The sequence below is a fragment of the Colwellia sp. BRX8-4 genome (genome assembly GCF_014077345.1).
In the GTDB taxonomy this organism is placed as follows: domain Bacteria; phylum Pseudomonadota; class Gammaproteobacteria; order Enterobacterales; family Alteromonadaceae; genus Colwellia_A.
Window position 1 is genome coordinate 57,006 of record NZ_JACGVS010000005.1, and the last position, 57,671, is coordinate 114,676.

The 57,671-nt window shown below is 38.2% G+C and carries 47 protein-coding genes (2 of these 47 cut by a window edge); 23 read left to right on the forward strand and 24 right to left on the reverse strand.

Annotated elements, in window-relative coordinates; translation table 11 throughout:
* The 4 genes from H4J56_RS06145 to H4J56_RS06160 form a co-directional block, all read right to left on the reverse strand.
* Positions 1 to 2,977: the 5' portion of a YncE family protein gene (locus H4J56_RS06145; RefSeq protein WP_182259018.1), read on the reverse strand. Its footprint begins 59 nt before the window's first position; 2,977 of the gene's 3,036 nt are visible here — the first part of the coding sequence; the start codon lies at positions 2,975 to 2,977; the stop codon falls past the left edge of the window.
* 278 nt (positions 2,978 to 3,255) lie between these two features.
* Positions 3,256 to 4,899, reverse strand: coding sequence for a chaperonin GroEL (groL, locus tag H4J56_RS06150; RefSeq protein ID WP_070374904.1), 1,644 nt, complete (start codon positions 4,897 to 4,899; stop codon positions 3,256 to 3,258).
* Between the two features lie 120 nt (positions 4,900 to 5,019).
* Positions 5,020 to 5,313 carry a co-chaperone GroES gene (locus tag H4J56_RS06155; RefSeq protein ID WP_070374905.1) on the reverse strand — a complete coding sequence of 98 codons (294 nt, stop codon included), beginning with the start codon at positions 5,311 to 5,313 and terminating at the stop codon, positions 5,020 to 5,022.
* Between the two features lie 117 nt (positions 5,314 to 5,430).
* On the reverse strand, positions 5,431 to 5,943 hold the full coding sequence (locus tag H4J56_RS06160) for an FxsA family protein (protein WP_182259019.1): 513 nt from the start codon (positions 5,941 to 5,943) through the stop codon (positions 5,431 to 5,433).
* A gap of 158 nt (positions 5,944 to 6,101) precedes the next feature.
* On the opposite strand from H4J56_RS06160, the gene cutA reads away from it, so the two are divergent.
* Both cutA and H4J56_RS06170 read left to right on the forward strand, forming a co-directional pair.
* Positions 6,102 to 6,413: a divalent-cation tolerance protein CutA gene (cutA, locus tag H4J56_RS06165; RefSeq protein WP_182259020.1), complete on the forward strand. Its 312-nt coding sequence runs from the start codon at positions 6,102 to 6,104 to the stop codon at positions 6,411 to 6,413.
* 5 nt (positions 6,414 to 6,418) lie between these two features.
* Positions 6,419 to 8,245, forward strand: coding sequence for a protein-disulfide reductase DsbD (locus tag H4J56_RS06170; protein ID WP_182259021.1), 1,827 nt, complete (start codon positions 6,419 to 6,421; stop codon positions 8,243 to 8,245).
* Between the two features lie 49 nt (positions 8,246 to 8,294).
* Here the strand turns inward: H4J56_RS06170 and H4J56_RS06175 are convergent, their stop codons facing one another.
* From H4J56_RS06175 to H4J56_RS06185, 3 genes are read right to left on the reverse strand one after another with little or no spacing between them, the layout of a single operon-like run.
* Complete coding sequence (locus H4J56_RS06175; protein WP_182259022.1) at positions 8,295 to 10,757, reverse strand: bifunctional diguanylate cyclase/phosphodiesterase; 2,463 nt, start codon at positions 10,755 to 10,757, stop codon at positions 8,295 to 8,297.
* A 13-nt stretch (positions 10,758 to 10,770) separates the two neighbouring features.
* Positions 10,771 to 11,955, reverse strand: a complete 1,185-nt coding sequence (locus H4J56_RS06180; RefSeq protein ID WP_182259023.1) for a hypothetical protein — start codon at positions 11,953 to 11,955, stop codon at positions 10,771 to 10,773.
* Position 11,956: 1 nt separating this feature from the next.
* Positions 11,957 to 12,355 carry a hypothetical protein gene (locus H4J56_RS06185; protein WP_182221201.1) on the reverse strand — a complete coding sequence of 133 codons (399 nt, stop codon included), beginning with the start codon at positions 12,353 to 12,355 and terminating at the stop codon, positions 11,957 to 11,959.
* 418 nt (positions 12,356 to 12,773) lie between these two features.
* On the opposite strand from H4J56_RS06185, the gene aroQ reads away from it, so the two are divergent.
* From aroQ to H4J56_RS06210, 5 genes are all read left to right on the forward strand, one after another.
* On the forward strand, positions 12,774 to 13,229 hold the full coding sequence (aroQ, locus tag H4J56_RS06190; RefSeq protein WP_182214659.1) for a type II 3-dehydroquinate dehydratase: 456 nt from the start codon (positions 12,774 to 12,776) through the stop codon (positions 13,227 to 13,229).
* 79 nt (positions 13,230 to 13,308) lie between these two features.
* The gene (gene accB, locus H4J56_RS06195; RefSeq protein ID WP_182214661.1) at positions 13,309 to 13,746 is read left to right on the forward strand and encodes an acetyl-CoA carboxylase biotin carboxyl carrier protein; all 438 of its coding nucleotides are present in this window, start codon (positions 13,309 to 13,311) and stop codon (positions 13,744 to 13,746) included.
* A 31-nt stretch (positions 13,747 to 13,777) separates the two neighbouring features.
* Entirely contained in the window at positions 13,778 to 15,124 is a 1,347-nt protein-coding gene (gene accC / locus H4J56_RS06200) for an acetyl-CoA carboxylase biotin carboxylase subunit (protein ID WP_070374912.1), read from the forward strand.
* A gap of 137 nt (positions 15,125 to 15,261) precedes the next feature.
* The gene (locus tag H4J56_RS06205; protein WP_182214663.1) at positions 15,262 to 15,459 is read left to right on the forward strand and encodes an oxidoreductase-like domain-containing protein; all 198 of its coding nucleotides are present in this window, start codon (positions 15,262 to 15,264) and stop codon (positions 15,457 to 15,459) included.
* Positions 15,460 to 15,489: 30 nt separating this feature from the next.
* Positions 15,490 to 15,660 carry an oxidoreductase-like domain-containing protein gene (locus H4J56_RS06210; protein ID WP_083277942.1) on the forward strand — a complete coding sequence of 57 codons (171 nt, stop codon included), beginning with the start codon at positions 15,490 to 15,492 and terminating at the stop codon, positions 15,658 to 15,660.
* Here the strand turns inward: H4J56_RS06210 and elbB are convergent.
* The 3 genes from elbB to H4J56_RS06225 are packed head-to-tail and all read right to left on the reverse strand — an operon-like array spanning position 15,657 to position 18,959.
* Complete coding sequence (gene elbB, locus H4J56_RS06215; protein WP_182259024.1) at positions 15,657 to 16,310, reverse strand: isoprenoid biosynthesis glyoxalase ElbB; 654 nt, start codon at positions 16,308 to 16,310, stop codon at positions 15,657 to 15,659. The two genes, H4J56_RS06210 and elbB, sit on opposite strands and share 4 nt — an antisense overlap.
* Before the next feature lies 1 nt (position 16,311).
* Entirely contained in the window at positions 16,312 to 17,514 is a 1,203-nt protein-coding gene (locus H4J56_RS06220) for a multidrug effflux MFS transporter (protein ID WP_182259025.1), read from the reverse strand.
* Positions 17,511 to 18,959 carry a PLP-dependent aminotransferase family protein gene (locus H4J56_RS06225; protein WP_182221204.1) on the reverse strand — a complete coding sequence of 483 codons (1,449 nt, stop codon included), beginning with the start codon at positions 18,957 to 18,959 and terminating at the stop codon, positions 17,511 to 17,513. Before H4J56_RS06225 ends, H4J56_RS06220 begins: the two co-directional genes overlap by 4 nt.
* 197 nt (positions 18,960 to 19,156) lie before the next feature.
* Between H4J56_RS06225 and H4J56_RS06230 the strand changes: the two genes are divergently transcribed.
* The 3 genes from H4J56_RS06230 (at position 19,157) to H4J56_RS06240 (ending at position 22,291) form a co-directional block, all read left to right on the forward strand.
* A complete protein-coding gene (locus tag H4J56_RS06230; RefSeq protein WP_182214669.1) occupies positions 19,157 to 20,053 on the forward strand; it encodes a DMT family transporter in 897 nt (298 codons plus the stop codon).
* A 218-nt stretch (positions 20,054 to 20,271) separates the two neighbouring features.
* The gene (locus H4J56_RS06235) at positions 20,272 to 21,033 is read left to right on the forward strand and encodes an ABC transporter substrate-binding protein (RefSeq protein WP_182244183.1); all 762 of its coding nucleotides are present in this window, start codon (positions 20,272 to 20,274) and stop codon (positions 21,031 to 21,033) included.
* Between the two features lie 148 nt (positions 21,034 to 21,181).
* The gene (locus H4J56_RS06240) at positions 21,182 to 22,291 is read left to right on the forward strand and encodes a M28 family metallopeptidase (RefSeq protein ID WP_220465910.1); all 1,110 of its coding nucleotides are present in this window, start codon (positions 21,182 to 21,184) and stop codon (positions 22,289 to 22,291) included.
* Positions 22,292 to 22,360: 69 nt separating this feature from the next.
* On the opposite strand, the gene H4J56_RS06245 is transcribed toward H4J56_RS06240, so the two are convergent.
* Positions 22,361 to 24,793 (reverse strand): zinc-dependent metalloprotease, encoded by a 2,433-nt coding sequence (locus H4J56_RS06245; RefSeq protein WP_182259026.1) that lies wholly within the window; start codon positions 24,791 to 24,793, stop codon positions 22,361 to 22,363.
* A gap of 222 nt (positions 24,794 to 25,015) precedes the next feature.
* Between H4J56_RS06245 and H4J56_RS06250 the strand changes: the two genes are divergently transcribed.
* The 4 genes from H4J56_RS06250 to H4J56_RS06265 all read left to right on the forward strand — a co-directional run bounded on the left by H4J56_RS06250 (position 25,016) and on the right by H4J56_RS06265 (position 29,182).
* Positions 25,016 to 25,984, forward strand: coding sequence for a class 1 fructose-bisphosphatase (locus tag H4J56_RS06250; protein WP_182243118.1), 969 nt, complete (start codon positions 25,016 to 25,018; stop codon positions 25,982 to 25,984).
* A gap of 392 nt (positions 25,985 to 26,376) precedes the next feature.
* The gene (gene chrA / locus H4J56_RS06255; RefSeq protein WP_182214675.1) at positions 26,377 to 27,567 is read left to right on the forward strand and encodes a chromate efflux transporter; all 1,191 of its coding nucleotides are present in this window, start codon (positions 26,377 to 26,379) and stop codon (positions 27,565 to 27,567) included.
* Positions 27,568 to 27,719: 152 nt separating this feature from the next.
* Positions 27,720 to 28,640 carry a manganese-dependent inorganic pyrophosphatase gene (locus H4J56_RS06260; RefSeq protein WP_182176428.1) on the forward strand — a complete coding sequence of 307 codons (921 nt, stop codon included), beginning with the start codon at positions 27,720 to 27,722 and terminating at the stop codon, positions 28,638 to 28,640.
* A 2-nt stretch (positions 28,641 to 28,642) separates the two neighbouring features.
* Entirely contained in the window at positions 28,643 to 29,182 is a 540-nt protein-coding gene (locus H4J56_RS06265; protein ID WP_182259027.1) for a GNAT family N-acetyltransferase, read from the forward strand.
* A gap of 438 nt (positions 29,183 to 29,620) precedes the next feature.
* Here the strand turns inward: H4J56_RS06265 and fadA are convergent, their stop codons facing one another.
* The 7 genes from fadA to H4J56_RS06300 all read right to left on the reverse strand — a co-directional run bounded on the left by fadA (position 29,621) and on the right by H4J56_RS06300 (position 38,621).
* Entirely contained in the window at positions 29,621 to 30,784 is a 1,164-nt protein-coding gene (fadA, locus tag H4J56_RS06270) for an acetyl-CoA C-acyltransferase FadA (protein ID WP_070374925.1), read from the reverse strand.
* 15 nt (positions 30,785 to 30,799) lie between these two features.
* The gene (fadB, locus tag H4J56_RS06275; RefSeq protein ID WP_182214679.1) at positions 30,800 to 32,968 is read right to left on the reverse strand and encodes a fatty acid oxidation complex subunit alpha FadB; all 2,169 of its coding nucleotides are present in this window, start codon (positions 32,966 to 32,968) and stop codon (positions 30,800 to 30,802) included.
* Between the two features lie 420 nt (positions 32,969 to 33,388).
* Complete coding sequence (locus H4J56_RS06280; RefSeq protein WP_182214680.1) at positions 33,389 to 34,624, reverse strand: ABC transporter permease; 1,236 nt, start codon at positions 34,622 to 34,624, stop codon at positions 33,389 to 33,391.
* Positions 34,624 to 35,835: an efflux RND transporter periplasmic adaptor subunit gene (locus H4J56_RS06285; protein WP_182214682.1), complete on the reverse strand. Its 1,212-nt coding sequence runs from the start codon at positions 35,833 to 35,835 to the stop codon at positions 34,624 to 34,626. Before H4J56_RS06285 ends, H4J56_RS06280 begins: the two co-directional genes overlap by 1 nt.
* Positions 35,832 to 36,989, reverse strand: coding sequence for an HlyD family efflux transporter periplasmic adaptor subunit (locus H4J56_RS06290; protein ID WP_182214684.1), 1,158 nt, complete (start codon positions 36,987 to 36,989; stop codon positions 35,832 to 35,834). Before H4J56_RS06290 ends, H4J56_RS06285 begins: the two co-directional genes overlap by 4 nt.
* Positions 36,982 to 37,953, reverse strand: coding sequence for an HlyD family secretion protein (locus H4J56_RS06295; protein WP_182229924.1), 972 nt, complete (start codon positions 37,951 to 37,953; stop codon positions 36,982 to 36,984). Before H4J56_RS06295 ends, H4J56_RS06290 begins: the two co-directional genes overlap by 8 nt.
* Positions 37,938 to 38,621, reverse strand: coding sequence for an ABC transporter ATP-binding protein (locus tag H4J56_RS06300; RefSeq protein WP_182214687.1), 684 nt, complete (start codon positions 38,619 to 38,621; stop codon positions 37,938 to 37,940). The genes H4J56_RS06295 and H4J56_RS06300 overlap by 16 nt, the downstream gene beginning before the upstream one ends.
* A gap of 173 nt (positions 38,622 to 38,794) precedes the next feature.
* On the opposite strand from H4J56_RS06300, the gene H4J56_RS06305 reads away from it, so the two are divergent.
* Positions 38,795 to 39,973 (forward strand): MFS transporter, encoded by a 1,179-nt coding sequence (locus tag H4J56_RS06305; RefSeq protein ID WP_182259028.1) that lies wholly within the window; start codon positions 38,795 to 38,797, stop codon positions 39,971 to 39,973.
* Positions 39,974 to 40,049: 76 nt separating this feature from the next.
* Here H4J56_RS06305 and H4J56_RS06310 read toward each other — a convergent pair whose 3' ends face one another.
* Positions 40,050 to 42,272, reverse strand: a complete 2,223-nt coding sequence (locus H4J56_RS06310) for an EAL domain-containing protein (protein WP_182243103.1) — start codon at positions 42,270 to 42,272, stop codon at positions 40,050 to 40,052.
* A 267-nt stretch (positions 42,273 to 42,539) separates the two neighbouring features.
* Between H4J56_RS06310 and H4J56_RS06315 the strand changes: the two genes are divergently transcribed.
* A complete protein-coding gene (locus tag H4J56_RS06315; RefSeq protein WP_182214692.1) occupies positions 42,540 to 43,454 on the forward strand; it encodes a TIGR03899 family protein in 915 nt (304 codons plus the stop codon).
* A 1,015-nt stretch (positions 43,455 to 44,469) separates the two neighbouring features.
* Here H4J56_RS06315 and H4J56_RS06320 read toward each other — a convergent pair.
* From H4J56_RS06320 to H4J56_RS06330, 3 genes are read right to left on the reverse strand one after another with little or no spacing between them, the layout of a single operon-like run.
* Positions 44,470 to 45,246: a phosphoadenylyl-sulfate reductase gene (locus H4J56_RS06320; RefSeq protein ID WP_157470904.1), complete on the reverse strand. Its 777-nt coding sequence runs from the start codon at positions 45,244 to 45,246 to the stop codon at positions 44,470 to 44,472.
* Positions 45,239 to 46,987: an assimilatory sulfite reductase (NADPH) hemoprotein subunit gene (gene cysI / locus H4J56_RS06325; RefSeq protein ID WP_220465204.1), complete on the reverse strand. Its 1,749-nt coding sequence runs from the start codon at positions 46,985 to 46,987 to the stop codon at positions 45,239 to 45,241. Before cysI ends, H4J56_RS06320 begins: the two co-directional genes overlap by 8 nt.
* Positions 46,987 to 48,786, reverse strand: coding sequence for an assimilatory sulfite reductase (NADPH) flavoprotein subunit (locus tag H4J56_RS06330; protein WP_182229922.1), 1,800 nt, complete (start codon positions 48,784 to 48,786; stop codon positions 46,987 to 46,989). Before H4J56_RS06330 ends, cysI begins: the two co-directional genes overlap by 1 nt.
* A gap of 212 nt (positions 48,787 to 48,998) precedes the next feature.
* Here H4J56_RS06330 and H4J56_RS06335 point away from each other — a divergent pair, with 212 nt between their 5' ends.
* A complete protein-coding gene (locus H4J56_RS06335; RefSeq protein WP_310733829.1) occupies positions 48,999 to 50,108 on the forward strand; it encodes an NAD(P)/FAD-dependent oxidoreductase in 1,110 nt (369 codons plus the stop codon).
* 132 nt (positions 50,109 to 50,240) lie between these two features.
* Here the strand turns inward: H4J56_RS06335 and fkpA are convergent, their stop codons facing one another.
* A complete protein-coding gene (gene fkpA / locus H4J56_RS06340) occupies positions 50,241 to 50,996 on the reverse strand; it encodes an FKBP-type peptidyl-prolyl cis-trans isomerase (RefSeq protein ID WP_070374931.1) in 756 nt (251 codons plus the stop codon).
* 131 nt (positions 50,997 to 51,127) lie between these two features.
* On the opposite strand from fkpA, the gene H4J56_RS06345 reads away from it, so the two are divergent.
* Complete coding sequence (locus H4J56_RS06345; protein WP_310733830.1) at positions 51,128 to 52,126, forward strand: hypothetical protein; 999 nt, start codon at positions 51,128 to 51,130, stop codon at positions 52,124 to 52,126.
* A gap of 12 nt (positions 52,127 to 52,138) precedes the next feature.
* Positions 52,139 to 52,375 carry a SlyX family protein gene (locus tag H4J56_RS06350; protein WP_070374932.1) on the forward strand — a complete coding sequence of 79 codons (237 nt, stop codon included), beginning with the start codon at positions 52,139 to 52,141 and terminating at the stop codon, positions 52,373 to 52,375.
* A gap of 67 nt (positions 52,376 to 52,442) precedes the next feature.
* Here H4J56_RS06350 and H4J56_RS06355 read toward each other — a convergent pair whose 3' ends face one another.
* Positions 52,443 to 52,637, reverse strand: coding sequence for a YheV family putative zinc ribbon protein (locus H4J56_RS06355; RefSeq protein WP_070374933.1), 195 nt, complete (start codon positions 52,635 to 52,637; stop codon positions 52,443 to 52,445).
* A gap of 102 nt (positions 52,638 to 52,739) precedes the next feature.
* On the opposite strand from H4J56_RS06355, the gene H4J56_RS06360 reads away from it, so the two are divergent.
* The 4 genes from H4J56_RS06360 to H4J56_RS06370 form a co-directional block, all read left to right on the forward strand.
* Entirely contained in the window at positions 52,740 to 54,647 is a 1,908-nt protein-coding gene (locus H4J56_RS06360) for an ATP-binding cassette domain-containing protein (protein ID WP_182214697.1), read from the forward strand.
* Positions 54,648 to 54,714: 67 nt separating this feature from the next.
* A complete protein-coding gene (locus H4J56_RS06365) occupies positions 54,715 to 55,437 on the forward strand; it encodes a tetratricopeptide repeat protein (RefSeq protein WP_182214699.1) in 723 nt (240 codons plus the stop codon).
* A 156-nt stretch (positions 55,438 to 55,593) separates the two neighbouring features.
* Entirely contained in the window at positions 55,594 to 55,722 is a 129-nt protein-coding gene (locus H4J56_RS19640) for a DUF3149 domain-containing protein (protein WP_157470907.1), read from the forward strand.
* Positions 55,723 to 56,164: 442 nt separating this feature from the next.
* On the forward strand, positions 56,165 to 57,671 hold the 5' portion of the coding sequence (locus H4J56_RS06370; protein WP_182259029.1) for a heavy metal translocating P-type ATPase. Its footprint extends 869 nt past the window's final position; 1,507 of the gene's 2,376 nt are visible here — the first part of the coding sequence; the start codon lies at positions 56,165 to 56,167; its stop codon lies off the right edge, out of view.

The following is a 57,671-nucleotide window of genomic DNA, read 5'->3' on the forward strand; positions in this document are numbered from 1 at the left end:
TGTCCCCATTGTTTGTAATAAAACTGACTCCACTTTTACGAGACTTTTTACTAATATCTTCATTCAGGCCACCAAGCCACTCACCTGTGATTAATGAATATTTGCTAATAGATACACCATGGTCTACATGTAAATCATGGCTTACAAAGTATATGTTTTCATCAACCTCATCCAAAATCAAGCTGCCATAACTATATTGGCCACCGTCCAGATTAAATGGGGAAGTCAACTCTCCATTTACCATATCAAATACATTGCCATAAATATCGTAAAGTAATTTATCACTAGAAATTGTTAATTCATCAAATATTGGAGAACCGTAACCTGACGGCGAATAATATTGCGTATCTAATGCTTCTATCGCACCACAACTTATATCAAACTCCTCTACACCGCCATATGTACCTATACCAATCAATCGATTTTTTTCTAAGAAAGCAACTTTTCTAGCGCCCGTACCTTCTAAAAATGATTCGGTTATTTCACTTTGATCTGAATGGTAAAAACTAAGGTACGATGCATTACTCAAAAAACCTTCATCTACTCCTACAATGAATTCTTCATCAGAAAATGGCGAAGAAGCCATAAAAGATATTAGCCCAACGACAAGATCAATATCGCCATTAAGAAAATCAGGAGTTACGTTTTTAGCAGCTATCACTAGCGTATCTTTAGTTTTGAAAGTATCCAGATCAATTTCAATAATTTTATCTGAATCATCAAAACCAACATATAGTTTTTCTTTGTTGCCAGAGAGACTCATAGAGGTTGGCTCGGAGCCTACATAAACATGATCAATTGTTTCTTTAGATTCCAAATCAATAATTACAACAGAGTTTCCATTTATGCCATATACGCTAGGTAGTGCTCCATATACTCGGTTTCTGACGGAATCATAGATCGCATTTGAAAACTGACAATCCATACTTCCCCAGTATTCATTACCACTTTCTATAACCAGTGAACATGCTTTATTATATTTTTCTTGTGCATTAAGCTCTTTTTTCGGAATCGCATATATTCCAGTATGGCTAAAAATTAATAAGTGTGACTCTGTAGCACTCATTTCCGTTACATTGTCGTCTCTCGGTAATTCAAGAGGAAATTCTGCTGTAGGTAAAAATTGTTCATATGAGTAAACAATAATTTTATTATCTTCATCAAAGAAGTATGCTTTATTTTCATCAATTTCAAAAAATTTAGCTGAGTAATGATTACTCCAACCTGACCTATCTTTTCTTTCGAATTTACCGAGCTTAGTAAAATTACTGGGGTCGTACATGCTACGCCAATCGAATAATGAGCCGTCAACAATAGACAGGTCATGACTACTATCAGATGAAAGTGATATGTTTAACAGTTCTCCAAAACCGTTTCCATTAATAGGTACTGAAAACAAATTTATAACTGTATAACCTTTACCATCTAAAAATATCGACTTATCGTCAGGTGCAAATATTATTGAGTCTTGAAGCCCACCAATTTTTGAAGAATCATTACTAGGGACATTTTTGAATGATATAGGCAATTGCTGTCCACTTTGAACTAAGACAATATTGGTACAGTCCAGGTAACCTTGTTTTCCAAGTCTCAAAGCATAATAATCATTAGTTTGATTAGCAGCTACTGCATCACAAATGAATACTTTTGCTTCGTCGAAATTTGGATCTCCAGATTCGTATCCATAATCAATATTGAGGTTAAATATTTCAGAATTATCAGATAAATTATAACAAGTAAATACATCACTTTCTTCCAATACAGAGCAGTATTGAGAAGCGTCATATGAGACAATAATACTTTTTATTTTAGCGGAATTAAAACTCATTAATTCTATAATTTCATGAGAATTGATATCTATTGCAACTAAAGAATTTGGAAACATTACATCCAGCTCTGTAGTGAGAATTAAAATTCTATTATTTAGTTTGTCTTCAAAAATTTGCCTAGTACTTAATGATTTTCGCCCAACTTTTAAATCAGATGCTATTTCTTGAACTCGTCCCATTCTATTAGAATCAGAGTGTATGTACCCTTCGAATACTTCTCCCCAGATAATTTCACCTAAAACTTCATATGAACTATCACCGTTATCATCTAAACTTACAGTGTCATTAGAGATATTTATCGAGCTGTTGTCTCCAGAGCACCTTACGTCTGAAGATGTAGGATAATTACCTGCAAAATAAATAAAGTCGGACTCGCATGTAAAATTTCCGCCTATACTAGAACTATCAAAATCACCCCGAAAACTCATCTTATTTTCATAGTTGCCTGAAATTCGCTCAGAAAAGGTGATTTTAGATATTTTGAAATTTTCAGCTGATTCAGATAAGCCTTCTTGTGTTAATTTAAAAAATCCTTCATCATCAGATTCAACGGTTATGACTTCGTCATCAGTTAGATTATAAGTCACCTTGAAGTCACCTGAAACTACCCCCGATGTTCCGTCCTCAATAGAGTTAAGCTGGAAGTTTTGCGTTGACAAATTTGCTTCTAGTGTGATGCTATTATTTTCATCAATAAGAAATTTAATTATTTCAAGATCTACGCTACCTGTTACATCATCATCTAATATGTGATCAAAGCATGAATCATAATGAATGGTAACCCGTTCACCAACATTAACAAAAAAATCATTGTTTGAATCATGATGATTTACAGCAGTAGTCCCTCTTTCATTCGTTACGTTTTCTAACTTACATTTTGCCCCTGAAGATATATTCCCGTAATAATCAAGAAAGATAGACAAAACCGAGTCGGAAAGTTGTAAAACAGCTTCTGAGTAAAAAGAACCATATGCAATAACACCTGCATTATCTTCAGTTATTTTAAGTGAATAAGTGGGTGTTGGAGTGGGGGGTGGAGTGAGTGTTGGAGTGAGTGTTGGAGCTGAATCTCCTCCTCCGCCACACCCTAAAACTAAAGTTGCTAAAAAAATAATTAAAGATGTTTTCGATAAAAAGTTTAAGTCCATTTATTCTATCCATTTAAAGTGTATTGAGCCATAAAAAATAGATATTTAAAGGCTTTAGATAATAGTAAAATAATTATCTATTAGTAAAATAGAATAAGTCAATGTAAATTTTTAGAAAAAACATAAGTCAATGCCGATCCCTTATAATAATAAAACTACTTCTGATATTTTCCTATTTAACAAGTTTCAAGAAATTCTAACAAGTTTATCTTTAGAGAAAAAAGCCCGAATATTGCTATTCGGGCTTTCTATTGAGCTAGGGTTTTATGTAATAAAAATTACATCATGCCGCCCATTCCACCCATACCGCCCATATCAGGCATGCCACCAGCGCCAGCATCTTTTACCGGTGCATCAGTGATCATAGCTTCGGTTGTTAACATTAAGCCAGCGACAGAAGCAGCAAACTGTAATGCACTACGCGTTACTTTAGTTGGGTCAAGAATACCCATTTCTAACATATCACCGTAAGTAGAGTTACCAGCATTGTAACCAAAGTTACCTTTACCGTTACGCACTTCGTTTAATACGACTGAAGCTTCATCACCACAGTTAGCAACGATTTGACGTAGAGGTGCTTCCATTGCGCGAATTGCAACGTTAATACCATGTGTTTGATCTTCGTTGGCACCTTCAAGGTCTTTGATAAGGTCAGCAGCGCGAACTAATGCAACACCACCACCAGCAACAACACCTTCTTCTACCGCGGCACGAGTTGCATGCAATGCATCTTCAACACGGGCTTTTTTCTCTTTCATTTCGATTTCTGTTGCTGCGCCAATTTTAATAACCGCAACACCGCCAGCTAATTTAGCTAAACGTTCTTGTAACTTTTCTTTATCGTAATCAGAAGATGAGTCTTCGATTTGACCACGAATTTGCATTACGCGACCTTGTATATCAGCTTCGTTACCAATACCATCAATAATCGTTGTATTGTCTTTAGTGATAACAACACGTTTAGCTTGACCTAAATCTTCTAATGTTGCTTTTTCAAGCTCCATACCGATTTCTTCAGATATTACCGTACCACCCGTTAATGTCGCGATATCTTGTAACATTGCTTTACGACGGTCACCAAAACCAGGTGCTTTAACCGCTGCAACTTTAACGATGCCGCGCATGTTGTTTACCACTAATGTTGCTAAAGCTTCACCTTCAACATCTTCAGCAATAATTAATAATGGCTTACCTGATTTTGCAACACCCTCTAAAGTAGAAAGTAATTCGCGAATGCTGCCTACTTTTTTGTCTACTAAGAGAATGAATGGGCTTTCTAATTCAACAGTGCCACTTTCTTGGTTGTTGATAAAGTAAGGAGATAAATAGCCACGGTCGAATTGCATACCTTCAACAACGTCTAATTCGTCAGTTAACGCTTGACCTTCTTCAACAGTAATTACGCCTTCAGTGCCCACTTTTTCCATCGCTGTTGCGATGATTTTACCGACAGTTTCGTCAGAGTTAGCAGAGATAGTGCCTACCTGCTCAATCGCTTTGTTATCGCTACATTCTTGTGACAAACCTTTTAATGCTTCAACGGCGGCAATAACTGCTTGGTCGATACCACGTTTTAAGTCCATTGGGTTCATGCCGGCAGCAATTGATTTCAAACCTTCATTTACAATAGCTTGCGCTAAAACAGTTGCAGTAGTTGTTCCGTCACCAGCTTCATCATTGGCTTTAGAAGCAACTTCTTTAACCATCTGTGCGCCCATGTTTTCAAATTTGTCTTCTAATTCAATTTCTTTTGCAACAGTAACACCATCTTTAGTGATGATTGGACCACCAAAAGATTTGTCTAATACAACATTACGACCTTTAGGGCCTAATGTTACTTTTACCGCGTCAGCTAAAACATTTACACCACGTAGCATTTTTGCTCGTGCGTCATTTCCAAATAATACGTCTTTTGCAGCCATGTTGTTTCTTCCTATATTTTGTTAGTTTGTCGAACATCGTTCGACTACAATAATTAATACACTGTAAGTTGAGGCTTAGCCTAACGAATTCCTACAGTTTATATAAAGTCAGTAGCGTTACTATGACTCAACAATCGCTAAAATGTCTGATTCAGAAAGGATCAAAACTTCTTCGCCATCAATTTTTTCAGTTTTAACGCCGTAGCCTTCACTAAAAATAACTTGGTCACCTACTTTTACGTCTAAAGCACGTACTTCGCCATTTTCTAAAATGCGACCGTTACCGACAGCGATAACTTCACCGCGCGTTGATTTTTCTGCAGCACTTCCTGTTAAAACAATACCACCAGCTGATTTTGACTCTACTTCTTTACGTTTAATTATTACGCGGTCATGTAATGGACGAATGCTCATTAATTTTCTCCTGAGAGTTTATTCACTCTCAATAAATTTAAATAAAAGGTTATAAAACTTTGTTGCAATTAAAGATGGGGCTAATTTAAAACTTCACAAGCCCCGTTAAAAAATTTTTTATTCTTTGCGCTCATACTCACCTTCAAGCGTTTCACCTTGGTGGTGTTCAACCGGCTTCTTAGTGCCTAAACCCTGCTCAAATGGATCAGACGTAACTGGCTGTTCTTGCTGAGTATGCACCGAACTTTGATAAGTAAAACCAGCCGCACTTTGATTCATCACTAAATGTGACTGCACTGACTTTATCAACAGACTTCTCACACTAGGGATCAGGAGAGATAGCCCAAAAATGTCAGTAACAAAGCCAGGCGTTACTAAAAGTATGCCCGCAACCAGTAAAAGTAGTCCTGCAACTATTTCATCTGAAGGCATTTCTCCTTGCGCCATTTTAGTTTGTACTGAGTTTAAGGTCGCAATCCCCTGCTGTTTAACATTTCTGGCACCCAACCATGCAGTAATAATAACAATAGCAATTGTTGGCCATGCGCCAAGCCAAGTACCAACATTGATCAGTACCATAATTTCGATAATAGGAACGACAATAAAAAGGATAAATAGAAATCGAAACATTTAAAGTCTCTTCATTAAAAAATTTTATATAAGATGAAACATATATGGGGTTGTGCAGGTCTTTTTCAAGCATCAGGTAAATACAAGCTAGTTCATATGGTAATAAGCTATTAATTGTCATTTAAATAGCTTAAGTTTTTGTTAAGGAAAATACGTTAATGTTTCAATTAATAATGTGCACTTGTCCTGATATTAGCAATGCAAAGCTAATTGCAAAGCACTTAATACAAGAAAAACTGGCCGCTTGTGTCAATATTATTCCTAACGTTATCTCTGTTTATCGCTGGCAAGATAATATTGAATGTGATGAAGAAATACAGTTAATAATAAAAACACAAACCGATAAATTTAACGATGTAGCTAGTGAAATTAAACGCTTACATCGTTATGATACCCCTGAAATTATCGCCATGAACATCCAGCAAGGCGACGATAGTTATTTAAACTGGATCACTGAGTCTTTAAAATAGTTGTTATGAAAAAAATTGTCTTACTTTTTTGGTTAGTTTTAACCAGTATTTTTTTACAAGTACCCAATGCTCAAGCTCAAGATTCAATTTTTGATACTTCGTCCGCTTCGTTATTCAGTAACGATGGTGAGTTTCTTAGTGTCGAAGAAGCCTTTGAATTTAATTTTCACCAGAAGGATGATCAATTATCTGTTTCCTTTACCATAGCTGAGGGCTATTACTTATATCGTCACCAGTTTAAGTTCAGTGTTGAAAACGCAGAAATAATCCCTGTCGAACTGCCTAAAGGTGAAGACCATGAAGATGAATTTTTTGGTGTTCAGCAAATATTTACCGAACAGCTTAACTTCACTATTAAGCTTGTTAACGCTGATAGTAATGCCAGCATTAAAATACGCTATCAAGGGTGCGCAGCAAAAGGCTTATGCTACCCTCCTAAAAGTAAAGTTGTAGCACTATCAAAAGTGAATAATGAAGAAGCCATTAACACCAACAATGTTTTGGCGGCGATATCACCTGATAATGAAACGGGCAATACATCTATTGCCGCTGAAAATGCCAGCGAACAACATCAATTAGCCGATATGCTCAAAGGTGATAATATTTGGCTAACTCTACTCGCTTTTTTTGTTGGAGGCTTACTGCTTTCATTTACGCCTTGTGTATTTCCTATGTACCCTATTTTGACCGGTATTATCGTTGGGCAAGGCGATAAATTATCAACGTCAAAAGCCTTTCGTTTATCGTTTGCTTATGTACAAGGCATGGCAATAACTTATACCTTACTGGGCATTGTTGTTGCACTCGCCGGCGCTCAGTTCCAAGCAATGTTTCAACATCCTGCCGTTTTAATTGTATTAAGTGTTTTATTCATCTTTTTAGCGCTTTCTATGTTTGGAGTTTTTAACCTTGCCTTGCCAAGTAGCTGGCAAAATAAATTGAATAACATCAGTAATAGCCAAAAAGGAGGCTCATACTTCGGTGTTGTTGTTATGGGTGCTATTTCTGGTTTAGTGGCGTCTCCATGTACTACCGCTCCTTTAACAGGTGCTCTGCTATACATTTCACAATCGGGTGATATTTGGTTAGGCGCATCAGCGCTCTACGCATTAAGTTTAGGTATGGGTGTGCCATTACTTGTTTTGGGTAGTTCTGGTGGTAAATTATTACCAAAAGCAGGTACATGGATGACGGTAATTAAAAATGTATTTGGCTTATTACTACTCGCTGTTCCGATATTTTTAATGGAAAGGTTTTTACCTTCAGTGGTAACACAAGCCATGTGGGCAATATTGGTCTTATCAAGCGCAGGTTATTTTTATACCGTCAATCAACAGACCCAGAATAACTTTTGGTTTGGTGTTAGAAGTGTGGTGATATTTGTAATGATATTTTTTGGCGCCAACCAAGCTTTTCAACTGATAAGTCCTAGCCAAAATGTTGCTACAAGTAATCAAGAAGCTCCACAACAACACTTTACTAAAGTAGCAACATTACCAGAGTTGTTAGCAGCAGTAGACAATGCGAATGCACAAGGGAAGACTGTAATGGTCGATTTGTATGCCGACTGGTGTATCGCCTGTAAAGAGTTTGAAGAATACACCTTTAATGCCCCGCAAGTACAAAAAGTGCTGAGTAACACGGTATGGTTACAAATTGATATGACTGACTTCGATTCGACTGACAATGCTGAGTTTGCGGAAAAGTATCAAGTACTTGGCTTACCGAGTATTCTCTTCTTTGACCAACAAGGTAAAGAATTAACTCAGCAGCGCGTAACGGGGTTTATGGGCGCAGAAGAATTTACTGAACATCTACAAAAAATCCTTTAACCTTTAACCTTTAACAAACAAGCACACTTTAACTCGCAGAACTCGCGGGTTAAAGTGCTGATACTTTCCAATAACCATTAACAATTTTTGTATCAAGAAATTCCATTAGTTTGGTTTCAGGAATAGGTTTAGAAAAGTAATATCCTTGAATAATATCACAATCGTTTTCTGTTAAACTGCGTAACTGCGCACTCGTTTCAACACCTTCTGCGATAACCTGCAAACCTAAGTTCTTCACCATAGCAATGGTTGACATAATAATTTGATAATCAGCTCGATTTTCTAACATGCCAAATACAAAGCTTTTATCTATTTTAATAACGTCGACTGGCATTTTTTTCAAATAAGCTAATGACGAATAACCGGTACCAAAATCATCAATGGCAAAACTAAACCCTACATCTCTCAAGCCATTCATCATTTCAATTGCACTATCAATATTTTTTACTAAGGTTTGTTCAGTCAGCTCTAGTTCGAAGTGACTTGCCTCAAGCGAGAACTCAGTAAGTAAATCGGTTAAATAAGGGGTTAGATGAGGATCGGCAAATTGACCTGCTGACAGATTTATCGCAATACGGACATCAGTTAAACCCTTATCAATAAAAGTTTGGCAAAGTTCAAAACAGCGTCTGATCACCCAATAACCCAGTTCAACCATGTGCTGAGAATTTTCAAGGAGAGGAATAAAATCTTCCGGCGAAACCATGCCTCGTTCAGGATGCTGCCATCGAAGTAACGCTTCAAAGCCGTATAGTTTTTTTGTTTTTGCATCTAACTGAGGTTGTAAACTTAAGCTAAATTGATTTTTAGCTAAAGCCTGTCTAACTTCACTTTCCATCATCACCCGAAGGGCAACTTTTTTATACATCTCTTCATGGTAAATATGATATTTGGCGCCACCATCATCTTTAGCTTCATACATAGCGATATCGGCATAACTGATCAGATCTTCTGACTTAGTCATTTCTTCAGGAGCAAAGGCTATTCCAATACTGGTACTTACATAAAAAAGGCTATTTTGTATTTTAATTGGTTCTTTAAATGCTTCTAAAATTTCTTGTGCGACAAGCACTGCATCATTTTCATTATCGATATGACCAAGTACCACAACAAATTCATCACCACCAAATCGACAAGCCATATCAACTCTCCGAATACTGGAGCGCAAACGATTAGCCGCTTGAATTAACAACTTGTCGCCATCAGTATGACCATGACTATCATTTACTTTCTTAAAATCATCGAGATCTAAAAATAAAACGGCAATTTGTCCGTCACTGCGTGACACATTGAGAAACGCTTTACGCAGTTGATAGTTAAGCATATTGCGGTTAGGCAATCCCGTTAACAAATCATACATGGCAATATTTTCGAGCTCTTTCGTTTTTTGTTCAATTTCAATATTTAACTGTTCAAGTTCAAAACTTAACTCGGTGGCCGCATTGGCTAAAATATCTAGTTCATCAATATATTTACCATTTCTTTGTAGGTCTGTTTGACGAAACCGATCAAATTCTTTTTTCGCCAATAGAGGTAAAACATCTGACAAGACTAGTAAGCGACGAGTAAAGGGGCTAGCAACAAAATGAACAACAATCACTAAAGCAATAAGCACAACTAAGGTAAAAATTAAAAATTGCCAACGATTTTGCTGATACTTATCTGTAAAAATAGTGGCGTCATCAATCAGTGCCAGGTAATAAAAATCATCACGGGTATTTGCGATGGGAATTAAGTTAATCAGATAACTGCTATCGTTGGCTGTAGCTTTTATACCTTGAAAATTAATCATCTCGCTGTTGACAATTTCTTGGTTCGACATAAATAATTCACTGACTAGTTGAGTATTTGTTGAAGAGATAAATTTAGCGTCAGCAAGTATAATAGCCTCTTCGTTACCTGTTATTGATACAAGCTTGTCTACACGAGAAAAACTTACAACAGCCAACTCATTATCAAGCGCTTGATTTATGTAATAAATCATATCAACAAGTGAAACTGTCATCGCAACAATCGCCATATCACCCTTACCGTTTAATACCGGTATGGTGATCAACTGAACACATTGACCCTCACAGTACAAAGTGTGTTCTGGTTGCTGATGTTTTAGTACATTTTCAATACTCAGCTGAACAAATTTAGGAATAGCATTAGAAAGGTATAACTCTTCATTATTTGCTGAAACTAACCATACATTTTCAACATTTTGATTCATTTGCAGGGTATCAAACTGCGCGGCAAACTCTTGTGCTAAAACGTCAAAATCAGCCTGTTCTTTTAACCGCACAATATCTGAAAACGACTCTAGCCACGTCAGTATCTTTTGACGTAATACGTTATTTTGCACAGAAAATTGTGCCTGGCCTTTACGTAAAGTATCACTTTGATATTGGGTGAATTCTTGATTTAACCTTGATAAAGACAAGTAAGAAAAAATAGCCGTTAGGAGCAATAACGCCCCAATAACTAGCACTAATAATTTAACAGGAACGCTAACAAATCTTTTTCTCATCAAGTTAGCCCCACTAGAACCAGTACATTAGTTGTAAGGCCCACATTTTCCAATGCTCACTGTTCGCCTCTGGGTTGGGTAACACAATAGGATTAACGCGCGCAGCGCCTTTTACCCAATGGTACTCCGCATTGACTCGTAAATTATCAGAAAAATCGTATGAAAACCCTAGCATCTTATCATGCTGATAAGCAAAATAATGAGGTATGGTGCCAAAACTTTGTTGTTGTAATTGACGGCCTTTTTTATCATCCTTATTTACATAGAAATTTTCAAAACGACTAATAAATTTCAATCGTTGATTTACCTTGTAAACCGCTTGAACATAGCCACCTTGACCAATATTGACTTGGTTAAACTGAGCAGCATAAAAACCTTCCGTTAAAAACCTTGTTTGTAAAATTTCACTGGTAAATTCCCAGTGTTCACCTTCATATAAAGCATTCACCGTATAAAACTGAAAAACAAATCGTCCATCAACAAAAAAATCAGGACTCTCATTTTTATAGTTAAATTCTGAATCCAATAAGGTTAGACCAAAGCGCCATTGTGAAAATACTGGCCGCCAATAAACACTCGCCTGCGTATCAAGCTCATGCTCGATATTTCCCTGTGCTAACTTAGTGAGAATGACTTCTGCATCATCACTATCAATCGGACTTTTACCACGGCTAAAATTGAAATCAAATTCGCCATATTTATCATTATTGTACGTCAATTTTAATGCAGCACCATCGCCACCAACAGCGATGTCACGAAAGCCGTCAAAATAAGTCCCTTGCGGTAACAAAATTGAGGGCCGTGCAAAAGGAATATCACGGGTACTTGAATGTAACCAGTGGGCATTTTTAAAACGGCCAACAAATAAATTGGCTTGCCACTCATCTGAACTATAAGCGCTCCAATCTATTAAGAAGTAATCAACACGCAAACCTTCCTTGTAGCGATTGCCCCCGTTTAAATAAACAGCTTGTGCTGCAAAGCGATAATCGTCAGAAAATTGATACGAGGTATTAAGTCCTATTTCTGTTAACTTTAACGATATTTCGCCGTTATCATTAACGAAGTTGCTATTGTCGACGTCAATAACGCCTTGCGCAACAAAGCCATGTATTTTTAACGGATCTGCCGAGTGCCCTTCCTGTGCTTGCGCATTAAGCGCAAGTAATGCTGATAAGCACATTACTTTATAATTCATTTTATTGATCGATTTTAAGCAGATTGACATCACTTACCTCATTAATATTTTCAATGTAACCAATGGCACCTGTGGTTGATTTAACGGCTTCAATTAGCTCCTCTTCACTTAACACCACAGTTGGTGCAATACCCATACCTGAGAAAGTCAACTTGTCCCATATGCGGTCAAGTTGATATGGAAATAAGCGTAAGGTGTCTTTACAAAATTTTTGATGGGTGGGATTAGTACTTGATAAAACAAAAATAGTTATTGGTAGGCCATTGGCCCATTTAGTTTGACGCATTGAATATATACGACGCAACTGAGTGGTTGTTATTGACACAGTATCAGCAGTGATATTGGTAATAACTTCGACCGCATGAGTTGCCGGACTGCCAATTAATATGACAAGAACCATTAATCTGATTAGAATTTGGCTGATAACTAAATCCTTGTTAATGAGAAATAAAGAGCTCTTTGTGTATCTAACAAAGTGCTCCGTAGCCACTAGTAGTAACCGAGTAAAGGAGACCACGCAACCCACTGCTATATGTTAACCTGTATATAAAAACCGCTAAACCAATGAATTGATTACTAAATATAGATAATAATATTGTAGTAAATTTTTCCTAAAATACAAAACTTTATTGTTAACTTATTGATAAAAAGTTAACAACAACAGATCAGACCAGTATTTTGCTGCTATATTCTGCGAAAACACTATAATAATCGCTTAACAGCAGAAATGCTCGATTTTGTTATTAGCTGTTCCATCACTCTAGCTTTTATGTGATGATATTTGTAATATTTGCTATTTAATAGGTTTTTCTCAGAAAATGACTACAAAGTTTAAAGTTTTAGTGATAAATGGCCCTAACTTAAATATGTTAGGGAAACGCGAGCCTGAAATTTATGGCGCGCAATCATTAACCGATATTATTGACGATTTAACATTGCAAGCTATACCACTGAGAATTGAATTAAGTCATTTGCAATCAAATGCTGAACACCTACTAATAGAAAAAATACATCAAGCTCATAATGAAATAGACTTTATTGTCATTAATCCTGCCGCATTTACCCATACTAGTATAGCGATACGTGACGCACTCCTCTCTGTGGACATTCCATATATTGAAGTTCATCTTTCAAATGTCCATGCTAGAGAGTCGTTTAGACATCATTCGTATCTATCAGACAAAGCTATTGGTGTTATTTGCGGCTTAGGTGCCGATGGTTATAAATATGCGTTAGCGTCGGCTTATACTTGGTTGACTGACCATAAAAGTTAATGAAAAAACAACAGAGAGTGGCTTAACTTTAGCGGCTCTATTTACAACATAAATTACACATTGATAAAAAGGTATTCAAATGGATATTCGTAAAATAAAAAAATTAATTGAATTAGTACAAGAATCAGGGATTAACGAATTAGAAATTTCTGAAGGTGAAGAATCAGTACGTATTTGTCGTGGCGGTACTATGGTACAAGCTGCTCCAATGATGCACTCTGCTCCTGCTGCTGCACCTATTGCCGCACCTGTAGTCACTGAAACGGCACCTGCTGTTATTTCAGGTCACGTTGTTCGTTCGCCAATGGTTGGTACTTTCTACGCTTCTGCATCACCTGATTCACCTGCATTTGTCGAAGTAGGTAAACATGTCAATGCTGGTGATACTTTATGTATTCTTGAGGCAATGAAAATGATGAACCAAATTGAAGCTGATAAGTCTGGTGTTATAAAAGAAATTCTAGCGGGCAATGAAGACGCTATAGAATTTGACCAGCCGCTATTCATCATTGAATAATCCTATAGATATCAAACAAAAGGATCATTCCATGTTAGATAAAGTTGTTATCGCCAATCGAGGCGAAATTGCACTAAGAATATTACGTGCATGTAAAGAACTCGGTATAAAAACTGTTGCAGTACACTCTACGGCTGACAGAAACTTAAAACATGTTTTATTAGCCGATGAAACTATCTGTATTGGCAAAGCGCCAGCGCCTGACAGCTACCTTAATATTCCTGCCATAATAACGGCAGCTGAAGTCACTAACGCAGTAGCAATACATCCTGGTTATGGTTTTCTAGCTGAGAATGCTGATTTTGCAGAACAGGTTGAAAAGTCAGGCTTTGCCTTTATCGGTCCAAAAGCTGAAAGCATCCGTATTATGGGTGATAAAGTTGCGGCAATTAAAGCAATGAAAATAGCGGGTGTTCCTTGTGTTCCAGGGTCAGATGGCCCGCTTAATGATGATGAAGCGGCCAATAAAGCTCATGCTAAACGTATTGGCTACCCGATTATCGTCAAAGCGGCTGGTGGCGGTGGTGGTCGTGGTATGCGTGTTGTGCGCAGCGAAGAAGATTTAGTCGACGCGATTGCATTAACCAAAAGAGAAGCCGGTACTATTTTCAAAAATGATATGGTTTACATGGAAAAATTCCTTGAAAATCCTCGTCATGTTGAAATTCAAATAATGGCTGATGGTCAAGGTGCTGCAATTCACTTAGGTGAGCGTGATTGTTCTATGCAGCGTCGTCATCAAAAAGTGGTAGAAGAAGCTCCCGCACCAGGTATTACTCCAGAAATGCGCGCCAAAATTGGTGAGCGTTGTTGTAAAGCTTGTATTGATATTAATTATCGTGGCGCCGGTACTTTTGAATTTTTATACGAAAACGGTGAATTCTACTTTATTGAAATGAATACCCGTATTCAAGTTGAGCATCCAGTTACTGAAATGATCACCGGTGTTGATTTGATCAAAGAGCAATTACGTGTTGCTGCTGGTCAACCATTATCTTATACCCAAGATGATATTAAAATCGCTGGCCATTCTATTGAATGTCGTATCAATGCTGAAGACCCTCGTACTTTTGTTCCTTCACCGGGCAAAATCACTCGTTTCCATCCTCCAGGAGGATTGGGTGTTCGTTGGGATTCTCATATCTACGCTGAGTATACGGTACCACCAAATTATGACTCTATGATCGGCAAACTGATCACTTGGGGTGATAACAGAGATGTTGCAATCGCACGTATGCGCAATGCCTTAGCCGAATTAGTGATTGACGGTATTAAAACCAACATTGCCTTACATCAAAATATTTTAAATGATAAAGGTTTTGTTAATGGCGGTGCCAACATCCATTATCTAGAAAAGAAATTAGCTGAAGCTGAATAAGTTTCTACAAATTTAACAATCAAGCCCTGCATCGCAGGGCTTTTTTATATCAGGGATAACGGTATTAAACGTTTACATAAAAGTGAAATTCCTACACCCAAATAGCAATGATGTCGTGTTACCATAGATAACAATATATGGCTTATACTTTACTCATTGAATTTAAAAATATGACTGAATTACTTGAAAAACCTTTACCACCTGCCGATGGTGAATGTTGTGACAGCGCATGTACACCATGTGTTTGGGACAATTTCTATGCAAAGCGTAAAGAATGGCGCCTGCAACAAGTCGCACTAAAAGAAAAACAAGCCCAAGACAACGAGTCAAATTAAGACTAAGCGACTTTCTAAGCGATACTGTGTATGACTGAATTACTTAAAGAACCTTCCCTTCCCGCCGACGATGACTGTTGCGGCGGCGGCGCTTGTTGCCCTTGTGTATGGGACCACTACTATAGTGAATACGAAAAGTGGCGTTTACAGCAGACTGAATTACAAGCTAAAGAGCAAGCAGTAAACGCTGAACAACCTTAGCTCAAGGCAATCACTTTTTTCACTAATTTATTAATACCGCTGGCCGCCTCAACAAGTGATGTCGCTAGCATGTAGGCCGGTGTTGAAACAAGTTTTCGTTTTCCGTCAACAACAATATCGCCCACTTCACAATCAACGTGTGCTAAACCACGCTTTATTAACGACTCTGCGATATCACGGTCTTTACCAATCGTTGCTTGAACATCCTCACCGTAAATAAGGGGGATCATTGCCGGAGCAATACACATAAAGCCAAGCGGTTTGTCCGCTTTAATAAAGCGTTGAGCAGCAACAAGTACTTCAGCATTTATTTGATAGTTTTCTGCATCAAGCGCGAAGCCACAGAGATTCTTTGCCGCGCCAAAGCCACCAGGGAAAATTAGCGCATCAAATTCTTCATGATATAGCTCAGTAATGTCTTCAATGTCACCACGGGCAATGCGCGCAGATTCAACCAAAACATTACGTGTTTCATCTTCACTAACCGCGCCAGTTAAATGGTTAATCACATGATGTTGATTAATGTTTGGCGCAAAACAACGATAGCTTGCTCCTTGCTGTTCAATCGCTAATAACGTTAAAACACTTTCATGTATTTCACTGCCGTCATAAACGCCACAGCCAGATAAAATAATCGCTATTTTTTTCATGTTAATCCTTTATTCCTATATTCTTTGTCATATTAGGTAACTGACATAATAAAACAACTATTATCGAGCACCACATCAATAATGCAAATGGTAAAGCACTACCATCATAAAAATACGCTAATATTGGTCCTGCTAATGCGCCAATGCCAAAGCGAAGAGTACCTATTACCGCACTAGCTGTACCTGATTCCCGGGTAAATTCTTGCATAATAAGTGCATCAGCATTGACCGCTATCATCGATAAACTGCCCATCAACGGCAATACCGCAACTGCCGTGTACATTAATGGTAGCTGCAAAAAGTTTACCACCACCAACAATGAAGAAAAACATAACGCAACGATTAAACCGTAGGTCAACATTTTAAATGACCCTTTACGACTAACTAAGCGGGTATTAATAAAATGGGCGGTCATTAACGCCAAAACATTAACGGCAAATAGTAGGCTAAATTCAAATTCCGAGACCTTAAAAACCGTTAGATAGATAAAAGGGATCGCGGTAATATAAGCAAAAAAAGCTAATGAAATAACCATAGACGTAACAATATTTAGTTGTGACTTTTTATTAGATAAAACAATTTTATAGCGTTGCAGAAAACTAACCGGTGCTAAATTTTTCTCACGCTTTACTTCAGGTAAAAATCGATACACCAAAAGTAAAATAATAAAGCTGTAGGCCGCTAAACTTAAAAATATAAGCTGCCAACTATGCAGCAGTAACACTGAGCCAATAGCGGGCGCTATCATAGGCGCTATCATCATAATCATAGATACATAAGAAAACCCTTTGGCGGTATCTTTGCCATATCGCTCTTTTATTGTTCCCGGCACAACAACCGTAGCCGCACTACTAATAAATGCCTGAAAAAATCGTAAGGATAAAAACTGTTCAATACTCGTGACAAACGTTATCGCTATACTCATCACGATAAAACCTGAGATACCGAGCATCACTAATTTTCTTCTGCTGTGTTTATCCGCTTGTGGGCCAAAAAATAACAGACCTAAAGCATAGCCTAGTAAATATATACTCAGGCTATTTTGTACCATTGGCATATCAGTTGACAAATGCTCCGCCAGTATTGGCATTGCCGGCAAATACATGTCGATTGCCAATGGCGAAATAGCAATAATGGCTGCTAATAAGGGTAATAATAATTTTAATGAAAGCTCTGTTTGTTCACTAACTTTTAGGTTTCTCATGATTTTTCCGGATAGTCGTAAACAAGTTTGCCAAGGTCAGCAATCGCTTTGTCTATTTTTTCACACCATTTCACCCCATAGCTAATGCGCATAAAATTTTTATATTGCCCGGTTGGGGAAAAAATTTCACCGGGAGCAAAACTCACCCCTTTAGCAATAGCCTGAGTAAAAAATTGGCTAGTATCAACATGAGAACGGCAACGTATCCATAAGACACTGCCACCTTGTGGCTGTGAAATGCAGACTTCTTTTGGAAAATGACTAGCGATTAAGGCACGCATCCGCTCGCAGTTATAACGTAAGGTTTTTCTTAACACTTGTAAGTGACGATCATATTCACCACTCATCAAATAATCAGTTAATGTCCATTGCTGTAACATCGGTGTTGAGCAAGACTGGGCGCGTTTAATACGTTTTGCTGCTTCTTCATATCTGCCTGGTAATAGCCAACCGACCCGATAACCTGGTGCGGCGGTCTTTGAAAAAGATGAGCAGGTTAGCACTAGGCCTTTTTTGGAGTAAAGCTGCGCGGGTACTGGTCTATCTTTGCTAAAATATAAGTCACTGTAAACTTCATCTTCGATAAGTGGAATATCATGTTTTTCTAATAAACTGACCATATTCTGGCGCTGTTGATTAGTCATCATAGAGCCAAGTGGGTTAGAGATAGCGGTAGAAAACAAACACGCTTTTACCGGATGTTGCTCAATAACTTTAGCCAGTTCTTCAACACAAATCCCCTCTTCAGTGCAGGTATAAACTTCCAGAGCTTTCATACCCAAACTTTCAATTAATTCAATCAAGCCGAAGAAACACGGTGATTCTACAGCGATGATATCACCACGTTCAGCGACACACTGTAAGGCAATTGAGAGTGCTTCTTGGGCACCACTAGTGATAATTATATCGTCATGATTAATGGCCACGCCTTGCTCATGATAACGAAAAGCAAGGTTTAAACGCAGTTTTGGATCACCATTTACCGGTCCGTAACTAACCGCTTTTTCAGCATTCTTACTCAATACCGAACGCATTAATCGTGCTAAGGCTTTATCTGGTGGGTGTGCATTGACCGGGTTAGAAATACCCAATGCGACAGTATCGGGTAAATGAACAGCTTCATAAACTTGTTCTATTATGCTTCGACATGAGATTTCAACGGGCTGACAACTTGCCCATAATGACCGCATAGGTTTTAAGGTTCGTGCTTGCTTAGCTTTTAAATAATAGCCTGATTGTGGCCTTGCAGAAATACTACCCTGACGCTCTAGTTCAATATACGCTTGTTTAACTGTCGGTATACTTATCTCAAATTGTCTACTGAGTTTACGTAGGCTAGGTAGTTTGTCTCCCGCTCTTATTGCACCACTTTTTTCTTGGTCTTCAACAAAGTCAATGACTTGCTGATATAAAAATTCTGAAGAAGATTTATCTAAAAGTCGCATTTTATTTCACCTCAACAAAAACTGTATAGGTTACATTTTATATTTTTTGTATCTGTTACACAACAGAACTATCTATAAACTAGTGTTTTAGAAATAAGTCGACCTTAAGAAATAGTACTTCATATAAGAAATGCTGTTACAGTGATTTAGTCAAAATTAATTGAGAAGATTGCGCTTAAATTTTTCAGGAAAGAATAATGAACAACACACTATTATATGTGATCACCGTACTTATCTGGGGAACAACTTGGATCGCCATTAATTATCAATTAGGTGATGTTCCCGCCGAAGCATCTATTGTTTATCGTTTTGGCTTAGCTGCACTTCTGCTATTTGCTTATTGTCGTTTTAAAAAGCTCTCACTTGCCTTTAACAAAAAACAGCATCTACAATTTCTGTTCTTTGGTTTGATGTTATTTGGCTGTAATTACTATTTTTTATATTCAGCTCAACAGCATATAAATTCTGCGCTTGCCTCAATCGCTTTTTCAATGATTATGTTTTTCAATGTGGTCAATGCGCGCATTTGGTTTAACACTAAAATTACTCAACAAACTTATCTAGGCGCTTTTCTAGGTTTAACCGGCATTGTGGTTTTATTCTGGCCACAAATTAACGATACCGAGTTAGGCGCAGAAACATTACTAGGTTTATCACTTTGCTTCGTTGGAACATTGTTCGCATCAACGGGCAATATGGTCTCAATGAAAAATAAACTTATGAATTTACCTATGATGCAAGCCAATGCTTGGGGTATGTTTTATGGCTCAATATTTATGACTATATTGCTATTAATACAAGGAAAATCATTTAGTTTTTCATATACCTTACCCTATATTAGTTCGCTGATTTACCTATCGGTTTTCGGTTCTATTATTGCATTTGCCAGTTACTTAACACTTTTAAATAACATCGGAGCCCATAAGGCCTCATATGCAAGCGTGATGTTCCCTGCTGTTGCCGTCGTTATCTCAACGATATTTGAAGGTTTTAGCTGGAATATTTATACTGTCATTGGCTTATTAATTATTGTCGCCGGGAATATTGTTGTGTTAACTAAACCAAAAAAGAAAAATATAATAATAACACCATAAAAGTATCCTACTTTTAAATATATTTATGTTAAATCAGCTTGTTAACCCAAAATGACTTTACCAAGTAATTTATAGGTAATAACATAAGCAGCGTATAAAAACGCTAAGTGACGCTGTTATTTTCAATAAAAATCGAGTTAAAATAAAGGCATAATTTTATTGAGATGCTACTCTTTTTAGAGTGATTAATTTTTATAAAATCATTAATTAGGGGCAAGATGTTAAATAACTCATGGGGTCAATTGTTAATACTAGCGCTATCGTTACTTTTGACGACGAGTGCCGCTTGCCAAAAAATAAATAATAATCATTATTTACCCATAGTAACGTTAAAGTTTGACCCTTCTGGCTCAAATGCTTGGTATCCCTATTATATTAATACCGGTGAAAAACGTGGCATCGTCGTTGACGCCGTAGCCATAATACTCGCCACTGCCAATATAAGTGGTAAGGAAATAATTTTACCGCCAAAACGCACCAATTTATCATTGAAAAATGGTCTCGTTGATTTTGATTTAATTAATCCTGATTGGTTATCTAAAGAGCAACAGTCTGACGACTATGTCTTTAGCGATAGCGTGATCCCAATTAAAGAGCATATTATCTATTTGGCCGGTACCGTTATTCCTGAAAACTTAGGGGAAGATCAACAATTAACCGACCAAGATATAGGTACCGTTCGAGGTTACTATTATCACAATGATAATTTATTTAATCGCCTAGATTACCCTTCAGAAAAAGAGTTAATAAAAGCACTTTTTAGAAAAAGGATCACCTTTGCTATTAGTGGTGATAAACCAGCACAATATTGGGCAAAAATATTATCAGTACCCATTATTTTAGGCCCCGTCCATTCTGATGGTTACTTAAAAATTAGACTAAGAAAAGAGCTAAAATATCTTTTACCCCAAATCAATGATGCCATTCAACGATTAAAAATAGATGGTAGTCTCGAAAGTATTATAAAAGCTTATATATAATGCTCATCGACTTAATTTATAACTAAGTACTTTATAAGGTTAGTTGTTGCGCATTTATTATCGCGCGTAGTTGTTAATAACAAGTGACTCCATTATCCTATTACCTTAAAATAATCCGCTTTATCTCGTCTTAAAATTTAAGGGTAATATGAAATATTTCCATCGCTCAGTGCTACCTTGTTTGCTTTCTAGCTCTTTATTGCTCGTAACATCTTGCTCGTTATCAAGCGAACAAGCCAAAAAAGATAACAATGAAACTGCTGCTTATACCTATCTTAAAGAACTTGTTTCACCCACCGAAGGTATAGGTGCTCGCGAAGCTGGAACGATAAAAGAACAGCAAACAGCCCGCTATATTAAAACTAAATTTGAAAAGTTTGGTTATCGAGTTACCGAGCAAAATTTTTCCTATAACAGTAGAAAAATGGTCGGTGAATCAAAGAACATTATTGCTGAATTTGGTGACGTAACAAAGCCAACCATCATACTTGGCGCACATTATGATTCAACGGCAATGAAAACGGGGTCAATGGGCGCCACAGATAACGGCGCAGGTGTTGCGGCAATGTTAGCGATAGCCCAAGCATTGACCACAAAAATGCCAAATAATTATAGTATTCGCTTTATTGCCTTTGGCGCAGAAGAAATTGGTTTGCAAGGTTCAAACTATTACGTCAACGACTTATTAACCCATAACAAATTAGATAATATCGCAGCGATGATTAATTTTGACACCATAGCAGGTGGCGATAAGGTTTATGTACATAGTGCGCATACACAAGCTTATGATAATTGTAAAAATGAAACTTATAACAGCGACACTTTTATGCGAAATGCCTTACTCAAGGCATCAATTAAGGTGTTAGGCGAACAAAACAAGTATGTTATTCATCCTGACTATGAAGGCTATCCTGAAGGTGTAACTGGCTCTTGGTCTGATCATGCTAGTTTTGCCTGTGCTGGTATTCCTATTGCGTATGTAGAATCAACCAACTTTTCAATTAATGGCCAGAATGGCTTTGATGGTTACTCTCAATCAACCGCAAAAAAATTGTGGACTTGTTATGATAAAAAGACTTCAACAGCTTGTGATAATAAAGCCGAGAAAAACTGGGGAAATATTTGGCATACTCAATTTGACCGTTTAGATAAACTTGATGAAATATTTCCGGGACGTGCTAAGCAGCAGCTTAATAATAATGTTGAGGTGCTAATTGAATTATTAGCTAATCCTGATAAATATTTACCGTCAAAGTAAAAAAATAAAAATAATATTTTAAAGGTGTGGGCGGTTTTATTAAGACTCAAGCCACCCACACTTCAATAATTAACTACCAATAGGTGAACCCGGCGGCATAGTGATACTAGCAGCAGGATGAACAAGTTTTCCTTGCTCAAGACTATGGGTAATCTGCGCTGCTAACAACATAAACTGAGCAGCTAAGCGCTTGTACTTTTTAGAGTCATAATTATCATTTAACCATTCATTTATATTAAGTAAAGCCATATAAACTTCTGCACGCACCTCTGTTACTAAATTTTTGTTATGCCAAAGTGCTAATAAATGCTCAATAACTTGTTGATTGACCCGCTGTTGAACCAACAAAGCCAAGCCCTTTTCAGCCGGTACTTTAATTGACTGTTCTATTAAAGCGTTAATCAATTCTTGCACACTCAAAATACGCTTATCCATTACTGACTGTTGCTGTAAACGTGCTAAACGTTGTTCATTTAAAAGCAAAGACACCGTGTGTTTAGCACTAGCCTGCGCAGCAGAAACCGGATCAAAAGTAAGCCCCGTATTACCAGCAAAACTTTCGCGATTACGATAATAACCATAAGCTTTTGGTGGAATAAGTTTCACTATGTGTTCTGGCAAGGTTAATATTTTTGTATCTAGAGTGGCTAATAAAACCTGCAGCGCTTTTCGCTGCTGTTTACCTGAGACTACCTCCAATGGCTTTAGAACATTTTCTTCTCGCAGTTGATAGCGATAGTCTATACCTGAAATTAATTTTGCTGCGGCGGTAACTTGAAAACGATGAAAATTATAGATGGGCACCAAAACCTCTTCAATTTCTGACAAAGGTCGCCCTAGAGGAATACTATTTAAACCAAAGTCTGTTAGCGCTTTTTCACGTATTTTTAAGACTCTATTAAGCTCATCGGCGGCATCTACTCCGTTGTCCCACAAATGTGCGCGACTATGTGCACTTGAAGAAGAACGCGCATCTGAGTCTGACATATACAGCAAATCTGCTTGTTGCGCGCTTGCTATAACTTTCGCTAAGTACTCGGCTTCTTTATCAGCCGTTATATCAGCATAACCATAAGCAATAACTGATTTGTCCCAGCGACCAATATCTGTAGCGTAGGCATTTGATAAATCAATTTCACCATTTTTCAAGGTAATTAACGGGTGAGGATAATCCATTACTGAAGCGCGATTATTAGCACTTGCGGCAAAATTATGCGCGATACCTAAAGTGTGCCCAACTTCATGAGCCGACAATTGACGAATGCGTGCTAAAGCCATTTCTTTCATTGGTGAAGTGTCTGTTATAGATGACTTAAAAGGAGATGTTAAACCCAAAGCAATGAGATAATCTTGACGAACACGTAGAGAGCCCAATGTTACATGCCCCTTTAATATTTCTCCTGTTCTTGGGTCTATCACTGATGAACCATAAGACCAACCTCTTGTCGCTCGATGTACCCATTGAATAACATTATAACGAACATCCATAGGGTCTGCATCGGCTGGTAACATTTTTACCTGAAAAGCATTTTTATAACCGATGGCTGAAAATGCTTGGTCCCACCAACGAGCGCCATCCAGTAAAGCACTTTTTATAGGTTCAGGTACGCCGGCATCTAAATAATAAATAATAGGTTCAACCGCTTCGCTGACCTCAAGATTTCTATCTTTTTTGTTTAAGCGATGACGTGGAATATTACGCTGAATTAACGGTTGGTCGATAGCACTGGCGTAATCGGCATAACTATTTGACCAAAAGCCACTGTAAGGATGAAAAGCACGTGCTTGGTATTTGTCGTCTGGTAATTTAATCAGCGAATGATGTAAGTTCACTGTAACAGCTGTTGAGTCTGGCGTTACTGAGCGTAAGTATTTACCTGCATCGGTTCCTTGGTAAGTCACTGTTGCTTCAAGCTCAGTATTATTAGGAAAGGCCTTGCTGCGTTTTATATAGATACCACTTCGGCTTTCATCAATTTTGAAGTTACCTTGTTGACGTTGTTTAAGTTTACTTGATAATTGATGAATATCAGATAAAAGAAAGGGTGTATAATCAATTAATACTTTTTTACCGTCCTTACTTTCTTTGGCAACTTTAAACCCCCAAATAATAGAGCTGGCAAATGCCTCGCTAACGGCTTTTTTTTCTAAGTTGTTTTCAGTATCCGCTCGATAATAAGTATTAAGTTGGCGGAGAAAGACCTTCTCTCCTACTTTTTCAAAGCGTACTAGACGGGTATCACCTAACTGGCCTCTATCAAGTCCAATATCATTAGAACCGACTCCTTGAGGTAAACCGCTTTGAAATAAAAAGTCTTGTTCAAATTGCTGGATCTCTAAATAAACATTGCCCTTTTTTTTATCATGAAAAAAAGAAAAATAGCCTTGCTGGTGATCTTTATCTTTAACAAAGTCATTATAACTAAGAATTTCTTCGCTGAGCGCGGCTATTGAAAAGGTACTACAAATAAATATTAAAAAGACACCTAGCGTCAGTTTCATCGTTTTTCCCTATTTGATTTTTGGTTCTATAAATATATATTCAAGTCATTCCATTATTTTTGTTATCATTAGCCTTACAGGTGAGGTGATAGCTTTCATCGTCACCTCTAATCGTAAAATAATGTAATATGTAGCTGCTATTATTATTTTACGACATTAAATAACCAACAATTTTATGACTCAATTTTTAAGAGTCTTACTCTAAATCAATTAGGTAACCCGATGCAACGACTAGCACCAGCTTTACGTCAAGATAATGTTCCACTCGATTTAATTTCGCTGATCAAAACGATTTTAGCGGCAACTAAAGAAATTTCATTTCGTGTTAGCCAAGGTCACTTAAGTGATTTGATGGGTTCAACTTTGGATGAAAATATTCAAGGTGAAGTTCAGAAAGAATTAGATGTCGTTGCAAATGAATTACTTAAAGATATTTTATTAGAGTCTGGCTTTGTTAAAGCGATTTCTTCTGAAGAAGAAGATAGCTCTGTTGCAGGTGAAAAAAATGGCAAGTATCTGGTTTCTTTCGATCCACTTGATGGCAGCTCTAATATCGAAATCAACTCATTAATTGGCACAATTTTCTCTATTCATCAAGCACCAAGTGATATGGATGCTAGTGATCCAGACATGTTTAAGCAAGCGGGTAACAAACAACTTTGTGCGGGTTATGTCTTATATGGTCCGTCAACTATGTTGGTAATGACTACGGGTAGCGGTACCCATTTTTATGTACTTGACCGTACTCATGGTGGTTTTTTATTAGTTGAACGTAATGTTCAAGTGCCTGCGGACACACAAGAATTTGCTGTTAACATGTCAAATCAACGTTTTTGGCAAGCGCCTATGCAGAATTACATCAGTGATTTACTTGCAGGTGATACCGGCCCTCGTGGCAAAAATTTCAACATGCGTTGGATTGCCGCTATGGTTGGTGACATTCATCGTGTATTAACACGTGGTGGTATTTTTACTTATCCACAAGATAGTAAAAACCCGCAACAACCACACAAGCTACGCTTAATGTATGAAGCGAATCCAATGAGTTTTCTCATTGAACAAGCGGGTGGACTGGCGATGACCAGTGAAGGACGCATTATGGATATGGAGCCGAACAGCATTCATCAGCGTGTCGAAGTAATTATGGGCTCAAAAAACGAAGTAGAAGCCTGTTTAGCTTATTACAAATAATCGAAAATTAGCATGTATCAACGTGTATAAGTCCAATTAACAGGTTTCTAAAAACAAAGATGAAGCCTGTTTAGCTTATTACAAATAATCAAAAATTAGCATGCATCAACATGTCGAAGTCCAATTAACAGGGCTCGAAAAATGAAGTAGAGGCCTGTTTAGCTTATTACAAATAATCGAAAATTAGCATGCATCAACATGTCGAAGTCCAATTAACAGGTTTCTAAAAACAAAGATGAAGCCTGTTTAGCTTATTACATGTCACTAACACTTTTCTTATGTCGGTAAAAAAGCTCCATTCATTGAGTTTTTTTACTGTTAAATTTAATATTCCCTTCATAGTTTTACGATATAATAGTTAATATAATTGACTGGCTTTTAACGACATTTTTATGAAAAAACTATTTGAAGTATTTTGGCGTTTTCTTTTTTTAGGTTGTATCAGTTTTGGTGGACCTGCCGCACATATTGGCTATTTCCAAAAAACATTTGTCGATAAACTAAAGTGGTTAGATCAAACAAGTTATGCAAATTTAATCTCATTAAGCCAATTTTTACCGGGTCCTGGCTCTAGTCAATTAGGTTTTGCTATTGGATTGAGACAAGCTGGACTGCCTGGCGGCATTGCTGCATTTATCGGTTTTACCTTACCGTCATTTATTCTTATCTATTTACTCGCCACTAATATTAGCGGTGCTGAACAACCTTGGGTTTTTCATGTTATAAGTGGTTTGAAATTACTGGCTGTGGTGGTAGTGGCTGACGCTTGTTTAACTATGTTTAAAAGTTTCTGTAATAATTACACCCACAGACTTATTGCGGTTATAACAGCGATTGCTTTAATCACTTTACCGAGTTTAACGATGCAAATTTTCATACTGACTATCGCAGCAAGCTTTGGTTTTTTTGTTAATCCATCGTTAAAATCAGTTACCACTGAAGTCACCCAACCTTCAGCTCTAACCTCAAGACAGTTTAAAATACTGCCATTGATGTTGTTCTTAATCATCCTCTTTGCTTTACCACTAGCAACCGTAGTTGGAGCACCGATTAACACAGCCGATATCATGGTCTTATTCAATCAGTTTTTTCAAGCGGGCAGTATGGTCTTTGGTGGCGGACACGTTGTCTTGCCACTATTACAACAAACAATTGGTGAAGCGTTATCGAACGATGTTTTTCTTACCGGTTATGCCGCAGCGCAAGCAGTTCCTGGCCCAATGTTTACCCTAGCGACTTTTCTGGGTGCAGAGCTATTTCCACAAGCCCCTTTAATAGGAGCGACAGTCGCAACCTTAGCAATATTTTTACCTGGATTTTTATTGGTACTCACCTTTGAAAGTACTTGGCAATCATTAGCAACAAAGCCCAAAGTCGCCGGTGCGATTATGGCGGTAAATGCCGCTGTGGTTGGTCTATTATTTTCTGCGCTTTATCACCCTATTTTTACTAGTGCTGTTAGTTCACTATTTGACTTATTTTCTGTGCTTATTGGTTTTTATTTATTACGGATAGTCAAACTGCCTATTATTGTTTTAGTGGTGACATTTGTTGGCGTTGGTTTATTAACGCAATTCTACTAAGTCGGTTATCGCAGAGTAATAAGCGCCTTAGTGCTATTGATATGATTTAGTGCCGATAATGTGAGCTTTAACTTTTCACCGCCATGGTTTGTTTGCTAAAATATCGCCAATTTAAAATATAGCCTCAATATAAACGCTAATACGAGAAACTTATGCCTAATTACGCTGTTGGACACAAAACACCTGATTCAGATTCAATCTGTTCAGCTATCGCCCTTTCCTATTTAAAAACCACGCTAGGTGAAGAAACCGTCCCAGCCCGTTTAGGGGAGCTTTCACCAGAAACTTTATTTATTTTAGACAAGTTTGGTTTTGAGCAACCTGAATTAAAAACAAGTTTTGCTGGCGAAGGTATCTATATTGTTGACCATTCCGACCGTATTCAAGGACCCGATGATATCGATGAAGCAACAATATTAGGTATTATTGATCATCATAAATTAGGCGATATTACTACCTCTACCCCATTAGAAATTTGGGTTCGTCCTGTTGGCTGTACCAATACCATCATTAAAATGATGTACGATTTCTATGATGTAGAAATTCCAAAAAATATTGCTGGTGCAATGATGTGCGCTATTTTGTCTGATACGGTTATTTTTAAATCACCCACCTGTACCACTGCTGATATAAAATGTGTTGAAGCATTAGCTGAAATTGCAGGCATTAGCGACGCAAAAGCCTTGGGTATGGAAATGTTTGAGGTGAAATCTGCCGTATTAGGTACGCCTATACGTGACCTAGTTTTACGTGATTTTAAAGACTTTAACATGCATGGCAACTTAGTGGGTATCGGTCAGTTGGAAGTACTTGACCTCGCCATCTTTGATGATATGAAGCTTGAATTATTTGCTGACATTGCAAAATTAAAAGCCGAAGGTAGCCGACACACGGTTTTATTATTACTGACAGACATTATGAAAGAAGGCTCTGAAATGTTAGTTATTAGCGACAATGCTGATTTAACAGAAAAAGCTTATGGCAAACCACTTGTTGACGGTAAAGTATGGTTAGACGGCGTATTGAGTCGTAAAAAACAAGTTGTTCCACCTCTCCAAGATTCATTAGCTTAAAAATGAAAATCAATAACTCTGCACGACTAAGCTACAAATTAATGTCTGCTGACGATGCAGAGTTATTGTATCAACTTGACCAAGACCCAGAAGTGATGCGTTTTATCAGTGATGGTAATCCGTCGTCTCGCGAGACCATTACAAATGTGTTATTGCCTCGTATGAAAAAATACCTAAGTCCAACTAAAGGTTGGGGATTGTGGCAAGTTAATATCACTGAAACTGATCAATATATTGGCTGGGTGCTTGTGCGGCCGATGAATTTTTTCTCTGCCTTACCTGAGTTTAATAACCTAGAGCTCGGTTGGCGATTTTTTCAAACATCATGGGGCAAAGGTTTTGCCAGTGAAGCGGCTCAACATATTAAAAATGCTTTAGCCATGAATCCTGAATACGAAAAATTTAGCGCCATTGCCGACGAAAACAATCTAGCTTCAATAGGTGTAATGAAAAAAATAGGTATGTCATATCTTAAAACATATCTTCATGTTGACCCATTATTTGAATGTACCGTCGCTTACTATCAGCTTCAAAATACCTAACGGTTAATGTTCTACATTAGCAGTCACCGAGCTTATGTCTTTTCCTGAAAGGGTATTTTTAAATAGCCTGTTCTTACTCGAATAAACCTGAGTATATTCTGTTGATTTATCTGATAATTTTTATATGCTAATACCTTAGCTAAAGGCATAATTTTAATGGGTTGATCATCATAAAACCGATAACAACGACTATACGTTGAGATATCTAACTCAACTTTAATCGTTTCTGACCAAGTATGGTCCCGTTAATTCGTTAATATTGTAAGCAATCGTCCCCCATCATTTTCTGTATCTTCCCTTTATAATCAATTAATTTATGCACTGAGTAATTAGCACAGATAAAGTACGATTTTGTCGAGATGCTCTTCAAAACAGGCATAAAAAAACTCACCGAAGTGAGTTTTTTTTATCTTGATAATATGCCGTTAAATTTTACAATTAAACGCGTTCAATTACCGTTGCAATACCTTGTCCTAAACCGATACACATAGTCGCTAAACCTATGCTGACGTCTTGACCTTCCATTAGGTTCAATAAAGTACCCGTGATACGCGAGCCAGAACACCCTAATGGATGACCTAAGGCGATAGCGCCACCGTTTAAGTTAATCATATCTTCAGCACGGTCTTCTAAGCCTAGAGATTTAACACACGATAAGGCTTGCGCCGCAAAGGCTTCATTAAATTCAGCTAATTCGATATCAGCTAAAGATAAACCTGCACGTTTCAATGCTTTTTTCGTTGCTGGAACAGGACCAAAGCCCATAGTAGACGGATCACAACCTGCAACTGCCATACCACGAATACGCGCACGAGGGGTTAAACCAAGCTCTTTTGCACGATCAGCTGACATCACTAACATTGCTGATGCACCATCAGACAAAGCTGAAGAAGTACCGGCTGTTACTGTACCGTTAACTGGATCAAACACTGGGCGTAAACCGGCAAGCGTTTCAATCGTTGTTTCAGGACGAATAACTTCATCATGTTCAACTAAGGTTAACGCGCCCATTGCATCGTGTCCTTGAGTGGCAACAATTTCATTGTCCCAACGACCAGCAAGTTGTGCTTCATAAGCTTTTCTGTGTGAACGTGCCGCAAAAGCGTCTTGTTGTTCACGGGTAATACCGAACTGCTTACCGAGTAACTCAGCGGTTAAACCCATATTGCCAGCCGCACGAGAAATGTACTTACTCAAGGCCGGATCAAAGTCTACATCATACATCATAGGAACATGTCCCATGTGCTCAACACCACCGACGATGAATACATCACCTTGGCCACACATGATGTTAGTTGTTGCATCATGCAAAGCTTGCATTGATGAACCACATAAACGGTTAACTGTTACCGCGCCAACTGTTTTTGGAATGTCTGTTAACAACTGTGCATTACGCGCAATGTTAAAACCTTGCTCTTTAGTTTGCTTAACGTTGCCCCAGATAATGTCTTCAATTAATGAAGGATCTAAATTAGGGTTACGCACTAATAGTTGCTGCATTAAATGCGCTGATAAACCTTCAGCACGAACGTTACGAAAAACGCCAGCTCTAGAGCGTCCCATTGGTGTACGAATACAATCTACAATGACTACTTCTTTCATGTTCTTCTCCTTAGCTTATGCTGTTTTTACGTCGGTGTTGAAATAAGATTTACCTGATTTGGCCATTTCGCGTAATCCATCAGTTACCTGATAAATTTCACCTAAATGCGCATACTTATCAGCCATGGCAATAAAGTTAGTTAAACCTAACGTTTCTAAATAACGAATTGCACCACCTCTAAACGGTGGAAAACCAATACCGTAAATTAAGCCCATATCAGCTTCAGCGGCAGTATCAACAACACCTTCTTCTAAACAACGCACCACTTCATTGACCATAGGGATCATTAAGCGAGCAATAATGTCTTCACTACTAAATTCTTTTTTGTCTGCACAGGTACTTTCAAACAATGCGTAAGCATCAGCTGAAGCTACTTTTGTTGGACGACCACGCTTGTCTTGACCGTAATCATAAAAGCCTTTGCCATTTTTCTGACCAAGACGTTTATTACTGTATAGAGTGCTTACTGGGTCATTATCAATTTTTGCCATACGCGTTGGGAAGCCAGATGACATAACACCCGTACAATGATCAGCGGTATCAACACCCACCACATCAAGTAAGTATGCTGGGCCCATTGGCCAACCAAATTGTTTTTCCATGATTTTATCAACAGCAGCAAAATCAACACCTTCAAGCATTAATTGGCTAAAGCCAGCAAAGTATGGGAATAAAACACGGTTAATATAAAAGCCAGGACAATCGTTAACAACAATCGGTGATTTACCCATTTTAGCCGCGTAAGCAACAACAGCCGCAACGGTTTCTTCAGAAGTTGCTTTACCACGAATAACTTCAACCAATGGCATTTTGTTTACCGGGTTAAAGAAATGCATACCACAGAAGTTTTCTGGACGTTTTACACTTTGCGCTAACAAATCGATAGAAATCGTTGAGGTGTTAGAGGTTAAAATGGCATCTTCAGAAAGAAAGCTTTCTACTTCAGCAAGGACCATACCTTTTACTTTAGGGTTTTCGACTACCGCTTCAACCACGATATCAACATCTTTAACACTATCGTAGCTAAGGGTTGGTGTGATGTTATTTAACACGCCAGCCATAGTCTTAATATTCATACGACCGCGTTCAACTTGCTTGGTTAAAATGCCAGCAGCAGTATTTAAGCCTAAATCAAGTGCTGCATCATTAATGTCTTTCATAATGATTGGCGTGCCTTTATAAGCAGACTGATAAGCAATACCACCGCCCATAATACCCGCGCCTAACACAGCGGCTTTATTCACTTGTTTAGTCGCCATTTTAGCGGCTTTTTTTGCTTTGCCTTTAACGACTTGATCTGCCATAAACAAACCAATTTGCGCCGTAGCCGCATCAGTTTTAGCAAGCTTAGCAAAGTTTGTATTCTCAATAAGCATGGCTTCTGTTCTACCGAGTAAAGCAGCAGCTTCGATAGTTTTTACCATCATCATAGGTGCAGGGTAATGTTTACCGGCTTTAGCGGCAATCATACCTTTACAGGTATTAAAGGTCATAATTGATTCAACAGGGCTAAGCTTTAACGCTTCAAGTTTCTGTTGACGTTTAGCTTGCCAATTTAACTTACCAGACATTGCTTGTTTAAGCATGTTAATAGCGGCTTCGCGTAAATGCTCTGGCGCAACGACCGCGTCAAGTAAACCAACAGCCATTGCTTGTTCAGGCTTAAACGCTTTACCCGTAGACATCCACTCAACAGCATTATCAGCGCCAATAATTCTTGGTAAGCGCACTGTGCCACCGAAACCAGGAATCAGGCCTAATTTAACTTCAGGTAAACCTATCGAACATGTTGTATCAGCAATACGGTAGTCACAAGCTAAGCTCATTTCACAACCGCCACCTAAAGCAAAACCATTAAGTGCAACAATTGTTGGTAGCTTAATGTCTTCAAATGAATCAAAAACGTCTGAGCCGCCTTTTATCCAAGGGATAAGTTCCGCTTCAGGAAGTTTGAACATTGTTAAAAATTCAGTGATGTCTGCACCAACAATAAAGTTAGATTTTCCAGACGTTACAAGTACGCCTTTAGCATCTGCACAATTGTTAATAGCAGCAACCACTTCGATATATTCTTTAAAAGTTTGCTGATCAAACTTATTCACTGAGCCTTGTGCATCGAATTTAAATTCAACAATGCCGTCATTCAGTAATTCGGCAGAAAGGTTTTGACCTTGAAATAACATGCCTAGTTTCCTCGTTTAGTGGGATAAAAATAGGGTCTGAACTCAATTAAATGATAATTTAACTGATCAGTTTTTATAATAATAGACGATTGAGTGTGCCTTGAAAGAAAAATAAATGCAAATTTTTTAAACAGGTGTTTTAATTAGGTGTATTAATCTATGGTTTTTTAACTAAGACAGAAAGAATGGCTCGCGGTATAAGCTGATTAATAGGGCCTAAAAGACGATAGACACAAGAGACTAAACTTAATCCTAAAAGCCCGTGCTAGATAAATAAATCGATAAAATAAATTTAACATTCGCCGCTTAGCACTATCGACTAAAAAGCGGCGATAATCTTCAGATAAAAATAAAGAGCAAAGCGTCATCAAATACTAATGACGCTTTAAGCTATAATAACGGGGGAATAGGTTATCTTAACTAGTCACTTTGTAAGGCATCAATAGGGTCAAGTTTGGACGCTTTAATGGCTGGATAAACACCAAAGGTTAAACCGACTAAAGCACAAATACTAAAAGACAAAATAATGGCACTTGTTGACCATGACACCGCCCATTCAGAATAAAGTGCAATAAGCTCTGAGAGCATAATCCCAAAAAACACCCCCAAGATGCCACCCATAATTGAAATAGTAAAACTCTCAGCAATAAACTGTAAGCGAATATCTTTTTGTGTTGCACCAACCGCACGCAACAAGCCAATTTCTTTGGTGCGCTCTAATACAGTAGCAAGCATTATATTCATAATACCAATTCCGCCCACTAATAAAGAAATACCGGCAACACATGACATGACAATATTAAATATTTGCTGTGTTTGTTTTTGCTGGGCCAATAATGCGGCAGGAATAACTAAGTTATAATCATCGACTTCATTATGACGACGATTAAGCAAGTGACTCACGGCTTGCGCTGCACTAATAGGATCAACACTCTCATCAAGCTTAAGTTTAATACTGGTGACTTCACTCGCTAGCTTTTTACTAGCAAATTTATGTATTGCGGTTTTTAATGGAATAAAGACCTGACGTTGGTCACCACCGAGCTTTATGCCTTGAAACTCTTGTTTCTTTAAAAATGGCGCTTGTAATACGCCAACCACCTTAAACCACAGATGATTAATTTTAATATTTTGACCGATGGCATTGCCTTTTGGAAAGAGCTGTTTGGCGGTTGATGAACCCAGCAGTGCCACCTGAGAAAAGTTTTTATCGTCACTGTCGTTGAGTAAACGCCCTTGTGCTACATGGAATTTAGACAATGCAAAAAAGCTAGCACTCACCCCTGTTGCTTCACCATCACTTTTCCCTTCACCACTGAAAATACTGTAAGTATCGATAAGTTTTTGCGCGCTAAAGGCAGTAACAAAAGGTAATGAACGCGCACTAATCTCACCGTCTCTGATACTTAAACCCGGAGAGTGTTTACGTTGTTCTTGTAGTTCTTTTTCTTCAAAAACTTTCCCTTCAATGATTAAATTATGTAAGCCCATCGAGTCGATCATTTTCATCGCTTCAGCTTCTGCACCTTCACCAATATTAAGCATCGCGATAACCGCACCAACGCCAAAAATCATGCCGAGTAAAGTTAACAACGTGCGTAACTTATGTTGAGCAAGCTCGGAAAAAGTATCCAAAAAAATCGCTAAATATTTCATTAACTATGCTCCTTGTCGGTTAATGCTATTTTCTGACCTACTTTAAGCCCTGATAAAACTTCAACATGGCTTAAACTCGCCTGCCCCAAGGTAACGGGTAATGAAGTGTAGTCGCCATTTTTATACAAGTAGACAAACGTCTGCTTTGCTTCGACAAAAACACTTTGCAACGGAATAATAATTTTTTGGCGGGTGGCGATAATTTCAATATTAGCTTCTAACTTTCTTCCGGGTACAAATAGCTCACTATTTTGCTCGGCTAAAATAACAATAACTTCAAAATATTTTTGTGGATCACCACGCTTTATCGAGGTAGGAAACGGGGCAACTGTCTCAACTTTTCCTTTAAACGGTTTATCCGCATAAGCATTTAAAAAGAAGATTACCGATTTATCTACGGCTAAATTTACCGCCTCACTTTCTAAAACGAATAACTTAACTTTCATGTTACTGATATCAGGTAACTCGGCAATTTTTTGCCCCGGCCATAATGACTGGCCTTCACGTGGTTTTTCTCCACGCCAATTAGCTTTATAAGCAAGTAAGCCATCGTGCGGTGCTTTAACTTCAAGTTTTGCTAGGCCTTCACTTAACTGTTTTAATTTACTTTTGCTTTGCGCTTGCTTCATTTCCAGCAAGCCCATATCTCCCGCTGAACTGCTACTGAAACTATCATTTTTCCAATAAAGATATTCTTCTTTAGACCCTAAGTACTGGGTGTTTTGTAATGAATCAAGGATGTCTAATTTCGAACGTATTTGATCATCATTGATTGAAAAATTTTCTGCAAAATTTTTCTCTTGACCTACCACGCCAATATCTTTGTTAATTGAGTTAAGTGCTTGAGTAAGCATGCCAGTTTTTTCAATAATTTCTTGTTCGGTGATCGACAATTCACTTTGTCTATCTTTACTTTGAATTTCCATCGCTTCACCGTCAAAGCGGGCAATAACATCACCTTTTTTAACGTGTGAAAATTCTGGTGCTAACCATGAAATGTTTTGTGGTCCTTGTCGACTCATTGGCGCATTTATTACCGTGGCTTTTGCTGCAAACAGTTCGCCTTTTGCCGGGACATTAACGATAAAGTCTTGTTTGGTCACCTCATATAACAAAGGAGCGTTTTCTTGCCCAGAACAAGCGGTTATTGCAATAGATAATAAACTAACGATAAAAGATTTTTTCATTATTGATTGTTGTGAATATTTCATAAAGCCACTATATCTCCTTGTGATAGGCCACTTTTAATGACCACTTTATCTCCGACTATATGAGCAACCTCAATGGTTTCTTCATGATCCGAAAAAAGACCGGTGATTCGAACACTCCCTTGGCCATTTTCTAACTTAACCGCCTGCGATGGCAAAGTTAACGCGTTATCAATCATGGCGGTAACAACCTCAATACGCGCCGTCATGCCTGGACGTATCACCGTATCTTTAGGTTGTTCAAAAGCAATGATTGCATCGAAAACACGGCGTTTATCTTGTGATGACTTATCACGAAAAACACGTCCTAGTTCAACAATACTACCTTGTAAAACAATTTCTTGAGTACCATCAATCATAATTTTAACTTTTTGATTAAGTTTGATTTTACCACTGTCAGGTTCAGCAATTTGTGCTTTTAATTGCATCTGTTCAATAACAGCAAGTTCAACAACCGGTTGGCCAAATTGAATACTCTCACCCACCGCTGGTTTTTCTCCTTGCCAATTAGCTCGGTAGATAACCATACCATCAATCGGTGCTTTAACTTTCAAACGCTCAATGTCACTTTTAAAATCATTTACCTCTGCGGTTAAACGGTTTACTTTTCCTTTAGCTAACTTTAAATTAAGTGCTTTATTGTTTTTATGAAAAGTCAGTCGCTCTTTCGCAAGAAACAAATCATTTTCGGCAATAGTAAAATCAATCACAGACTTTTTACGATCATTTTCAGCGCGACTGTTATCAATAATATCGGCTTTACGCTCCGCTTTTTCATATTCCATTTGCTTTTCAGCAATACTGAGAATAAGTTCTTGCTCTGATTCTTCTTCCTTAATTTTCTTATTTTCTAATTCTTTTTGCGCCCGGTCTAAGTCAGCTTGTTTATCAACCAACCTATCCACCACCTTTTTACTGTCAAAGGCGACGATCACTTCGCCTTTTTTTACACGGGTATTCTCCGGTGTTAGCTGCTTAATTTGATACTGCCACATACCAGAAACTGACGGTGGTGCTATCATTGCCGTTTGTTTTGACTCTAATTCTCCACTCGCGGTAACAATTAGACGCACTTGTTCTAACTTCACGGTTTCGCTAGGTGCTTTTTCACAAGCACAAAGCAATACTAACAACATGATTGCAAAATATTTATTCACTTGGGCTTACTCCTGTAAATTCTAATTGAGCGCTCATGCCCGGTAATAACGTTAAGGCTTCATCAAGCGTAAAAGAAAACACAGCGCGATAATAAACATCGTTGCCCCATTCTTTACGTTCTTCGGGTTGGCTCGATATTTCGGTTAATGTAGCCACAAGGTTATATTGTGGAAAAGCATCTAGCTTAAAATCGACAACGCTATCCACACGCATATTTTTATAGTCAACTTCATGCACCCAAGCTTCAATATATAAGCCATTTACCGAAGGAATTTTTGCAATTTCCCAAGAAGGTTGCGCCGTCATACCGACAAATACTTTTTCACCACTCCAAGGATGGATCCCATAAAGTACCGGACCACTTCGCTCAGCATAGCCACTCATCTGCTTGAGTTTGTATTCATTGTATTGTAATTTATCCTGATGCTTTACAATCGTAATTTTTTGCTTAGTCACGGCAACCTGATTAGCGACCTTGACTTGCTTTAAATTTTCGAGTGATTTCGCATTAGCAACAACCGATTTTTCAAGCTGAAGTTGGTTTTTCTGATAATCATATTCACTTAAATGAACAACAGCAATACCGGCATCAATTCGTGCTTTATCAAGCAATAAAGCCGTTCTCTTTTGTCCGTAAGTCGCTTCTAAAAGTGATTGCTTAGCGCTACTAGTCAAACGAAATAACTCTTCATTCGCGGCGATCAAGCTTACTTTTTCTTGTTCTATTTGACTTTGAATTGAGCCACTGTCAAAGACGACAACTAGATCGCCTTCTTCAGCTATATCACCTTCTGGTAGCAACCATTGCACTTGAACATTCCAACTATCTGTTTTAGGTGAGTAAAACGTTTGATTGTCGCTGGCTTTAATTTGACCGGATAAAATCAAGGGAGTTTGACCTTCGGCTAAGGAGAAGCCGCTAACAGCAAGTATAGCGATTGATAATATTAGTTTTTGATACATAATCGGTCCTCAATGATATTACCGTCTTTCATGCGGATCATTCTGTCAGCATACGCAGCAATATCTTCTTCGTGAGTCACCATAACAATAGTTTGTCCTTGATTATGTAACTCACAGAGTAAATCCATAATTTCATAAGAGGTTTTAGAATCTAAGTTACCGGTCGGTTCATCTGCAAAAATCACTTCTGGACGATTTACTAGCGCCCGAGCAATAGCAACACGTTGACGTTGCCCACCAGACATTTCAAAGGGTTTATGGTGCCAACGTGAAGATAAACCTACTTTATCAAGCATTTCCATACCACGTTTTTTGGCGTCTTCTTGATCGGCATTACTGTAACGTAGTGGTAAAATAACATTATCAAGGGCAGTTAAACGAGGTAGTAAATGAAAGGTTTGAAAGATAAAACCTATTTTACGATTGCGGATCTTAGAAAGGCTTTCGTCATCAATATTTTTTATTGACTCACCAGATAATAAGTATTCACCAGAAGTCGGTGTATCGAGACAACCTAAGATACTCATTAAGGTTGATTTTCCTGAGCCCGAAGTGCCCATTATCGCAACGAATTCATTGTTTTCAATGGTTAAAGAAACATTATTTAAGGCTATGACTTGAGTTTCACCTTCACCATAAATTCGACTGATGTTATCGATTTTGATCACTTATTACGCTCCATAAAAATTAATCCCTGTTGATGCCATTACTTTTATCTAACAAATAAAGGTAAAATAGCCCGCGTAACAATATATAGCTTTAAATTTTAATCACATACTGCTGAACTGTAATAATTTGTTTCAATTAAGACTGCATTTACAGCCTCAAATATTGGAAAATAATGTCAATTAAAGAACGCTTCAACAAACCAGAGAATTTATTGCTCGCCATGGCATTTATTATGCCGCTAATATTTAGCGTTTGGATGGTTTTACTCAATAATTTTGTTATAGAAAAAGCCAGTTTTACCGGTAAAGAAATTGGCATTTTACAAAGTCTCCGTGAAATACCTGGATTTCTAGCCTTTACCGTTATTTATGTACTACTGTTTATTAAAGAACAAAAATTAGCCATTATTTCATTAGCCGTTACCGCTATTGGGGTAATAATGACCGGATTTTTTCCTTCTGTTTTAGGTTTGTATCTCACCACTGTTATCATGTCTATTGGCTTTCATTATTTTGAAACCGTGAACCAATCGTTAACCATGCAATGGATTGATAAAGATAAAACAGCCCATTTTTTAGGACGTCTATTATCGGTAAAATCAGCGGCATCACTACTCGCTTTTAGCAGTATTTGGTTGATGATGGAAAAGTTCTCGTGGTCTTATCAAAGTACTTATGCCTTATTTGGTGCACTCGGCCTAGTACTCACTATTTGTTTGGCACTTTCTTTTAAAGAGTTTCCCGTTAAGGTCGAACAAGAAAAAAGCCTTATACTACGTAAACGTTATTGGTTGTTCTACGCTTTGACTTTCTTTAGTGGTGCGCGCCGCCAAATATTTACCGTATTCGCGGGTTTTTTAATGGTAGAAAAATTTGGTTATAGCGTTGCTGATATCAGTGCATTATTCTTAATAAACTATGTTTTTAATTGGTTATTCGCAGCAAAAATAGGTAAATTGATTGGCATTATTGGTGAACGTCGGGTGCTTAAATTTGAATATATCGGTTTAATTACTATTTTTATTGCCTATGGCTTTGTCGAAAACTCGACGATCGCAGCAAGCTTATATGTGATAGATCATTTATTTTTTGCTTTAGCTATTGCGATTAAAACCTACTTTCAAAAAATAGCCAAGCCTGAAGATTTAGCATCAAGTGCTGGCGTTAGTTTTTCAATTAATCATATTGCCGCTGTGGTTATTCCGGCGTTGCTTGGTTTAGTGTGGATTTATAACCCGTCATGGGTCTTTTATATTGGTGCTGGCTTTGCTTGTTGTTCTTTGATTTTATCGCACTTTATTCCATGCCATCCAAGGGAAGGCGTCGAGTTTAGATACCAAGAAACATCTTAACTATATTAGCCAATAAAAAAGCCGAGACATTATATCTCGGCTTTAATTTATTCAAGCTAGCAACAATCAGTATTTATTACTTATTGTTACGTAAGAAGGTTAAAAACTCATCAGCAGGCATAGGTTTAGCATAAAAGAAACCTTGTACTTCGTCACACCCTTGAGCGATTAAATGCGCTTGTTGTTCTTCCTCTTCGATACCTTCAGCAATAACTTTTAAGTTCATTTGCTTACCGAGGTTAATAATCGTATCTGCAATCAATGACTGCCCTGGCTCTGCAATACCCGTAATAAATGAACGGTCGACCTTTAAACGGTCAAGCGGTAGTTGTTGTAAATAGCTCATTGATGAATAGCCCGTACCAAAGTCATCAAGCGCGATGCTAATACCTTCAGCTTTCAACTTAACTAATGCATCAATAACAACTTGTGGCTCATCCATTAAAATATTTTCAGTGATCTCTAATTCGAGCTTACTTGGTTTAACATCATGATTAATCGTCGCTTGAATAATGCTGTCAACGAAGTTATCACGTTTAAATTGCGGAATAGAAACATTAACAGAAATACCAACATGATCGAATTTCTGTTGCTCTAATACCTTTATTTGTTTACAGGCTTGGTTAATAACCCAATCACCAATTTCTACAATCAACCCTGAATATTCTGCTAGAGGAATAAACACAGCCGGTGAAATAAATTTTCCTTCGGCGGTTCGCCAGCGTAATAATGCTTCAGCGCCAATAACCTTGCCGGTAATTAAGCTAAGCTGAGGCTGATACCAAAGCTCTAAACGATTATCTGCAAAATCAGTACGTAATTGCCTGATCATACCTAAACGCCAAAGTGTTTCATCTTCCATTTCTTTTTTGTAATAAACAAAATTTTCGTGATTACTTTTCTTGGCTAAATTCAAGGCGATATTTATTTGATTAAGAACCTTTACCCCTTGCGAACCGGCACTACTTTTTGAGCACAGCCCAAAACATGCCGTGACAGGTAATAGTTGTTCTCCCGCGGTAAACGAACGATGAAATAATGACATTAATTTATCAGGGTTTACACTTTCAGCCGGACCAATAACACCAAAAACATCGGCACCCATTCGAGCAAGCTGACAATGTTTTCCTAATTCTTTCATGCGCTCTGTAACAGCGAGCAACAGCTTATTACCTAAATCTTGTCCTAAGCCATCATTAATATCACTAAAGTGATTTATATCTATTAAAGCGGCAACAAGATTGGGTTCTTCTGATTGACTAAATTTGTCGAGTAAATTAACAAACTCTAAACGATTTGGCAGCTCAGTCAGCCAATCACGATAGGCAGCATTACGTAGTTTTTGAAAAAGGTGAACATTTTCATAACCGATGGCAACATTGGCTAAAAACACTTCAATTAACTGTATTTGAATATCAGTTAATTCTTGCTCAACTTCAAGATAAATAACCGCGCGATAACCACCGCTTGCTAAATACAATACCGCAAAGTCACTACCATAATTATTTTGTTTTTGAGTGAAACAGCTACTCATGCGATCTTGTGCTGAATCTCTGTCGAAGCAGGAAATTTTTTGATTAATCAGTTCGGCGTCATGACCGATTTGACCTAAGATATGTAAGCTTAAATCGTCAGAACCCTCAATAATACCTTGCCCACGCGCACAAAAAACACTGCAATGACTCTTACTCAACTTAATTAATTGCGACAACACACCTTCTGCATATTCATGAATACTGTGCAGTTCAAGTAAGTCAGCAGTAGCACTAATTATTTTTTCGAGGCCCAAGCGGTTTTGATTAACCGAATGAATTTGTTGATATGAACGAATAGCGGCATAAACGGTAGTCACTAACTTGCGACGAGTTAACTCTGTTTTGGTTTTATAGTCATTGATATCATAATCTTTGATAACACTTTCTTCAGGAGCATAGCCTGGTTGACCGGTTCTCAAAACAATACGTATATCTTGACGAGATAAAGTTTCTCGAATATGTTTTACAACATTTAAGCCCGCATCATCCGTTTCCATAACAACATCGAGTAATACCAAAACGATGTCCTCGTGCTCTTCAATAAGCAGACATGCGTCACGCCCAGAGTAAGCATGTATATACTCTAGATTTTTACCTAAGACGACGAGATCTGAGAGTGCTAACTGAGTAACAGAGTGAATTTCGGGATCGTCATCAACAATAAGAACCTTCCACGTTTCAGCACTGCCATCATTTAGAATTTCATCTTCATCACTATCATCAATAAATAAAAAGTCGTCATTATTATTTTCAGAAGCCTGCATATCGTCCTCATTTAACCAGAAAAATACTACTGATTAAGGTTTTTTTTCACATCAAATTTTATTATGAATCATATTTCCAATAAACTACATAATAAGAGTCAGTTAAATAATATTCAACCTAGAATTACAATTATATTCATAATTTCAATTGCTTCCTTAATTTATGTTAAGTTTAGATGAATAAAGAGAATATTGCTGATTTTAATTTTCCAGCGTATGCTTAGAAAAAATAGTAATGAAAATAATATATTAGTTACGGTAATTTTTATGAAAGACATCAACGAACCCTCAACTGCACCGCTGGTTATTGCTGAGGAACCGGTTAACACTGAAGTAATAAAAACAACAGAATCTACGGCTAAAAATAGCGGCAATAAAAAAAATGCCGGTGTTTCTTCCCAAATGCAACTGCTTGCCTTGGCTAAAAACTTTGTACTTGATGGTGGCTTAATTTCTTCAGAAAAACAGATGCCATTAGAAGAAAGAACCCAAAAAAGAGCACGGATTGCCGCATTACGAAAACAAGAGAATCTTGAAGCTATTATAAAAAAGTCAGTAAATTACTGTTCTGCTACCGAGTTTACCCATAAAGCAGATGCTGATTGGTTTAGTACCTTTACCGAACTCGCCGAAGATGTCAGTAATACCACCATGCAAAATTTGTGGGCAAAAATACTAGCAGGGGAAATATCACAACCCGGTTCATTTTCCACTAAAACCCTCAAGGTTTTTCGTGCCATGAGTATCACGGAAGCGAAATTGTTAGCAAAGGCCTGTAGTTTAGCGGTGACAGAACAAACAAAAAGAAATATACGTATTATTTCAGGAGCCTATCAGACACCTGGCTTACTAAACTTTTTTAATAAAAATAGAGAACAGAATATACCCTTCAACCAATTTTCATTGAGCTATGCTGATTTATTAATTCTAGCTGATAATCATCTGGTCTTTATTCAAGAGACAGAGTCTAGCCCAATGAACAAGTCAGAGTCGTTCCATTTTAACTTTAACGGTAAGCCATTAACGCTTACCGCAAAAAAATCATCTTGTGTACTGAAGTTTTATAAATTTACGCCAATAGGCAGCGAGCTAGCACGTCTGATCAGCGATAATATTGATGATGTTTATTTACAGCATTTAAAAAGTGCATTAAGCGAAAATTTTTCAATTATAGAGGGATAAGGATAAGAATTGGTGGTTTGAGAGCCACCAATGTAGATACTGATACAAGCCCCTCTGACTGCTACAGCCCCGTCATCCTGCTATAAGCAACGTCATATAACTGCCAACCCCGTCATCCTGCTACCACCCCCGTCATCCTGAACTTGTTTCAGGATCTGTACTTCCTCCCCAAATACAGATACTGAAACAAGTTCAGCATGACGACAAGAGTTCACATCAAGCCCTGTCACTATCGACCAGATCGTGTCACTAAACTTCAAGATCCCAATAAAGATACAAGCCTATTCATACTGCTACCAGCAATGCCATCCTGCTATAAGCCTTCATTCTGCTATACCTCCCGTCATCCTGAACTTGTTTCAGGATCTGTACTTCCCCCCAAAAAATACAGATACTGAAACAAGTTCAGCATGACGACAAGAGTGGGCATCAAGCCCTACCACTATCGACCTGATCGCGTTACTAAACTTCAAGGTCCCAATACAGATACAAGCCTATTCATACTGCTACCAGCAACGCCATCCTGCTAAAAGCCTTCATTCTGCTATACCTCCCGTCATCCTGAACTTGTTTCAGGATCTGTACTTCCCCCCCAAAAAAAATACAGATACTGAAACAAGTTCAGCATGACGACAAGAGTGGGCATCAAGCCCTACCACTATCGACTAGATCGTGTCACTAAACTTCAAGCTCTCAATAAAGATGCAAGCCTCTTCATACTGCTACCAGCAATGTTATCCTGCTATAAGCCTTCATTCTGCTATAAACCCGTCATCCTGAACTTGTTTCAGGATCTGTACTTACCCCCAAAATACAGATACTGAAACAAGTTCAGCATGACGACAAGAGTGCACATCAAGCCCTGTCACTATCGACCTGATCGCATTACTAAACTTCAAGATCCCAATACAGATACTGAAATGCAGTTTTTTTCCCGACAAAAAGTACCCAACATAAAAAAGGACAAGCATCTAAGATGTTTGTCCTTAATAGTAAACGTTAAGTTGGGCGTTATTTAAATACCGTCACCGTCAGTATGTAGACCACATTCTCTGGCCATGCCAGAAAAGCGGGTATCACTTTCATTCATACCTAACGTTAATGGCCGTGTACTGTGTGTGTCGCCAACCGATACATAGCCTTGGTCCCATAGAGGATGATAGGGCAAGTTATGCTTAGTTAGGTATTCATGTACATCCTTATTACTCCAATCAATAATAGGATGTACTTTAAAACGACCGCGTAAAATACTGACTACAGACAAGCCTTCACGATGTTCTGATTGCTGACGACGCACGCCAGAAAACCATGTTGCTGCATTGAGCTCATGTAAACCACGTTCTAACGGCTCAACTTTATTACGGCGATTATAAGCTTTGAGTGATGTTTCATCTTTTGCCCATTCTTCGCCATATTTTGCTTGTTGCCATGCCGCACTTTCTGTCGCGCTATAAACGTGTAAATTCAATTTCAAACGTTCGTTGAGCTGTTCAATAAACTGATAAGTTTCAGGAAACAAGTGCCCAGTGTCGGTAACAATCACCGGGATATTCGCATCGACTTGCGTCAACATATGCAACATAACCGCAGATTGAATGCCAAAGCTAGAAGACAAAACGAACTGCGATGGTAAATTTTCCATCGACCATTCAACTCGTTCAGTCGCGGTTTGCTGCTCTAATAGCTCGTTCCACTGGTTAAGCCAAGGCTTAGGTAAGGACGCAGGAAAACGGTTATTAATCGGTGCTTTTGCCGCAGCGATATCAGCACTATTAATAATAGGTTTAGTCATGAAAATCTCGCTTACTATTTTTCACTTCTGCGATAATGCCGGTACGAATAGTAAAATCACCAAACGCTTCATTGCTGTTTCTTTCCGATGACCAGCGAGCCACTAGCATATCCATTTCATCAAGAATATCTTGTTCGCTTAAGTTTTCTTTATACATTTTAGGTACTCGCGTTCCTGCCAAGTTGCCGCCTAAATGCATATTGTATTTACCTGGACCTTTACCCACTAAACCAATTTCTGCCAACATCGCACGACCACAGCCATTTGGACAACCAGTCACACGTAAAATAATACTTTCATCACTCATATCATGTTTGGCTAAAATGCCTTCTACGTCGGTAACAAAACCCGGTAAATAGCGTTCTGCTTCAGCCATAGCTAATGGACAGGTAGGAAATGCTACACAAGCCATAGAATCTTTACGTTGCTTTGAAACCGTGTCGTTCATTAAGCCATATTCACGGGCAATTTTTTCAATTTGTGCTTTATCTTCAGTTGCTACACCCGCGACAATTAAGTTTTGGTTAGCAGTCATACGAAAATCACCTTTGTGTATTTTCGCTAATTCAGCAACACCTGACTTAAGGGGTTTACCTGGGCTATCTAATAAGCGACCATTTTCAATAAATAAGGCTAAATGGTGCTTACCGTCAAAACCTTCAACCCAACCAATACGATCGCCACGTTCAGTGAACTCGTATGGACGAGAGGTTTCAAAAGTAATACCGGCACGTTTCTCAACTTCCGATTTAAAGGTTTCTACACCCACTCGGTCAAGTGTGTACTTAGTTTTAGCATTTTTACGATTAACTCGGTTTCCCCAGTCGCGTTGTGTTGTTACAACAGCGGTCGCAACATCTAAGGTATGTGCTAAAGACACATAGCCAAAATCGTCAGCCTTGCGAGGATACGTTGACTTATCGCCATGAGTCATCGCTAAACCACCACCAACAAGTACGTTAAAACCAACTAATTTTCCATCTTTAGCAATAGCGATAAAGTTGAGATCATTAGCGTGAACGTCAATATCATTTTGTGGCGGAATAACAACAGTCGTTTTAAATTTTCGTGGTAAGTAGTTACTGCCTAAAATAGGCTCTTGTGTCTCTTTACCTTCAGGGCCTTCAAGCTTTTCGCCATCTAGCCAGATCTCTGCATAAGCACGTGTTTTAGGCAGTAAATGTTCACTAATTTTAATAGCCCATTCATAAGCTTCTTGATGAAGTTCTGATTCAATAGGGTTAGAAGTACACAAAACATTACGGTTAACATCGCCAGCAGTCGCAATTGAGTCGATACCAATACTATTTAATGTTTGGTGCATTAATTTAATATTGGGCTTTAACACGCCATGAAATTGAAATGTTTGACGTGTTGTTAAGCGAATACTGCCATATGAAGTGCTCTCTTGAGCAAATTTGTCAATAGCCAACCACTGCTCTGGTTTAATGATACCGCCAGGCATACGAGCTCGTAACATAACATTATGCAAAGGTTCTAATTTTTGTTTACTACGCTCAGTTCTAATATCACGGTCATCTTGCTGATACATACCATGAGTTCTGATAATATGATAATTATCTGCAGTGAAACCACCGGTGACTTGGTCTTTTAAGTCATCAACAATTGTCCCTCGTAAAAAATTACTATCTGCTTTTAAGCGTTCGTTATCAGCCTGTTTACCTTCTACAATTAACGGTCCGGGACCTGTTAATACGATTTCTTTATTTGTTGTAGTCATTAGTAAACATCCTTTTGGAAACGCTTGGCGTTACGCAATTCTTTTAAATAATCTTGTGCTTGTTCTGTACTCAACTTGCCATGCTCAGCAATAATATCCACCAAGGCAAGCTCAACATCTTTTGCCATACGGCTCATGTCACCACAAATATATAAATGTGCGCCACGTTCTAACCAAGCAAAAATCTCACTGGCTTTTTCACGTAAACGGTCTTGCACATATATTTTTGCCGCTTGATCACGAGAAAAGGCTAAATCAAGGTGCGTTAACAAGCCTGATTTTAAATAGCCTTGCCATTCCACTTGGTATAAAAAATCTTGAGTGAAGGTTTGATCACCAAAAAACAGCCAGTTATCACCACTTGCTTCGCTTGCTTCACGTTCTTGCATAAAGGCTCTAAAAGGAGCAATACCAGTACCTGGGCCAATCATGATCACAGGCGTATCGCCATTTTCAGGTAAGCGAAAGTTATCGTTGTGTTCAATGAAAACCTTAACTGTGCCGCCTTCTGCTAAGCGTTTACCTAAAAAGCTTGAGGCACCGCCACTTCTTAACTGATCATTTTCGCTGTATTCAACTAAGCCCACCGTTAAGTGTACTTCTTCTTCAACCTCAGCTTGGCTCGAGGCTATAGAATATAAACGTGGAGTAATTTTTCTAAGCGCATCAACAAAGTCTTGTGCTGTTACTTTCGCCGGAGCTGCTTTAACTACATCAATAATTTGATGGTTACCCGCATATTCACGCGCAGCATTTTTATCTTCACTCAAGGTAAGCAAAGCTTTATCTTGTGATTTATCCGCCCAAAAGCTAATAAAATTAGGCGCTGTTTGAGTAATTTCTAATGTTGAAATTAATGCTTGTTCCAGTGATAAACGTTCACCGCCAACATCAATATTTTCATTACCTGACAAACCAAGTATTGCAATAAGTTCGGCGACTAACTCGGTGTCATTTTCAAACCACACACCTAAAGCGTCTCCGGCTTGATAGGTGATACCTGAATCGGCTAAATCGATTTCAATATGACGAACATCTTTTGCTGAATCACGACCGGTGATCTTTTGGCTTAAACTTAACTCAGCAGCATAAGGCGCCTGTTTAGTATATTCGCTAGACGCGCCAAGTGTTGGCATTACCACAACATTATGGCTATCAATCTCATTACCCAACAAGGCTTTTACATCTTTAACAATAGTCTCTGACCATGCTTTTACTTCAGCTTCGTAATCAACGTCACAGTCAACGCGTGCGGTAATCTGTTTTGCACCAAGCTTACTTAAGTAATCATCAAAGTCTTTGCCCGTTTGACAAAAGAACTCATAGCTAGTGTCGCCCAAGGCTAAAACGCTATAGCGTAAATCATCGAGCTTTGGCGCTTTTTTCGAGCCTAAGTATTCATGTAAAGCAATCGCATCATCGGGTGCTTCACCTTCGCCATTAGTACTGGCGACAATTAATAGGTGAGTCAGATTTTTAATGCTTTTTGGCTTAAAGTCACTCATGCTTTTTAAGTCGACGGTAAGACCTTCTGCTTGTGCTTGTGCGGCTAACGCTTTAGCAACACCTTTAGCATTTCCGGTTTGAGAACCAAATAAAATGGTTAATACAGGCGCAGGAGCTGCAACAGCTGAAGCTGTAGGGCTAACGCTTAACGATGCTCCTTCAGATTTAGCCGCTAAGTAACCACTTGCCCATGCAAGCTGCAACTGAGAGTAACTGCCAATAGCGTTTTGTAATGATGAAAGTTGGTCAGCATCTAGCATAGTTTTTTGTAAGTTCTGTTGGTTTGGCAACATAATGTCAATTCGCCCATTTAAATTTAGTAAAATAATAATAGACTGACTTTGCATATAATAAAAAGAATAGAAAAGGCTTTTTTATTCCAAAATAGAATAAGTCAGTTCTTTGAACCTTTACCCACACTCTTATCTAAATTTTAAGACATTCTTTTTCTTGAAATTTAGATAAGGGGCGACCACACTTAATTCAAGCTAAAAGAATAGATAAAATGATGGAAAAAGTAGACGCAATAATTATTGGCGCTGGTGTTGTGGGTTTAGCCATTGCGGCAAGACTTAGCAATAAGCTCAATAACGTGCTCATTATTGATAAAAATGCTGGCTTTGGTGAAGAAACCAGTAGTCGTAATAGTGAAGTTATTCATGCCGGCATTTATTATCCTCAGCACAGTTTAAAGGCTAAGCTATGCGTGCAAGGAAAAGAGAAGCTTTATCAATATTGTAAAGATCGAGGCATTCCTCATCAACGCCTAGGAAAATTACTGGTTGCCCACGGCGAGGAAGAAGAGCAATGTTTAGCGAAAACCATAAAACAAGCAGCACTTAATGATGTTAATGATCTCGTCTGGTTAACGGCAGACGAGCTTAACAAGTCAAATCCAGCATTACATGCCACCGCTGCCTTACTTTCCCCTTCAACAGGCATTATTGATAGTCATCGTTATATGCAGGCTTTACTGGCAGAAATTGAGCATAATAATGGTCAGTTTGTTGGAAAAACCACCTTTATAAAGGCAGATAACAATAATGATGGCTTTGTTGTTACTTTAAACAGTCAAGATGAAATAATGCAGCTGCATTGTGATTATTTAATTAATTCAGGGGGATTACACAGTAATAAAGTTGCCGAAAATATTAGTGATTTAAAAAAGTCACATATTCCAACGCTTTATTATTGTCGAGGCCATTATTTTTCATACCAAGGGAGAAGTCCTTTTACACAACTCATTTATCCCTTACCTGAAGCGCATGGTTTAGGTATTCACGCCTCATTAGATATTGGCGGACAATTAAAATTTGGTCCCGACACACAGTACATAGATGATATTGATTATGAAGTCTCTCCGCTTCTAAAAGCTAAATTTGTTGCCGCGATTCAACGCTATTACCCTTCATTAGATAGCGAAAGATTACAGCCTGCTTATTCGGGTATTCGTCCGAAATTAGAAGGTCCGAATGATGGTTTTAAAGATTTTGTCATTCAAAGTGAAAAAGTGCATGGCTTGAAAGGATTAGTGAATCTGTTTGGTATTGACTCACCCGGCTTAACTTCTAGTTTAGCTATAGCTGAATATGTCGACGAAAGGCTAGCCATATAATGCTTATATATTTGAAAGTGAGTAAGGTATTTATGGTGGGTGAAAAATGATTGTTTATATTTTGATTTTCTAAAATGTATTAAAAAGCCAATTGCTTACACAATTGGCTCCTTTAACACTAAAGTAATAATATTACTGAGTGATTTCTTCTGGTTCAGCTGATTTTTGAATGTCTAATAATTCAATTTCAAACTGTAATACTGAGTTACCAGGAATACGTGGCGGGTTGCCATTTTTTCCGTAAGCTAAATCAGATGGAATAGTAAAAGTGTACTTTGAGCCCACTGACATTAACTGTACGCCTTCTGTCCAACCGCTAATAACACGATTTAAAGGGAATACTGCTGGTTCATTGCGTTCATATGAACTATCAAAAGTTTCACCGTTTAAGAAAGTACCTTTATAGTGAACCGTTACTGTATCAGTAGCGCTAGGTTTATCACCTTCACCTTCAGTTACAACAAGGTATTGAATACCTGATTCAGTAACTTGTACACCTTCTTTCTTAGCATTTTCTTCTAAGAATTTCATGCCTTCAGCAATTGCCGCTTCAGATTCAGCGTCTGCTGCTGCTAGTTGCTTTGCTTTCATTTGTTCATCAAGGCTCATTAATAGTGCTTGGATCTCTTCTTTCTCAATGATTGATTTGCCAGCAAGACTGTCCATGAAACCACGAGTAATTAATGCTTGGTCAAGTGGAACACCCAACTTCTCATGTTGATCAAGATTCTTTTGCATGTACATGCCAATTGAAGCACCTAAACTGTAAGCTTGTTTTTGCATTTCAGTTTCTAAAACAGGCGCTGTTTCGGTTGGTTTTACACTTTCTTGACAGCCAAACACTGACACAAGTGCAATAGCTAACATAGTTGGCTTAAATAATTTCATTTTTTCTCCGTTAACGTAACCTAGTACTCAGTTGGAGGAAGTCCCCCTAAGCCATTGATTAAATATTATGTATTGTTAGACAATGCGGCTTATACTAACGATAAATTAACTAAGAAAAAAGTATTAATATTGTGATTAAGTGTAATAACAAGCTAACACTGCTTTTCATCTGTCTATTTTCCTTATGGAACAGTGCTTGCCAGCCTGCAGAGGACAAGCCTGTACAGCGTTGGCAGCATGCTACAGATGGTGCTTATGCAGCTAATATTTCTAATGATGGCAAATACAGTGTTGTCTCTTCTATTTATCATGGCTTAAGTTTATGGGACATAGAAGAGAATGCATTAAAATACAGCTGGTCACAACAGCAAGATAGTAGCGATAATTTAGTGCTGTTAGCCGATATATCCAATAATAATAGCCATGCATTGACCGCAAATCGAGAAGCGTTTTCGTTGTGGAATATAGCAACAGGGCAATCAGAAGGTTATTGGAAAGTACGTGAGTCAACGATTCGTGATATTGCCTTGTCTAATAATGGTGACTTTATTTTACTCGGTAAAAGTAATGGCACCGTTGTTCACATTACCATGAGCAATGGCCGTCGCTTAGAGTTCTTAGGTCATACAGAAAAAATTAATGCGGTTGATATGCTCCCCAATGGCCGTATCGCTATTTCAGGAGGCAATGATTACGTCGCTTATGTATGGGATACAGAAAGTGGGCAGGTTATTTACCGATTTAATCATCCCAGTCGCGTTACTATGGTGGCTCTAGACCCTAAAGGTCGGTTTGCTTTTACTGCCGACAGTAAAAAATCTTCAAACATATGGGATTTAAAAACAGGTAAACGCATTAGCCAACTTCAATACTATAACCGTCACGAAATATTTAGCTCAGTAAGGTTTTCTGATGATGGTACTCAACTATTAACAGGAGCCCCAACTCGAAAAGTTAGCCTATGGAGCATACTAACCGGAGAGCGGCTTGACAGCTGGCGAGTTACGCCAAAAGAAAGTATACGTGCTGCAGGCGCGGTAGTGTATAGTGTCGCCTTTCGAGGAAAGAACCAAATAATCACCGAAAGTTCATCAGGATACGCTGAGCTTTGGCAAAGAAAGTCGCGTTAGGTACCCCAAATTATGACAACAGAAATACAAAAAAAAATCATCGAATTACAAGAAAATGTTGAAGCGCTGCAATCTCGTAATGCCTTTCAAGACGATGTTATTGAACAGTTGAATAATGAACTTGCTGTTCATCAATTAGAAATTTCAGACATTAGGGCACAGCTAAAGTTAATCGCAAGTCGTGTTCAAGATAATAATCCGGGTCAAAATCAGTCGCAAGATATCGAACCGCCACCACCACATTATTAACTCTTAACCTGAGCTTTCATTCAAATAAATACCAAGCTGAAATATTTCAGCTTGGTAAAATAACGATTTATTCTTGCTTAAAAATACCAATCACTTGCTCTTGCGGACGGATTTCTTTAACGACATGCTCTTCTGGCTGTGACATTTGATGCCCACAGCTAACACAAGTAACTTTTTCAACATTATTTTCTTTTGTTAATCCCATGGTGTCCATAGCATTACATTTCGGGCAAATAGCGCCAGCAATAAATCTTTTTTTCATGTGTTTCAATCCAAATAAAATCGAGTTGTATTATTTTACCTTGAATCTTGTCGATAGGAAAAGGACAATAGCGGCCTGAATTAAAATGAGTAATAATACACAATGATCATAGCCACCGATTTAAGCTTAGATAGAGGCGCTAAAAACCTCATAAAATCATCAAGCTTTACTATTCATCCTAATCACAAAGTCGGCTTAGTTGGCGCTAATGGCTGTGGAAAATCTTCTTTATTTGCGGCCTTATTAGGTGAGTTACAGCCCGACAGGGGCGATGTAAATATGCCTTCAGGCTGGGATGTCGCGACAGTAAAACAAGAAACTCCCGCCCTCGAACAATCAGCCTTAGATTATGTGATGGACGGAGATAAAGAGTTTCGTCAACTTGAGCAACAACTTGAGAAAGCTCGATTAAATGATGATGGCAACCAAGAAGCGTTAATTCTCAACCATATTGACGCCATAAATGGCTACAGTTTACCCGCCCGTGCCAGCGAGTTATTGCATGGTTTAGGTTTTTTACAAGAACAACTAGGTGATGCCGTAAAGGATTTTTCTGGTGGTTGGCGCATGCGTCTTAACTTGGCTCAAGCGTTAATTAGCCGCGCAGATTTACTTTTACTCGATGAACCCACTAACCATCTAGATTTAGATGCGGTAATTTGGTTACAGCGTTGGTTAAAACGCTTTACCGGTACTTTAGTGCTTATTTCACATGATCGTGATTTTCTCGATGACGTTATTGAACAAATTCTTCATATTGAACATCAACAAGCAAAATTATATTCGGGTAATTATAGCGCCTTTGAGCGTCAGCGCGCGGAACATTTAGCACAACAAGATGCTCAATTTCAAAAACAGCAAAAAGAAGTTGCTCACTTAACCTCATTCGTCGATCGCTTTAGAGCAAAAGCCAGTAAAGCAAAACAAGCACAGAGTCGTTTAAAGCGTTTACAAAAATTACCTGACTTAGCACCCGCACATGTTGATAGCCAATTTACCTTCAGTTTCAAAACACCGGAAACATTGCCTTATCCGTTATTAGCGTTAAAAGAGACAACCTGTGGCTATAATCCAGAAACCATTATTTTACGTGATGTCGGTCTCACGCTGGTACCCGGTAGTAGAATCGGTCTTTTAGGACGAAATGGTGCGGGTAAGTCGACATTAATAAAGTCATTAGCCGGCGATATTGCCTTAATTAAAGGCGAGCGTTATTGCGCCCAAGACTTAACTGTTGGTTACTTCTCTCAACATCAGCTTGAACAATTACATATGCCAAGTAGTGCGATTGATCATATTGTTCGTGCTAAACCTGAGACTACAGAGCTACAAGCGCGCAATTTTTTAGGTAGCTTTGGTTTTACTGGCGACCAAGCACTTTCTCCGGTAAGTACCATGTCAGGTGGAGAAAAAGCACGTCTGGTATTGGCGTTAATTGTTAATGAAAAGCCACAATTACTTCTCCTCGATGAGCCCACTAACCATCTTGATTTAGAAATGCGTCAAGCACTTGTCTTTGCTTTACAAGACTTTGAAGGGGCTATTATTTTGATTGCCCATGATCGCTTTTTATTAGAGTCGTGTGTTGATGAGTTTTTCTTAGTTGCCAATGGTCAAGTTAGCGAGTTCTCTGGTGATATTGATGACTATCAACAATGGCTTAATGAAGACAAAAAACAAACACTGAAAAATACTAAACCCGCAAAGTCTCTTGAGGTTGTTGATAAAAAACAATTACGCAAAGACCAAGCTGAATTACGTAAAAAAGCATCTCCACTGCGTAAACAAGCCGATAAATACGAGAAGAAAGTGCAACTGCTGCAAACTGAATTAGCTGAAGTTGAAGGAGTATTAGCCGAAAGTGAGATATATCAAAGTGAACATAAAGCACGCTTAGCCGTACTCATTAAGCAACAAGCTAAGCTCAAAGCAGATGTTGAAGAAAATGAAATGTATTGGCTCGAATTAGAAGAACAAATTGAAGAAATTATGTTGCAAGCTTCACTGTAAAAATTAATCATTAAATTATATTACTTGCTACACTTAATAATCATACGATTAAAATAATGAGAACGTTATGAAAAAAACAATATTCGCCCTTTTTTGTCTATCTATAGTAAGCAGTGTTTCGAGCTTTGCTTATCAAGGTGATCTTGACCAAGGCATTTATGAATTAAACCGTGGTGCTTTTAAAGCGGCTATAAATGAATTTGAACCCTTAGTTGCTCAGGAGTATTCTCCTGCGCAGTATCAAATGGCGCTTATTTATTTAAATGGTTACGGCGTTACAAAAGATCCCAAAAAAGCGTTGGAATTAATGTCCTTAGCCGCTTCACAAAATCACCCCGACGCACTATTTAGTTTGTCACTGATGTATTCTGACGGAGTCATCGTTAAAAAAGATTTAAAAACCGCTTTTGCACTGATGGAAAGAGCAGCGATAAGAGACTCCGTTGCCGCACAATTTAATCTTGGTGTTATGTATTTCAATGGCACGGGTACATATAAAGACTATCCAAAAGCCGCACGTTGGTATGAAACTGCGGCAAAGCAAAACTACGCCCTAGCCCAGTTTAATTTAGCACTGATGTATTTTGAAGGATTGGGTGTTGAGAAAAGTGTAGAGATGTCTTTTATATGGAATATTATTTCCGCAAGTAATGGTTATCAAAATGCAGGAAAAAGTCGCGATATGGACTCCTTAAAACTCAGCAATGTAGAAATAGCTCAAGCAAGGGAAAAGGCTGACCGACTTTATCAACAAATTATCGAACAAGAAGCATTAAAAGCTAAACAATAAAACCTTAGCTCTAAAAAATAAGACAATAATCTAAGGGATAAATTTAAGGTTCATTGATCTATATCACAACCATAAAGTAACCCACGATTTAAAATGGCTATAACATTACGTTATAGCCATTTTTGTTATAACTCAATTATTTTTATGGAGTCTATTATGAACTTTTTCGATATGATTATTAATGATCCCGTTGTACTTTATTCTTTTGGCGGATTAGCAATTCTTTTAGGTATTGGTGCTTTCTATGTTTATTATTTTCTTAAAAACATCAATGAAAATAATTAGGTAAAAACCTGTAGAAGTTGATTAAAGTTGCAACCTTCTAAATTAAGGTGGAAACCGTTAAATAAAGTCAGCAACTGCAATTATTACGTTTAAGCACCGAAAATATCTTTCAAAAAATTTAATTAAACGTTGAAGTAGTTAATTTCTACAATATAACCCTAAGGGCAATAGCTGCCAAAGAGGAGTCTTTAGCAACCTAAAATTTTGCAGGCGTATATTTTACTGTTTGATACGAATATAGACATTAAAGATTTAACCTCAGGTATCGCTCATCTAAAAAAGCAGTCATTAAGATTGTTGTACTCCTCATTAAAATACGGTGTTCACCGTTAAATTATAAATTGTTACTTATAACACTTTTTATACTAAAACAGTTGACCCTACTACCGTGGTAAGCTTTAACCTCAACTTAGTTCTACAATTCAATTAAGATGAGAAGCTTATGAATACAACTACACAATTCAAAATTGACGGTATGACCTGTGCTTCATGTGTCGGTCGTGTTGAAAAGGCCTTACACAAAGTGGTTGGCGTGACAGATGTTACCGTTAACCTAGCTACAGATACGGCTACTATTCAAGGCACTGCCAGTCATAGTGAATTAATTACCGCTGTTATTGAGGCTGGTTATCAAGTGCCCGTAAAGGTAAAGCAATTTGGTATTGGAAAGATGAGTTGCTCCTCTTGTGTGACGCGGGTCGAACAGGCATTGTTAAAAGTAACCGGTGTGGTCGATGCATCGGTCAATTTAGCCACCGAGCACGTACAAGTAAAAACTTTATCCTTTGTAACGGATGAACAACTAGCCCAAGCCGTGACACAAGCCGGTTACCTTTTTATCCCGTTGAACAATGACAGCGTGATAGAAAAGCCCAGCCAACATCAGCCTTTTTATACTAAAGCCTGGTGGCCCGTATTGGGAGCAGGCCTACTTACCTTGCCACTGGTGTTACCCATGTTAGGCATGTTGTTTTCCCAACAGTGGATGTTACCGCCAGTTTGGCAATGGCTATTAGCTACGCCAGTACAGTTCTATTTTGGCGCTCGCTTTTATCGTGCAGGCTGGGGAGCATTAAAAGCTGGCATGGGCAACATGGATCTTCTTGTCTCCATAGGTACCAGTGCAGCCTACGGACTATCTTTGTATTTGTGGTGGAGCTTTAATAGCGCTCATGGCATGCCGCACTTGTATTTTGAAAGTAGTAGCGCAGTAATAACCTTGGTTCTGCTGGGTAAATATTTAGAACACAAAGCAAAACGCCGAACAACTGATGCACTTAGAGCATTGGAAAATTTGAAACCTGTTGAGGCAACAGTGCAGCGCTTAGGTAAATGGCAAAAAGTGGCCGCTTCATCAGTAAAATCCGGAGAAAAAGTTAAAGTAATACCGGGCGAAAGCATCCCTGTTGACGGTGAAATTTTGCAGGGCCAGAGTCATCTGGATGAGGCGTTAATTAGTGGTGAATCAATTCCGTTAAGTAAAAAAGAAGGTGACGTTGTCACGGGTGGCTCACTTAATTTGGACGGTATTTTGGAGATCCGTGCCACGAATGTTGGTAGCGAATCTACTTTATCTAAAATCATTGAATTAGTAGAGCAAGCCCAAGGTGCAAAAGCTCCCGTACAAGCAATAGTAGATAAAGTCAGTAGTATATTCATTCCTGTGGTGTTATTGGTCGCACTTACCACCTTATTGGTGTTGGGTTTAGTATTTGATGACTGGACCAATGGCATTCTCAATGCGGTAGCCGTTTTAGTGATTGCCTGTCCATGTGCACTTGGTTTAGCAACTCCAGCAGCCATAATGGCAGGTACAGGAACCGCTGCCAGATTAGGCGTATTGGTTAAAGATGCAGTGGCGTTAGAGCAGGCAAAAGAAATAAATTTAGTGGTATTTGATAAAACAGGCACCTTGACCCAAGGCAAACCTGTTGTAAATGAGATGAGGG

Bases quoted from the DNA above. Each gene is read 5' to 3' on its own strand.
- groL (WP_070374904.1), bottom strand. From the start codon at position 4,899: ATGGCTGCAAAAGACGTATTATTTGGAAATGACGCACGAGCAAAAATG.
- H4J56_RS06155 (WP_070374905.1), bottom strand. From the start codon at position 5,313: ATGAGCATTCGTCCATTACATGACCGCGTAATAATTAAACGTAAAGAA.
- H4J56_RS06160 (WP_182259019.1), bottom strand. From the start codon at position 5,943: ATGTTTCGATTTCTATTTATCCTTTTTATTGTCGTTCCTATTATCGAA.
- cutA (WP_182259020.1), top strand. From the start codon at position 6,102: ATGTTTCAATTAATAATGTGCACTTGTCCTGATATTAGCAATGCAAAG.
- H4J56_RS06170 (WP_182259021.1), top strand. From the start codon at position 6,419: ATGAAAAAAATTGTCTTACTTTTTTGGTTAGTTTTAACCAGTATTTTT.
- H4J56_RS06175 (WP_182259022.1), bottom strand. From the start codon at position 10,757: ATGAGAAAAAGATTTGTTAGCGTTCCTGTTAAATTATTAGTGCTAGTT.
- H4J56_RS06180 (WP_182259023.1), bottom strand. From the start codon at position 11,955: ATGAATTATAAAGTAATGTGCTTATCAGCATTACTTGCGCTTAATGCG.
- H4J56_RS06185 (WP_182221201.1), bottom strand. From the start codon at position 12,355: ATGGTTCTTGTCATATTAATTGGCAGTCCGGCAACTCATGCGGTCGAA.
- aroQ (WP_182214659.1), top strand. From the start codon at position 12,774: ATGACTACAAAGTTTAAAGTTTTAGTGATAAATGGCCCTAACTTAAAT.
- accB (WP_182214661.1), top strand. From the start codon at position 13,309: ATGGATATTCGTAAAATAAAAAAATTAATTGAATTAGTACAAGAATCA.
- accC (WP_070374912.1), top strand. From the start codon at position 13,778: ATGTTAGATAAAGTTGTTATCGCCAATCGAGGCGAAATTGCACTAAGA.
- H4J56_RS06205 (WP_182214663.1), top strand. From the start codon at position 15,262: ATGGCTTATACTTTACTCATTGAATTTAAAAATATGACTGAATTACTT.
- H4J56_RS06210 (WP_083277942.1), top strand. From the start codon at position 15,490: ATGACTGAATTACTTAAAGAACCTTCCCTTCCCGCCGACGATGACTGT.
- elbB (WP_182259024.1), bottom strand. From the start codon at position 16,310: ATGAAAAAAATAGCGATTATTTTATCTGGCTGTGGCGTTTATGACGGC.
- H4J56_RS06220 (WP_182259025.1), bottom strand. From the start codon at position 17,514: ATGAGAAACCTAAAAGTTAGTGAACAAACAGAGCTTTCATTAAAATTA.
- H4J56_RS06225 (WP_182221204.1), bottom strand. From the start codon at position 18,959: ATGCGACTTTTAGATAAATCTTCTTCAGAATTTTTATATCAGCAAGTC.
- H4J56_RS06230 (WP_182214669.1), top strand. From the start codon at position 19,157: ATGAACAACACACTATTATATGTGATCACCGTACTTATCTGGGGAACA.
- H4J56_RS06235 (WP_182244183.1), top strand. From the start codon at position 20,272: ATGTTAAATAACTCATGGGGTCAATTGTTAATACTAGCGCTATCGTTA.
- H4J56_RS06240 (WP_220465910.1), top strand. From the start codon at position 21,182: ATGAAATATTTCCATCGCTCAGTGCTACCTTGTTTGCTTTCTAGCTCT.
- H4J56_RS06245 (WP_182259026.1), bottom strand. From the start codon at position 24,793: ATGAAACTGACGCTAGGTGTCTTTTTAATATTTATTTGTAGTACCTTT.
- H4J56_RS06250 (WP_182243118.1), top strand. From the start codon at position 25,016: ATGCAACGACTAGCACCAGCTTTACGTCAAGATAATGTTCCACTCGAT.
- chrA (WP_182214675.1), top strand. From the start codon at position 26,377: ATGAAAAAACTATTTGAAGTATTTTGGCGTTTTCTTTTTTTAGGTTGT.
- H4J56_RS06260 (WP_182176428.1), top strand. From the start codon at position 27,720: ATGCCTAATTACGCTGTTGGACACAAAACACCTGATTCAGATTCAATC.
- H4J56_RS06265 (WP_182259027.1), top strand. From the start codon at position 28,643: ATGAAAATCAATAACTCTGCACGACTAAGCTACAAATTAATGTCTGCT.
- fadA (WP_070374925.1), bottom strand. From the start codon at position 30,784: ATGAAAGAAGTAGTCATTGTAGATTGTATTCGTACACCAATGGGACGC.
- fadB (WP_182214679.1), bottom strand. From the start codon at position 32,968: ATGTTATTTCAAGGTCAAAACCTTTCTGCCGAATTACTGAATGACGGC.
- H4J56_RS06280 (WP_182214680.1), bottom strand. From the start codon at position 34,624: ATGAAATATTTAGCGATTTTTTTGGATACTTTTTCCGAGCTTGCTCAA.
- H4J56_RS06285 (WP_182214682.1), bottom strand. From the start codon at position 35,835: ATGAAATATTCACAACAATCAATAATGAAAAAATCTTTTATCGTTAGT.
- H4J56_RS06295 (WP_182229924.1), bottom strand. From the start codon at position 37,953: ATGTATCAAAAACTAATATTATCAATCGCTATACTTGCTGTTAGCGGC.
- H4J56_RS06305 (WP_182259028.1), top strand. From the start codon at position 38,795: ATGTCAATTAAAGAACGCTTCAACAAACCAGAGAATTTATTGCTCGCC.
- H4J56_RS06310 (WP_182243103.1), bottom strand. From the start codon at position 42,272: ATGCAGGCTTCTGAAAATAATAATGACGACTTTTTATTTATTGATGAT.
- H4J56_RS06315 (WP_182214692.1), top strand. From the start codon at position 42,540: ATGAAAGACATCAACGAACCCTCAACTGCACCGCTGGTTATTGCTGAG.
- H4J56_RS06320 (WP_157470904.1), bottom strand. From the start codon at position 45,246: ATGACTAAACCTATTATTAATAGTGCTGATATCGCTGCGGCAAAAGCA.
- cysI (WP_220465204.1), bottom strand. From the start codon at position 46,987: ATGACTACAACAAATAAAGAAATCGTATTAACAGGTCCCGGACCGTTA.
- H4J56_RS06330 (WP_182229922.1), bottom strand. From the start codon at position 48,786: ATGTTGCCAAACCAACAGAACTTACAAAAAACTATGCTAGATGCTGAC.
- H4J56_RS06335 (WP_310733829.1), top strand. From the start codon at position 48,999: ATGATGGAAAAAGTAGACGCAATAATTATTGGCGCTGGTGTTGTGGGT.
- fkpA (WP_070374931.1), bottom strand. From the start codon at position 50,996: ATGAAATTATTTAAGCCAACTATGTTAGCTATTGCACTTGTGTCAGTG.
- H4J56_RS06350 (WP_070374932.1), top strand. From the start codon at position 52,139: ATGACAACAGAAATACAAAAAAAAATCATCGAATTACAAGAAAATGTT.
- H4J56_RS06355 (WP_070374933.1), bottom strand. From the start codon at position 52,637: ATGAAAAAAAGATTTATTGCTGGCGCTATTTGCCCGAAATGTAATGCT.
- H4J56_RS06360 (WP_182214697.1), top strand. From the start codon at position 52,740: ATGATCATAGCCACCGATTTAAGCTTAGATAGAGGCGCTAAAAACCTC.
- H4J56_RS06365 (WP_182214699.1), top strand. From the start codon at position 54,715: ATGAAAAAAACAATATTCGCCCTTTTTTGTCTATCTATAGTAAGCAGT.
- H4J56_RS19640 (WP_157470907.1), top strand. From the start codon at position 55,594: ATGAACTTTTTCGATATGATTATTAATGATCCCGTTGTACTTTATTCT.